The sequence below is a fragment of the Roseomonas aerilata DSM 19363 genome (assembly GCF_000711725.1).
GTDB lineage: Bacteria > Pseudomonadota > Alphaproteobacteria > Acetobacterales > Acetobacteraceae > Roseomonas > Roseomonas aerilata.
The window spans coordinates 111,211-165,556 of sequence record NZ_JONP01000008.1 but is presented as its reverse complement, the minus strand read 5'-3'; the positions used below and the strand labels follow the sequence as shown (position 1 = coordinate 165,556).

At 71.3% G+C, this 54,346-nt stretch carries 54 protein-coding genes and 1 tRNA gene (2 of these 55 running past the window's edge); 24 read left to right on the top strand and 31 right to left on the bottom strand.

Translation table 11 applies throughout. The annotated features are described in order from the left end of the window. On the bottom strand, positions 1 to 1,156 hold the 5' portion of the coding sequence (gyrB, locus tag BO39_RS11605; RefSeq protein ID WP_043833198.1) for a DNA topoisomerase (ATP-hydrolyzing) subunit B. It extends 1,301 nt beyond the left edge of the window; 1,156 of the gene's 2,457 nt are visible here — the first part of the coding sequence; it begins with the start codon at positions 1,154 to 1,156; its stop codon lies beyond the left edge, outside the window. A 149-nt stretch (positions 1,157 to 1,305) separates the two neighbouring features. After that, positions 1,306 to 2,496 (bottom strand): DNA replication/repair protein RecF, encoded by a 1,191-nt coding sequence (recF, locus tag BO39_RS11600; RefSeq protein WP_052401991.1) that lies wholly within the window; start codon positions 2,494 to 2,496, stop codon positions 1,306 to 1,308. A 288-nt stretch (positions 2,497 to 2,784) separates the two neighbouring features. Between recF and BO39_RS11595 the strand changes: the two genes are divergently transcribed. After that, positions 2,785 to 3,582 (top strand): hypothetical protein, encoded by a 798-nt coding sequence (locus BO39_RS11595; protein WP_156963653.1) that lies wholly within the window; start codon positions 2,785 to 2,787, stop codon positions 3,580 to 3,582. Between the two features lie 10 nt (positions 3,583 to 3,592). Here BO39_RS11595 and dnaN read toward each other — a convergent pair whose 3' ends face one another. The 8 genes from dnaN to BO39_RS11555 all read right to left on the bottom strand — a co-directional run bounded on the left by dnaN (position 3,593) and on the right by BO39_RS11555 (position 12,362). Next, entirely contained in the window at positions 3,593 to 4,720 is a 1,128-nt protein-coding gene (dnaN, locus tag BO39_RS11590) for a DNA polymerase III subunit beta (protein ID WP_043833421.1), read from the bottom strand. Positions 4,721 to 4,829: 109 nt separating this feature from the next. Next, positions 4,830 to 6,293, bottom strand: coding sequence for a chromosomal replication initiator protein DnaA (gene dnaA, locus BO39_RS11585; RefSeq protein WP_043833194.1), 1,464 nt, complete (start codon positions 6,291 to 6,293; stop codon positions 4,830 to 4,832). 236 nt (positions 6,294 to 6,529) lie between these two features. Continuing rightward, positions 6,530 to 6,802, bottom strand: a complete 273-nt coding sequence (gene rpsT / locus BO39_RS11580) for a 30S ribosomal protein S20 (protein ID WP_043833192.1) — start codon at positions 6,800 to 6,802, stop codon at positions 6,530 to 6,532. Between the two features lie 118 nt (positions 6,803 to 6,920). Beyond that, a complete protein-coding gene (locus BO39_RS11575; protein WP_043833190.1) occupies positions 6,921 to 7,700 on the bottom strand; it encodes an enoyl-CoA hydratase in 780 nt (259 codons plus the stop codon). 163 nt (positions 7,701 to 7,863) lie between these two features. Beyond that, the gene (locus tag BO39_RS11570) at positions 7,864 to 8,724 is read right to left on the bottom strand and encodes a DMT family transporter (RefSeq protein ID WP_043833187.1); all 861 of its coding nucleotides are present in this window, start codon (positions 8,722 to 8,724) and stop codon (positions 7,864 to 7,866) included. 79 nt (positions 8,725 to 8,803) lie between these two features. Then, on the bottom strand, positions 8,804 to 9,787 hold the full coding sequence (locus BO39_RS11565) for a Bug family tripartite tricarboxylate transporter substrate binding protein (RefSeq protein ID WP_043833185.1): 984 nt from the start codon (positions 9,785 to 9,787) through the stop codon (positions 8,804 to 8,806). A gap of 63 nt (positions 9,788 to 9,850) precedes the next feature. After that, entirely contained in the window at positions 9,851 to 10,525 is a 675-nt protein-coding gene (locus tag BO39_RS11560; protein ID WP_043833184.1) for an SIMPL domain-containing protein, read from the bottom strand. Between the two features lie 46 nt (positions 10,526 to 10,571). After that, positions 10,572 to 12,362 (bottom strand): thiamine pyrophosphate-requiring protein, encoded by a 1,791-nt coding sequence (locus tag BO39_RS11555; RefSeq protein WP_043833418.1) that lies wholly within the window; start codon positions 12,360 to 12,362, stop codon positions 10,572 to 10,574. Between the two features lie 199 nt (positions 12,363 to 12,561). Between BO39_RS11555 and BO39_RS11550 the strand changes: the two genes are divergently transcribed. The 3 genes from BO39_RS11550 to BO39_RS11540 all read left to right on the top strand — a co-directional run bounded on the left by BO39_RS11550 (position 12,562) and on the right by BO39_RS11540 (position 15,987). Then, positions 12,562 to 13,464: a DMT family transporter gene (locus tag BO39_RS11550; protein ID WP_043833183.1), complete on the top strand. Its 903-nt coding sequence runs from the start codon at positions 12,562 to 12,564 to the stop codon at positions 13,462 to 13,464. A 70-nt stretch (positions 13,465 to 13,534) separates the two neighbouring features. After that, positions 13,535 to 15,262, top strand: coding sequence for a cation:proton antiporter domain-containing protein (locus BO39_RS11545; RefSeq protein WP_052401964.1), 1,728 nt, complete (start codon positions 13,535 to 13,537; stop codon positions 15,260 to 15,262). Next, positions 15,259 to 15,987 carry an alpha/beta hydrolase gene (locus BO39_RS11540; protein ID WP_052401963.1) on the top strand — a complete coding sequence of 243 codons (729 nt, stop codon included), beginning with the start codon at positions 15,259 to 15,261 and terminating at the stop codon, positions 15,985 to 15,987. The genes BO39_RS11545 and BO39_RS11540 overlap by 4 nt, the downstream gene beginning before the upstream one ends. Before the next feature lie 19 nt (positions 15,988 to 16,006). Here BO39_RS11540 and BO39_RS11535 read toward each other — a convergent pair whose 3' ends face one another. Together BO39_RS11535 and BO39_RS11530 are read right to left on the bottom strand one after the other, a co-directional pair. Beyond that, entirely contained in the window at positions 16,007 to 17,005 is a 999-nt protein-coding gene (locus BO39_RS11535; RefSeq protein ID WP_052401962.1) for a Bug family tripartite tricarboxylate transporter substrate binding protein, read from the bottom strand. Further along, positions 17,005 to 17,976, bottom strand: coding sequence for a Bug family tripartite tricarboxylate transporter substrate binding protein (locus BO39_RS11530; protein WP_084698044.1), 972 nt, complete (start codon positions 17,974 to 17,976; stop codon positions 17,005 to 17,007). Before BO39_RS11530 ends, BO39_RS11535 begins: the two co-directional genes overlap by 1 nt. Before the next feature lie 93 nt (positions 17,977 to 18,069). Between BO39_RS11530 and BO39_RS11525 the strand changes: the two genes are divergently transcribed. Then, positions 18,070 to 19,629 carry a sulfatase-like hydrolase/transferase gene (locus BO39_RS11525; protein WP_043833178.1) on the top strand — a complete coding sequence of 520 codons (1,560 nt, stop codon included), beginning with the start codon at positions 18,070 to 18,072 and terminating at the stop codon, positions 19,627 to 19,629. 15 nt (positions 19,630 to 19,644) lie between these two features. On the opposite strand, the gene BO39_RS11520 is transcribed toward BO39_RS11525, so the two are convergent. Then, positions 19,645 to 19,905, bottom strand: coding sequence for a hypothetical protein (locus BO39_RS11520; RefSeq protein ID WP_043833176.1), 261 nt, complete (start codon positions 19,903 to 19,905; stop codon positions 19,645 to 19,647). Between the two features lie 126 nt (positions 19,906 to 20,031). Here BO39_RS11520 and moaB point away from each other — a divergent pair, with 126 nt between their 5' ends. Then, positions 20,032 to 20,571 (top strand): molybdenum cofactor biosynthesis protein B, encoded by a 540-nt coding sequence (gene moaB / locus BO39_RS11515; RefSeq protein WP_043833173.1) that lies wholly within the window; start codon positions 20,032 to 20,034, stop codon positions 20,569 to 20,571. Between the two features lie 67 nt (positions 20,572 to 20,638). Next, entirely contained in the window at positions 20,639 to 21,175 is a 537-nt protein-coding gene (locus BO39_RS11510) for a cupin domain-containing protein (protein WP_043833171.1), read from the top strand. A gap of 33 nt (positions 21,176 to 21,208) precedes the next feature. Here the strand turns inward: BO39_RS11510 and BO39_RS11505 are convergent, their stop codons facing one another. Both BO39_RS11505 and BO39_RS11500 read right to left on the bottom strand, forming a co-directional pair. Beyond that, entirely contained in the window at positions 21,209 to 22,183 is a 975-nt protein-coding gene (locus tag BO39_RS11505; RefSeq protein WP_043833168.1) for a threonine ammonia-lyase, read from the bottom strand. Further along, positions 22,180 to 23,298: an NAD(P)/FAD-dependent oxidoreductase gene (locus BO39_RS11500; RefSeq protein ID WP_043833409.1), complete on the bottom strand. Its 1,119-nt coding sequence runs from the start codon at positions 23,296 to 23,298 to the stop codon at positions 22,180 to 22,182. The genes BO39_RS11505 and BO39_RS11500 overlap by 4 nt, the downstream gene beginning before the upstream one ends. 207 nt (positions 23,299 to 23,505) lie before the next feature. Here BO39_RS11500 and BO39_RS11495 point away from each other — a divergent pair, with 207 nt between their 5' ends. Genes BO39_RS11495 through BO39_RS11480 form a run of 4 tightly spaced genes read left to right on the top strand, consistent with a single transcriptional unit; the run spans position 23,506 to position 26,904 of the window. Further along, complete coding sequence (locus BO39_RS11495) at positions 23,506 to 24,576, top strand: methionine ABC transporter ATP-binding protein (RefSeq protein WP_043833165.1); 1,071 nt, start codon at positions 23,506 to 23,508, stop codon at positions 24,574 to 24,576. Further along, entirely contained in the window at positions 24,573 to 25,238 is a 666-nt protein-coding gene (locus BO39_RS11490) for a methionine ABC transporter permease (RefSeq protein WP_043833162.1), read from the top strand. The genes BO39_RS11495 and BO39_RS11490 overlap by 4 nt, the downstream gene beginning before the upstream one ends. Positions 25,239 to 25,255: 17 nt before the next feature. Next, positions 25,256 to 26,065, top strand: a complete 810-nt coding sequence (locus BO39_RS11485) for a MetQ/NlpA family ABC transporter substrate-binding protein (RefSeq protein WP_043833160.1) — start codon at positions 25,256 to 25,258, stop codon at positions 26,063 to 26,065. A 20-nt stretch (positions 26,066 to 26,085) separates the two neighbouring features. Continuing rightward, positions 26,086 to 26,904: a MetQ/NlpA family ABC transporter substrate-binding protein gene (locus BO39_RS11480; protein WP_043833157.1), complete on the top strand. Its 819-nt coding sequence runs from the start codon at positions 26,086 to 26,088 to the stop codon at positions 26,902 to 26,904. A 60-nt stretch (positions 26,905 to 26,964) separates the two neighbouring features. On the opposite strand, the gene BO39_RS11475 is transcribed toward BO39_RS11480, so the two are convergent. Continuing rightward, entirely contained in the window at positions 26,965 to 28,419 is a 1,455-nt protein-coding gene (locus tag BO39_RS11475; RefSeq protein WP_052401960.1) for a transglycosylase SLT domain-containing protein, read from the bottom strand. A gap of 310 nt (positions 28,420 to 28,729) precedes the next feature. On the opposite strand from BO39_RS11475, the gene BO39_RS11470 reads away from it, so the two are divergent. Genes BO39_RS11470 through BO39_RS11460 form a run of 3 tightly spaced genes read left to right on the top strand, consistent with a single transcriptional unit; the run spans position 28,730 to position 30,982 of the window. Then, a complete protein-coding gene (locus BO39_RS11470; RefSeq protein WP_245615115.1) occupies positions 28,730 to 29,329 on the top strand; it encodes an outer membrane lipoprotein in 600 nt (199 codons plus the stop codon). Positions 29,330 to 29,387: 58 nt separating this feature from the next. After that, positions 29,388 to 30,233 (top strand): ABC transporter permease, encoded by an 846-nt coding sequence (locus BO39_RS11465; RefSeq protein WP_043833155.1) that lies wholly within the window; start codon positions 29,388 to 29,390, stop codon positions 30,231 to 30,233. A gap of 5 nt (positions 30,234 to 30,238) precedes the next feature. Continuing rightward, entirely contained in the window at positions 30,239 to 30,982 is a 744-nt protein-coding gene (locus BO39_RS11460) for an ABC transporter ATP-binding protein (RefSeq protein WP_043833153.1), read from the top strand. A gap of 9 nt (positions 30,983 to 30,991) precedes the next feature. On the opposite strand, the gene BO39_RS11455 is transcribed toward BO39_RS11460, so the two are convergent. After that, positions 30,992 to 31,618, bottom strand: coding sequence for an acetyltransferase (locus tag BO39_RS11455; RefSeq protein WP_211257434.1), 627 nt, complete (start codon positions 31,616 to 31,618; stop codon positions 30,992 to 30,994). 128 nt (positions 31,619 to 31,746) lie between these two features. Between BO39_RS11455 and BO39_RS11450 the strand changes: the two genes are divergently transcribed. Next, entirely contained in the window at positions 31,747 to 33,168 is a 1,422-nt protein-coding gene (locus tag BO39_RS11450; protein WP_043833150.1) for a glycosyltransferase family 4 protein, read from the top strand. Between the two features lie 58 nt (positions 33,169 to 33,226). Here BO39_RS11450 and BO39_RS11445 read toward each other — a convergent pair whose 3' ends face one another. The 4 genes from BO39_RS11445 to BO39_RS11430 form a co-directional block, all read right to left on the bottom strand. Then, positions 33,227 to 34,213, bottom strand: a complete 987-nt coding sequence (locus tag BO39_RS11445) for an NAD-dependent epimerase/dehydratase family protein (RefSeq protein WP_043833149.1) — start codon at positions 34,211 to 34,213, stop codon at positions 33,227 to 33,229. 6 nt (positions 34,214 to 34,219) lie between these two features. Continuing rightward, on the bottom strand, positions 34,220 to 35,200 hold the full coding sequence (gmd, locus tag BO39_RS11440; RefSeq protein WP_043833148.1) for a GDP-mannose 4,6-dehydratase: 981 nt from the start codon (positions 35,198 to 35,200) through the stop codon (positions 34,220 to 34,222). An 87-nt stretch (positions 35,201 to 35,287) separates the two neighbouring features. After that, positions 35,288 to 36,454, bottom strand: a complete 1,167-nt coding sequence (locus BO39_RS11435) for a glycosyltransferase (RefSeq protein ID WP_043833147.1) — start codon at positions 36,452 to 36,454, stop codon at positions 35,288 to 35,290. Continuing rightward, positions 36,451 to 37,548 carry a glycosyltransferase family 4 protein gene (locus BO39_RS11430; RefSeq protein ID WP_245615114.1) on the bottom strand — a complete coding sequence of 366 codons (1,098 nt, stop codon included), beginning with the start codon at positions 37,546 to 37,548 and terminating at the stop codon, positions 36,451 to 36,453. Before BO39_RS11430 ends, BO39_RS11435 begins: the two co-directional genes overlap by 4 nt. A gap of 104 nt (positions 37,549 to 37,652) precedes the next feature. Between BO39_RS11430 and BO39_RS11425 the strand changes: the two genes are divergently transcribed. Together BO39_RS11425 and BO39_RS11420 are read left to right on the top strand one after the other, a co-directional pair. Continuing rightward, entirely contained in the window at positions 37,653 to 39,116 is a 1,464-nt protein-coding gene (locus BO39_RS11425; protein ID WP_245615113.1) for a leucyl aminopeptidase family protein, read from the top strand. Between the two features lie 49 nt (positions 39,117 to 39,165). Then, on the top strand, positions 39,166 to 39,579 hold the full coding sequence (locus tag BO39_RS11420; RefSeq protein ID WP_043833146.1) for a MarR family transcriptional regulator: 414 nt from the start codon (positions 39,166 to 39,168) through the stop codon (positions 39,577 to 39,579). Between the two features lie 29 nt (positions 39,580 to 39,608). Here BO39_RS11420 and BO39_RS11415 read toward each other — a convergent pair whose 3' ends face one another. Genes BO39_RS11415 through BO39_RS11385 form a run of 7 tightly spaced genes read right to left on the bottom strand, consistent with a single transcriptional unit; the run spans position 39,609 to position 46,972 of the window. Beyond that, complete coding sequence (locus tag BO39_RS11415) at positions 39,609 to 40,025, bottom strand: hypothetical protein (protein ID WP_043833145.1); 417 nt, start codon at positions 40,023 to 40,025, stop codon at positions 39,609 to 39,611. Next, positions 40,022 to 41,629, bottom strand: a complete 1,608-nt coding sequence (locus BO39_RS11410) for an ABC transporter ATP-binding protein (protein WP_043833144.1) — start codon at positions 41,627 to 41,629, stop codon at positions 40,022 to 40,024. Before BO39_RS11410 ends, BO39_RS11415 begins: the two co-directional genes overlap by 4 nt. Then, entirely contained in the window at positions 41,626 to 42,663 is a 1,038-nt protein-coding gene (locus BO39_RS11405; RefSeq protein ID WP_043833143.1) for an ABC transporter permease, read from the bottom strand. Before BO39_RS11405 ends, BO39_RS11410 begins: the two co-directional genes overlap by 4 nt. After that, entirely contained in the window at positions 42,660 to 43,757 is a 1,098-nt protein-coding gene (locus tag BO39_RS11400) for a microcin C ABC transporter permease YejB (RefSeq protein WP_043833142.1), read from the bottom strand. The genes BO39_RS11405 and BO39_RS11400 overlap by 4 nt, the downstream gene beginning before the upstream one ends. A gap of 3 nt (positions 43,758 to 43,760) precedes the next feature. Then, positions 43,761 to 45,638 carry an extracellular solute-binding protein gene (locus tag BO39_RS11395; RefSeq protein WP_245615112.1) on the bottom strand — a complete coding sequence of 626 codons (1,878 nt, stop codon included), beginning with the start codon at positions 45,636 to 45,638 and terminating at the stop codon, positions 43,761 to 43,763. Between the two features lie 16 nt (positions 45,639 to 45,654). After that, positions 45,655 to 46,428: an inositol monophosphatase family protein gene (locus tag BO39_RS11390; RefSeq protein ID WP_043833138.1), complete on the bottom strand. Its 774-nt coding sequence runs from the start codon at positions 46,426 to 46,428 to the stop codon at positions 45,655 to 45,657. A 13-nt stretch (positions 46,429 to 46,441) separates the two neighbouring features. Then, on the bottom strand, positions 46,442 to 46,972 hold the full coding sequence (locus BO39_RS11385; protein ID WP_043833136.1) for a c-type cytochrome: 531 nt from the start codon (positions 46,970 to 46,972) through the stop codon (positions 46,442 to 46,444). A gap of 188 nt (positions 46,973 to 47,160) precedes the next feature. Between BO39_RS11385 and BO39_RS11380 the strand changes: the two genes are divergently transcribed. The 5 genes from BO39_RS11380 to BO39_RS32560 all read left to right on the top strand — a co-directional run bounded on the left by BO39_RS11380 (position 47,161) and on the right by BO39_RS32560 (position 51,610). Continuing rightward, complete coding sequence (locus tag BO39_RS11380; RefSeq protein WP_043833134.1) at positions 47,161 to 47,922, top strand: 3-deoxy-manno-octulosonate cytidylyltransferase; 762 nt, start codon at positions 47,161 to 47,163, stop codon at positions 47,920 to 47,922. Between the two features lie 21 nt (positions 47,923 to 47,943). Beyond that, positions 47,944 to 48,810 carry a prephenate dehydratase gene (locus BO39_RS11375; RefSeq protein ID WP_211257433.1) on the top strand — a complete coding sequence of 289 codons (867 nt, stop codon included), beginning with the start codon at positions 47,944 to 47,946 and terminating at the stop codon, positions 48,808 to 48,810. A 103-nt stretch (positions 48,811 to 48,913) separates the two neighbouring features. Further along, a complete protein-coding gene (locus BO39_RS11370) occupies positions 48,914 to 50,017 on the top strand; it encodes a TRAP transporter substrate-binding protein (RefSeq protein ID WP_156963652.1) in 1,104 nt (367 codons plus the stop codon). Positions 50,018 to 50,104: 87 nt separating this feature from the next. Beyond that, positions 50,105 to 50,911: an undecaprenyl-diphosphate phosphatase gene (locus tag BO39_RS11365; RefSeq protein WP_043833132.1), complete on the top strand. Its 807-nt coding sequence runs from the start codon at positions 50,105 to 50,107 to the stop codon at positions 50,909 to 50,911. A 114-nt stretch (positions 50,912 to 51,025) separates the two neighbouring features. Continuing rightward, positions 51,026 to 51,610, top strand: a complete 585-nt coding sequence (locus BO39_RS32560; protein WP_043833130.1) for a hypothetical protein — start codon at positions 51,026 to 51,028, stop codon at positions 51,608 to 51,610. A gap of 118 nt (positions 51,611 to 51,728) precedes the next feature. On the opposite strand, the gene BO39_RS11355 is transcribed toward BO39_RS32560, so the two are convergent. Together BO39_RS11355 and BO39_RS11350 are read right to left on the bottom strand one after the other, a co-directional pair. Continuing rightward, positions 51,729 to 52,376 carry a CoA transferase subunit B gene (locus BO39_RS11355; RefSeq protein ID WP_043833128.1) on the bottom strand — a complete coding sequence of 216 codons (648 nt, stop codon included), beginning with the start codon at positions 52,374 to 52,376 and terminating at the stop codon, positions 51,729 to 51,731. 13 nt (positions 52,377 to 52,389) lie between these two features. Next, positions 52,390 to 53,145, bottom strand: coding sequence for a CoA transferase subunit A (locus BO39_RS11350; RefSeq protein ID WP_043833125.1), 756 nt, complete (start codon positions 53,143 to 53,145; stop codon positions 52,390 to 52,392). A gap of 136 nt (positions 53,146 to 53,281) precedes the next feature. Between BO39_RS11350 and BO39_RS11345 the strand changes: the two genes are divergently transcribed. Beyond that, a tRNA-Ala gene (locus BO39_RS11345) sits at positions 53,282 to 53,357 on the top strand. A gap of 118 nt (positions 53,358 to 53,475) precedes the next feature. Then, on the top strand, positions 53,476 to 54,108 hold the full coding sequence (locus tag BO39_RS11340; protein ID WP_043833123.1) for an aspartate/glutamate racemase family protein: 633 nt from the start codon (positions 53,476 to 53,478) through the stop codon (positions 54,106 to 54,108). Between the two features lie 146 nt (positions 54,109 to 54,254). On the opposite strand, the gene eutC is transcribed toward BO39_RS11340, so the two are convergent. Next, a protein-coding gene (gene eutC / locus BO39_RS11335; RefSeq protein ID WP_043833121.1) for an ethanolamine ammonia-lyase subunit EutC crosses the window boundary here: on the bottom strand, positions 54,255 to 54,346 show its final stretch. 673 nt of this gene lie beyond the right edge of the window; 92 of the gene's 765 nt are visible here — the last part of the coding sequence; its start codon lies off the right edge, out of view; its stop codon occupies positions 54,255 to 54,257.

Below are 54,346 nucleotides of genomic sequence, written 5' to 3'. Positions count from 1 at the left end.
CCTCCTTCGGATGCGTCTCGAACCAGTGGCTCAGCGCGTCGGCCACCGCCATCTGCACCACCGGCTGCACCTCGGAGGAGACGAGCTTGTCCTTCGTCTGGGAGGAGAACTTCGGGTCCGGCACCTTCACGGAGAGGATGCAGGACAGGCCCTCGCGCATGTCCTCGCCCGAGAGTTCCACCTTCTCCTTCTTCGCCTGCTCGGCGGCGTATTTCGTCACCACGCGCGTCAGCGCCTGGCGGAAGCCCGCCTGGTGCGTGCCGCCGTCGCGCTGCGGGATGTTGTTGGTGAAGCACAGCGTCCGCTCGCGGGGCGAGCGGTTCCACCACATCGCCATCTCCACGCGGATGCCATCGGTCTCCTTGCTGGCGAAGGAGACGGGCGGCTTGAACAGCGGGTCCTCCGCCGCATCCATCCACTCCACGAAGGCGACGAGGCCACCCTCGAAGAAGAACTCCACGTCCTGGGCGGGGGTGTGCCGCTCGTCGCGCAGGTGGATGCGCAGGCCGGAGTTGAGGAAGGCAAGCTCCCGCAGGCGCTTCTCCAGGATGGCGAACTCGAACTCGGTCTTGGTGAAGGTCTCGGCGGAAGGCTTGAAGGTCACCTGCGTGCCGGTCGGGTGGTCGCTCGGCCCTACCACCTTCAGCGGCTGCACGGTCTCGCCGTACTCGAAGCGGATGAAGTGCTCCTGCCCACCACGCCAGATGCGCACCTCCATCCACTCGGACAGCGCGTTCACCACCGCGGCACCGACGCCGTGCAGGCCGCCCGAGACCTTGTAGGAGTTCTGGTTGAACTTGCCGCCGGCGTGCAGGCGCGTCAGCACCACCTCGGCGGCGGAGACGCCCTCCTCGGCATGGATGTCGGTCGGGATGCCGCGTCCGTCGTCGGTCACGGTCACGCTGCCGTCGCCGTTCAGCACGGCGTGGCAGGTGGTGGCGAAGCCGGCCTGGGCCTCGTCCACGGCATTGTCGATGATCTCGAAGGCCATGTGGTGCAGGCCGGAGCCGTCGTCGGTGTCGCCGATATACATGCCCGGGCGCTTGCGGACGGCCTCAAGCCCCCGCAGCACGGTAATGGAGGCGCTGTCATAGGCACCATCGGCGCCGGCAGCGGCGACCTCGGCCTTATGGGCGGCGCGGGTGGACTCGGTCATGCGGGCAGGGAACCTCTTGGGCCGGATCGATGGGCGAACGGCCGGGCGGAATCGTGTTTCGTGTATATAAGGATTACGCGCGCGAGAAGCCATGGCCCCGACGGGGTAACCATGTCTTTCAGCGCATAAGGCCGCGGGATGCCCTGCCTTCAGGCCGTCTCCGGCACGATCCCTTCGGCCTCGATCGAGAACCTCTCCGCCACGCCCCCCAGGGAGGCGAAGACGCCGGGTTCCGTCCCCGTCAGGAAGCTCTGCGCGGGCAGTGCCGTGAGCGCCGCGAAAAGCGCCTCCCGCCGGACGGCGTCCAGATGGGCCGCGATCTCGTCCAGCAGCAGCAGCGGCGCGAAGCCCCGGGTGGCCGCGATGAGCGCCGAATGGGCGAGGACCGTCGAGATGAGCAGCGCCTTCTGCTCCCCGGTCGAGCAGAGCTCGGCCGGCACGCCCTTGGGCAGGTGGGAGAGCCGGAGGTCGCAGCGATGCGGCCCGCCCAGCGCCATGCCGGCCGCCGCGTCACGTCCCCGCCGCGCGGCCAGCGCCGCGCGCAGCCCGTCCTCCACCTGAAGGGCGGACTGGGTCTCGAGCGCGGAAGCCGTATCGCATTCGAGGGCGCAGAGAGCCGCCGGGAAGGCGCCCGCCAGCCCCTCCGCCAGGGCCCCGTTCAGCCGGGCTACCAGGGAGCGCCGGGCGGCGGTCAGGGCCACGCCGTGGCGCGCCATGGCGTCCTCCAGCCCGTCCAGCCAGCGGGCCTCCACCCGGCCGCCGTCGCGCCCCTCGGCCAGCAGGCGGTTGCGCTGGGTCATGGCGTTCTCGTAGGCCGAGACCTCCCGCGCGTGGTTCGGGTCCAGCGCCCAGACCAAGCGGTCGAGGAAGCGGCGGCGCCCCGAGGCGGCCTCCTGGAACAGCCGGTCCATCTGCGGGGTCAGCCAGACCGCGGCCACCAGCCGTCCCAGCTCCGCCTGGGAGCGCACGGGGGCGCCGTCCAGCCGAAAGGTGCGCTTGTCGGCCGGTCCATCATGGGCGGTGCCCGTGCCGAGGTCGAACACCCCCTCCGGACCCTCGAAACGCCCCGAAACAGCCCAGGGAAGCGAGTCCTCCCCCACATGGCGCCCAAGGTCGGCGATCCTCGCCCCGCGCAGCCCCCGCCCCGGCCCGAGCAGGCTGATCGCCTCCAGCAGGTTCGTCTTGCCCGAGCCGTTCTCCCCCGCGATGACGACGATCCCGGCCGAGAACCGCAGCGCGGCCTGCGCGTGATTGCGGAAGTCCTGCAGCTGAAGGCGGGTGAGGCGAAGGGTGGGGTTCACGCGGGAAGGGATCGTCCAGGAAGGCTGCCCGGTTGCCATCATCGGGCGGAGCGCCGCGAAAAGCTGTTCCAAGCCGTCCGCAAAGGGTGGTCCCATGGCTTTCGCCGTGCCTGGCGGCATGCAAGCCCATGGGAAAGGCCGCGGCGATGGATATACCACAAACCGGCCCTGGTGGACCCCTCCGCCCGGCCCGCACCGCCGAGCCAATCCGGAGGGCCGTCTGGCGCCGCTTCGACTGCCCTCCCACATACCTGCCCGGCCAGTCCGGCCCCTTGCCCTACACACGCCGCGCGGCAATGGATCGAACCACCACCACGAGCGTTGAGCGTGATGCCTTTCAGCACGAAGGATACGGAGCTTCTCGGGCACCTGACGCGCCGGCTGGGTTCGGACCATCAGGCCGAGGCAGACACGGCCCGCGAGCGGATCAGCCAGTTGCTCGCCCGGCACGGCCTGAACTTCAACGACTACGCCGAGTGGGTGGAGGCCGGCGTCCTGGCGGACGGGCATGCCGAGCCGCAGCGCGAGAATGTTGAGCTTCGGAACGAGATCGCCCGCCTGCGCGAGGAGGCGCTGGGTCTGGAGGCCGAGCTGGTCAGCCTGCGGAGCGCGGCGCGGCTGCAGCTGGTCCCCGCCGCGGTGCCCTGGCCCGGCACAAGGACCAACCGGCCCCGCAAGCGGCACACATCCGCTCTCGTCCGCACGGCGGTCTTCAGCCTTATCGCCGCCCTGCCCCTCGGCTGGTTCCTCTCCGGCCCGCACCGCCCCTTGCCTGCACGCCCTGCCGCGAGCATCCCAGCGAGAGACATCCTCCCCGCGCCATCGGGGACCGACAGTGCAGATCGGCTGGCTTCGAACCTTCCTGTCCGCACGGGCGCGGAGATCGATCCGGCAGTGGGGAGCGCCTGGAGGCCGCCGGTCGGAAGCCGGCTTGCCTCGGTGCTGGAGGACAGCGTGATCCTGAGCACCCCCTTCCCCTCGAGGGCAACCGAGCAGCCGATTGGCCGGGGCAACCGGGTTGCCGTCCTTCGGCAGCTCGTCGCGAACGGGCGCCAGTGGGCCGAGGTCACCAGCCCAACGGTGAGCGGCTACATCCCGCTCGACCTCCTGGACTTGCAGGAGTAGCCGGCAGCCCTCACACCCGCATGGGCATGAGGACGTAGAGCGCCTCCGGCTTGGCCGCGTCCTGCACGATGGTCGGCGCCGAGCCGTCGGCGAAGCGGAACTCCACCTGCCCATCCACCTGATCCGTGATGTCCTTCAGGTAGCGGGCCTGGAATCCGATCTCGAGCGGGGCGGCGTCGTAGCTGACGGTGTCGTTGTCCAGCTCCTCCTGCGCCTGACCCTGCTCGGGGGAGGCAGCCGTGAGGAGAAGATGGTTCTTCTCCAGCGAGAGCTTTACCGGACGCGAGCGCTCGCTGCTGATCGCCGCCACCCGGTCCACCGCGGCGGCGAAGGCGGTCTTGTCCACCGAGAGCACCCGGTCGTTGCCCTTCGGGATCACCCGCTCGTAGTCGGGGAAGGTGCCGTCGATGAGCTTGCTCGTCAGCGTCACCGTGCCGAGCTTCACCTGGAGCTTCGTGTCGGAGAGCCGGAACTCGATCTCCTCCATCGTCTCGTCGGCCAGCTTGCGAAGCTCGTTGATGGTCTTGCGGGGCACGATCACGCCGGGCATGCCGGCCGCGCCCTCGGGCAGCGGCTCCTCCACGCGGGCAAGGCGGTGGCCGTCGGTCGCAACCGCCCGAAGAACCTTCGTCCCGGCCACCTCGGGCGCGTGAAGATAGATACCGTTGAGGTAGTAGCGCGTCTCCTCGGTCGAGATCGCGAACTTCGTGCGGTCCACGAGGTCGCGCAGCATGCCGGCGGTCAGGGAGAAACGGTGCGGCAGCTTGCCCTCGGTCATCGAGGGGAAGTCCTCGACCGGCAGCACCATCAGGCCGGTGTTGTAGCGGCCGGCGCGCAACGCCAGCGGCGCGTCGCCGCCGCGGTGGTCCAGCTCGACCTTGGCGCCATCGGGCAGCTTACGGACGATCTCGAGCAGGGTCGCCGCCGGGGCGGTGCAGCGGCCCTCGCGCGCCACCTCGACACCGCCGATCTCCTCGACGATGGCGATCTCCATGTCGGTCGCGGTCAGCCGCAGCCCGTCCTTGGTGGCATCCATGAGGACGTTGGCCAGGATCGGAATGGTGTTGCGACGCTCCACCACGCCCTGCACATGGGCAAGGGCCTTCAGGAGCACAGCCCGGTCCACCGTGAACTTCATCGCCGCCACCCCCCGCAACGCCATCGGGGGCGGAGAGCCCCCGAATGAGCCCTCTATCATCGTGAAAACGCGGCGTGAAGCCTAGCGCCCGAAGCGGGAGGCCCGCCCCTCAGGTCTCCAGCATGCGCCGGAGCAGCTCCACGTCCTCGGCGAAGCCGGCATCGCCCTGCATCAGCTCCGCCACGCGGGAGACGGCGTGCATGACGGTGGTGTGGTCCCGGTTACCGAAGCGCCGCCCGATCTCGGGCAGGGAGCGGGAGGTGAGCTGCTTCGAGAGATACATCGCCACCTGCCGCGGCCGCGCCACGTTCCGCGCCCGCCGGGCCGAGGACATGTCGGTCAGGCGGATGTTGTAGTGCTCGGCCACCCGCTTCTGGATCTCCTCGATCGTCACGCGGCGGTCGTGGGCGCGGAGGATGTCGTGCAGCACCTCCTGGCAGGATTCCAGCGTCACCGGCCGGCCGAAGAGGTTCGCGTGCGCGATCAGCCGGTTCAGCGCCCCCTCCAGCTCGCGCACGTTGGAGGTGATCTTGTGCGCGAGGAACTCCAGCACCCGCGCCGGCACGTCCACCTGGGCGGCGTTCGCCTTGCTCTCGAGGATGGAGATGCGCAGCTCGTAGGTCGTGGCGTGGATGTCGGCCACCATGCCGCAGCCCAGCCGCGTCCGCAGCCGGTCCTCCAACCCTGCCAGGTCCGAGGGCGGCTTGTCGGAGGAGACGACGATCTGCTTGCCCTGGTCCACCAGCGCGTTGAAGGTGTGGAAGAACTCCTCCTGCGTGTTGTCCTTGCCGATCAGGAACTGCAGGTCGTCGATCATCAGCACGTCGACGGAGCGGAGGCTTTCCTTGAACTCCATCGTGGACTGCGAGCGCAGCGCCGCAATGAAGCGGTACATGAACTTCTCGGCGCTCATATAGGCGACGGAGCGCCCCGCGATGCCCGCCTGCGGCGCCCGGATGGCCCAGGCGATCGCGTGCATCAGATGCGTCTTGCCCAGCCCCACGCCGCCGTAGAGGAACAGCGGGTTGAACCCCGGCGAGTTCGGCTTCTCCGCCACGCGGCGCGCGCAGGCATGGGCGAACTCGTTGGGCTTGCCGACGATGAAGCTGTCGAAGGTGAAGCGCGGATCGAGCGGCGCGGCCCAATCACCACGCGCATCGACCTTCTGCGACTCGGCGCGGACGGCCTCGCCCGGCGGGCGCGTCGCCGGCAGCGGCTCCGCGAGGTCCGCACCGTCCGGCACCGGCGCGGATTCACGCGCCGCCTGCGGGGCCGCAACGCGGATGTCAACGCGCCGCACGCCCACCGCCTCGGCCTGCCAGAGCGCCCTCAGCCGGTCGCCGTACTGCCCGCGCAGCCAGTCCCGCAGGAAGCGCGTGGGCACATGGACGATCGCCTCCTCGCCCTCCACGCCCGCGAGCGTCAGCTGGCGCAGCCAGGTGCGGTACTCGGCCTCGCCCACTTCCTCGCGCAAACGGCCGCGGATCCTCGCCCAGGCCGCATCCAGCCGCACGTCGTCCACGGAACCGGTAGCGGATGCGGCGGGCGAGGCATTGGCGTGCTGATCCGGCATGCGATCCACCCGAAGCCCCCCTTATTCATCCCCGCGGCAACGCGTGGACGGACCCTGCACCACGAAAGGTAACGTGCCATCCGGTCCGCCGCAAACGCCAAACACGTTCACGCCAAAGACACACAAGCAACACGCAAGAAAAAGCGCCACGGCGCGCAAGCACCGTGACGCATCTGCCTCACGACTTTACTCGGGATGACTTACGTGAGGACGCCCCGAGGGGCGCCCTTACTGGCTTACGCCGTGACGGCGATCGCCTTGATGCGCGCCGACAGACGCGACAGCTTGCGCGCCACGGTGTTGTCGTGCGTCACGCCCTTGTCGGCCGCGCGCTGCAGCTCGGGCTGCGCCAGGCGGAACGCCTCCTGGGCCTTCGCCTTGTCGCCGCCCGTGATCGCGTCCTCGACGGCGCGCAGGAAGGTGCGGACGCGCGAGCGCCGGGCGCGGTTGCGCTCGAGGCGCTTCTCGTTCTGCCGGATGCGCTTACGCGCGGAAGCGGTGTTCGCCATGGGAGCTGAGAATACCAGTCGGATTGTTCATGGGGCGCGGTCCGCCGGGGACGGCCGCAGGAAGGGGGGCGTTCTATCCACAGCCCCCCGACGAGTCAAGGAAAGAGGTCCACCCCTCTCAGGCGTTCCGGAAGGCCGGCTTCCGCTTCTCGGCGAAGGCGGCCATCCCCTCCTTCTGGTCCTCCGTCGCGAAGAGGCTGTGGAACAGTCGCCGCTCCAGCCGCACCCCTTCGCGGAGTGAGAGCTCGTGGGCGGCGTTCACCGCCTCCTTGGCCATGGCGACGGAGGGCTGGGAGAAGGCGGCGATCGACTCGCCCATCTTCACCGCCTCCTCCACGAGGCTCTCCACCGGCACCACGCGGGTGACGAGGTTGGAGCGCTCCGCCTCGGCCGCGTCCATCATCCGGCCGGTCAGGATCATGTCCATCGCCTTCGACTTGCCCACCGCGCGTGTCAGCCGCTGCGAGCCGCCGGCGCCAGGGATGATGCCGAGTCGAATCTCAGGCTGGCCGAACTTCGCGTTCTCGGCGGCGATGATGATGTCGCACATCATCGCCAGCTCGCAGCCACCGCCGAGGGCGAAGCCCGCCACCGCCGCGATCACCGGCTTCTTGATGGTGAGCACCGTCTCCCACTTGTTGCCGATGAAGTCCTCGAAGTGCACGGCCGGGTAGGTGCGGTCCTTCATCTCCTTGATGTCGGCGCCCGCCGCGAAGGCCTTCTCGCTGCCCGTGAGCACGATCGCGCCCACCGAGGCGTCGGCGTCGAAGGACTTGAGGGCCCCGCCCAGCTCCGTCATCAGCTGGTCGCAGAGGGCGTTGAGTGCGGCCGGCCGGTTGAGCGTGACCAGCCCCACCTTGCCGCGCGTCTCCACTGAGATCATCCCGTAATCGGCCATGGCGCCCCTCCTTGCTCGACGCAGGCTGTGGCGCGGCGGGGGCGCGGTCAACGGGGCGCGGGAAAGGAGCGTCGATCAGCCGCGGTGCTCGACGCGCAGCCTCAGGGGACGGGACTCGCAGCCGGGCTTAGGAGGGCCGAGGGCCGAAGCGTCTTCCGGCCGCTTACCGCCGCCGCTCCGGCCAAGCCACCACCACGCCGCCCGTCGCGATCACCGCCGCTCCCAGCAGGGTCCAGCGGTCCGGCGGATCCCCGAAGAAAAGGGCGGAGGAGAGAGTGGCCCAGATGAGCTGGGTATAGGTCATCGGCGCCAGGATGCTGGCCGGGGCACGGGAATAGGCCTGGATCAGCAGGTAGTGCCCGCCGCCCCCGAAAACGCCGGTAAGCGCCATCAGCAGCCAGCCGAAGCCGTCGGGCGCCTGCCAGACGAGGGGCTGCGCCAGCGCCGCGACCGACCCGGCGGCGAGCCCGGTATGCAGGATGATGGTGCTCGGCGAATCCACCACCGAGAGCTTGCGGGTCAGGATCTGGTAGGCCGCGAAGGCAAAGGCGGTGCCGAGCGGCAGGAACAGCGCCCAGTGCGGCGTCTCGCCGGTCAGGAAGGGCGGCCGCAGCGCGACCATGACGCCCAGCAGCCCGATCGCGATGCCCACCCAGCGCCGCCGCCCCACCGTTTCCCCCAGCACCAGGGCGGCCAGCGCAGCGGTGAAGATGGGGGAGGCGAAGGTGACCGCCGAGGCATCCGCCAGGGGGATGTGGAACAGCGCCACTACGAAGAGCCCGTTGGCCACGAGCAGGCAGAGGCTCCGCACCGCCTCCATCCCCGGGGCGCGGCTGCGCCAGGGCAGGCGGCCGGTGGCCAGGCGCAGCGCCAACCCCACCACCACCGTGTGGAAGACGAAGCGCATGAAGACGATCTGCGGGACGGGGTAGTGGGCCGTCAGCACCTTCGTCAGCGTGTCCAGCACGACAAAAAGCGCGATGGCCGCGAACTGGAAGAGCAACCCGGCGAGGATCGGTGACATCGGGCGGCATCATCGCATGCGGCGAAGGCCCCGTCCCTCCGCACCGGAGGAAAAGGTGCCCCGCCCGGGGCGGGAGGCCTCAGTCCGCCGTGACGTTCGCCGCTCGCGCCACCGGCCCCCAGACGGCGTCCTGCGCCCGGATCGTCTCCGCCAGCTCAGCCTGTGTGGAGCCGACCGGCTCCGAAGCCAGCTCTCGCAACCGTGCCGCGACGGCGGGATCGCGGGCAATCTCGATCATCACGCCTTCCAGCCGCGCCGCCAGGGCCTCCGGCAGGCCGCGCGGGCCGACCAGGGCGAGCCAGGTCTCGGCCACGAAGCCCGGCACGGACTCCGCCACCACCGGGATGTCCGGCGCGAGGGCGGAACGCGCGGGGGAGGCGATCGCGACGGCCCGTGCCCGCCCGTCCCGCGCCGGCGGCAGCCCGGTGACGACCGTGTCCGTGTAGAGGGAAATCGTCCCGGTCAGCAGGTCGGGCAGGGCCGGACCGGTGCCGCGGTAGTGCACGATGGTGCATTCCCGCCCGAGCTCGCGCATCAGCAGCGAGACCGCCAGGTGCTGCGTCGTCCCCGCCCCCGGCGTGCCGCAGGGCAGCGGCCCCTTCTCCAGCGCCGCGCGGAGGGAGGCGATGTCGGTGATCCCCGCCCGCGGTGCCGCCAGGAAGATCACGGGGATCGCGGCGAAGCGGCTGATGGGCGTGAAATCCGCCAGCGGGTCGAAGGGCATGCTGCGGTAGATGTGACGGTTGATCACCAGCGGCCCGGCGGGAACGGCGCCGAGCACGTTCCCGTCCGGCGCCGCCTTGGCCACGGCATCCGCCGCGAGGTTGCCGCCCGCCCCCGTGCGGTTCTCCACCACCACCGTGCGGCCCAACCGGGCCGACAGTCCCTCCCCCATGACACGCGTCAGCAGGTCGATCCCACCCCCAGGCGGGAAGCCGACGATGAGGCGGATCGGTGCCCCCGCTTGTCCACCACCGGCCTGTCCACCCGTCTGCGCCTGAACAGGCAGCGCTACCAGCAGCGCGAGGGCGGCGGCGCGGATCAGGGCAAGCGGACGCGGCATCGGTTTCCTCCGGTTTAGGGCCGGACGGTCCCGCCCCCTGCCCGCCGCGTCAACCCGCCCGCCTTAGCGAGGCACGAGCACCACGACGGCCTGGGCGGAGGCGGTGACGACGATATCCTCCGCCTGAGCCACAGGGACCGGGGCGCCGCGCGCCATGGCGGCCATCATCGGCCGCGGCGAGGGCGCGTCGCCGGCGTCGAGGTCGATCTCGGCAATCCGCTCCACCCGCATCCCGATCCCGGCGGCCAGCGCATCGGCCCGGCGCCGCAGGGCATCGAGCGCCATGGCGGCGGCCTCCTGCCGGGCCGTGCGCCGGGCATCCCGGGTTAGCCCGTGCTCCAGGCCGGCCAGGGCGAGCCCGCGGGACTGGAGCGTGCCCAGAAGATCGAGCAGGGCCGATTGATCCGCCGCCCGCAGGTTCAGGCTCTGGCTGGCCACCCAGCGCGGCGGATCCTCCTGCCGGTAGGTGCCGTAGGCCCCGGTGGAGGCGGTGACGCCCGGGGCGCCCCGCGCCGTCTCCAGCGCCGCGGTCATGGCGCGGTTCACCGCCGCCTGCGCGGCCGCGGGAGTAGCCTCCCTCGCCTCGTAGCGGAGGGTCGCCCTCACCTCGTCCGGCAAGCGCGTGACCTCGGCCGATTCGGAGAGGCGGAGCAGCGTGCCCGGCCCTGGGTAGACCGGCACGGTCTCGGCCGCCGCCGTGCCGGAGAGGAGCGCGAGGAGGAGCAGGATGCGTCGCATGGGGCCGAGCTTCGCAGCGCCGCATGGCGAAGATGCGGCGGCCGCCTCAGTCCTTCCGGCCCGGCAGCACCGCGCTCATCACCTGCCGCGCCGTATCGAGGATCACCTGCCCTCGCTCAGGGTCGTGCAGCAGTGCGGAGACGAGGTGGGAGGCCTGCTGCACCTGGGTATGCGGCGGCAAGGGCGCGACATTCGGGTCGGTGCGGAACTCGAGCACCACGGGCCGGTCGGAGGCCAGCGCCTGGTCCAGCGCCTCCCCGACCTTGGCGGGGTCGTCCACGAAGATGCCCCGCAGCCCCGCCAACTCGGCAAAGCGATAATAGGGGAAATCGGGCAGGCGCTGGGTGTCGAGGAACTTCGGCATTCCCTCCATTACCCGCTGCTCCCAGGTCACCTCATTCAGATCCTGGTTGTTCAGCACGATGCAGATCCAGGTGGGGTTCGACCAGGAGCGCCAGTGCTGCGCGACCGTGATCAGCTCCGCCATGTTGTTCATCTGCATGGCGCCGTCGCCGAGCATCGCGATCACCGGCCGGTCCGCATGCGCCATCTTCGCCGCGAAGGCGTAGGGCACCGCCGCCCCCATGCTGGCGAAGCTGCCCGAGAGCGAGCCCCGCATGCCCCGCCGCATCCGCAGGTTCCGCGCGTACCAGTTCACGCAGGAGCCGGAATCGCTCGTCAGGATCACCCCGTCCGGCAGGCGTGGGGAGAGCTCCTGAAAGGGCAGCTGCGGGTTGATCGGATCGGCCTCGGCCCGCGCGCGCTTCTCGAGAAGCTCTTGCCATTCCTGGTTGTCCGCCGCGATCCGCTCACGCCAGGCGCCATCTTCCTTGGCCTCCAGCAGCGGCAGCAGGGCGCGCAGCGTCTCGGCCGCATCGCCCGTGAGCGGCACCTCCATCGGGTAGCGCAGGCTGAGCATGGCCGGCTGCAGGTCGATCTGCACGCCCCTCGCCTGGCCCTCCTTCGGCAGGAACTCCGACCAGGGAAAGCTGGAGCCGACCATCAGCAGCGTGTCGCACTCCTGCATCAGGTTCCAGCTCGGCCGCGTGCCGAGCAGCCCGATGGTGCCGGTCACCCAGGGCAGGTCGTCCGGCAGCACGTCCTTGCCGAGCAGCGCCTTGGCCGCCCCGGCGCCGAGCCGGTCCGCCACCGCCTCCAGCTCCGCCACCGCCCCCAGCGCGCCGGCGCCGACGAGGATCGCGACGCGCTTGCCCTCGTTCAGCACGGCCGCCGCGCGTCGCAGGTCCTCGTCGCGCGGAATAACGCGGGGCGGCGTCCAGCCCACGCCGGAATGGATCGTGCCGTGGGCGTGCGGCGGATCCTCGTAGCTCTCCTCGGAGAGGTCGTTCGGGATGATGAGGGCCGTGACCCGCCGCTCGCCCATGGCCGTGCGCATGGCGCGGTCCACCAGGTGGCGCATCTGGGCCGGCACCGTTGCCTGCTGCACGAAGGCGCCGGCCACTTCCTTGAAGGCGGTCATCAGGTCCACCTCCTGCTGGTAGTGACCGCCGATCGCGGGGCGGACTGTGTGGCCGGCGATCGCCAGCATCGGCACGTGGTCGCCCGCCGCGTCGTACATGCCCGTGAGGAGATGCGTGGCGCCGGGCCCGCTGGTCGCGAGGCAGACCCCCACCTCGCCGGTGAACTTCGAGTGGGCGCTCGCCATGAAGGCGGCCATCTCCTCGTGGCGCACCTGCACGAAGCCGATCTTGTCGGTGCCGAAGCGCTGCAGGCCGCCGAGCAAGCCGTTCACCCCATCGCCTGGATAGCCAAAGACGCGGCGCACGCCCCAGGCGTGCAGGCGCTCCCAGAAGAAGTCGCTGACTTTTCTGGCCATGCAGTCCTCGCGATCGATCAAGCTCGGGGGCGCCCGTAAGGGGCGTCGCGTTCCGCCCATCGGCATGAAGGCTCGGGGGGAACGCCCCCCTTCTGGGCCAGTTGCGCGAATTGACGGGCCCGCGGCCGAGGACGACCCTATCCAGCTTGCGCCGCCTTGGCCGCGATAGCCCCTCCTTGCCCGGACGCGCTGACACCCCATGCCCCTCTGGCTCGCCGCCACGCTTTCCGCCGCGCTCTTCCAATGCTGGCGCACCGCCCTCCAGCAGAAACTTCGCGGCACCCTCTCCCTCAATGCCGCCGCCGCCGTGCGCTACCTCTACGGCGTGCCGCCCGGCCTCGTCCTCCTCACCGGCTGGTGGTGGATCACGGACGGCACCATTCCCCATTTCGGCCCGCGTGCCCTCCTGCTCTGCGCCGCCGGCGGCGTGCTGCAGATCTTCGGTACCGTGTTTCTCATCGCCTCCTTCGCCCCGCGCGGCTTTGCCGTCGGCACCGCCTATTCCAAGACCGAGGCCCTGCAGGGCGCGGTCTTCGCGATCGTCCTTCTCGGCGAGCACCTCTCACCCCTCAGCTGGGCCGGCATCGCCCTGGGGGTTTGTGCGGTGCTCTGGCTCTCCATGGCAGGCCAGGTCTCGAGCCTCGGTCAGGCGCTGCGGGCCACGGCCCAGCCCGCGGCCCTCTGCGGGCTCGCGGCCGGCAGCTGCTTCGGGCTGACGGGCATCACGATCCGCGCGGCCAACCAGGACCTCGCCGCGGCGGACACCGTGCTGGGCGCGCTCTGCACCGTGGTCGTCACCAATGTCATGCAGGCGTTCCTGCAGGGCGCCTGGCTGCTGGCGCGGGAACCGGGCGCGATGACCGGGGTGTTGCGCAACTGGCGCAACGCGGCTCCGGTCGGGCTGCTCTCCGCGCTCGGCTCGGCCTGTTGGTTCTCCGGCTTCGCCCTCGCCCCCGTGGCCCTGGTGCGCTCGGTCGGGCAGGTGGAGATCGTCTTCACCCTCGCCTTCGGCCGCTGGTACCTCAAGGAACCGCTGCGGGCCCGCGACGCCGTGGGCGCGCTGCTCATCGTCCTCAGCGTGGTGCTTGTCATTCTCGGCTGAGGATCTCTTGGGGACAGCGCCCTCGTTCCGCCTCTGGCCCTGACCGCCGCGGCCTGCGAGAAGGGAATGAATGGAGCACGCGCCCAATTTCCTCGCGAGCCTTGTCATCGGGCTTGCCGCCGCCTTCGCCTTCGGCCTGGCCGCGCGGGCGCTCCGCCTTCCGCCGCTCGTCGGCTACCTCGTGGCAGGTGTCGCGATCGGTCCCCATACCCCCGGCATGACCATCGACGGGGAGTTCACCCGGACCATGGCGGAGGCGGGCGTGGGCCTCCTCCTCTTCGGCGTCGGGCTGCACTTCCAGCCGCGCGACCTGCTGGCCGTCTGGCGCGTCGCCGTGCCCGGCGCCATGGCGCAGGTCGCGATCGGCACGCTGCTCGGCGCCGCGCTGGGCATGACGCTGCCTGGGCTCGGCTTCGGCCCTGCCCTCGTCTTCGGCCTCGCCCTTGCCATCGCCTCCACCGCCGTGGCCACGCGCGCCCTGGAGGAGCGCGGGCACCTCTCCGGCGAGGCCGCGCGGATCGCCCTCGGCTGGCTCGTCCTGCAAGACCTCCTGGTGGTGCTCGGCCTCGTGCTGGTGCCGGCGGCCTCCGGCGGGCAAGAAAGCGGCCTTCTGGCCGCGGTGCTGCTCGCCCTCGTGAAGCTCGCGGCCTTCGCGGGGATCATGCTGGTGGTCGGCCGGCGCGTGCTGCCCTGGGCGCTGCGCCAGGTGGCCCGCTCCGGCTCGCGGGAGCTGTTCACCCTGGCCGTGGTGGTGGTGGCGCTCGGCGTTGCCTTCGAGGCCGCCTCCCTCTTCGGCGTCTCCTTCGCGCTGGGCGCCTTCTTCGCGGGTGCGATCCTCGGCGAGAGCGACCTCGGCCACCAGGCCGCGGCCGAGACCCTGCCGCTCCAGCGGATCTTCGCCGCGATCTTCTTCGTCTCGGTCGGCATGCTGCTCGACCCTTTCCGGGTGCTGGACGCGCCCGTCACCTCGGTCCTGGCCCTCCTGGTCGTGCTGGTGGGCACCGGGGGCGCGACCTTCGCCCTGCTGGTCGCGCTGCGCGTCGCGCCCGCCACCGCCGCCGTGGTCGCGGCCGCCCTTGCGCAGGTCGGCGAGTTCTCCTTCGTGCTGATGGAGCTGGCGATCGGCCAGGGCATCCTGCCGGAAGCGCTGCGCGGCCCGATCCTGATGGGCAGCTTTGGCGCCATCCTCCTCATGCCCCTGACCTTCCGCGCCCTCACCGCGCTCGCCGCCCGCCTTCCCGGAAGGGCGCCGCCGGCGGAGGACGGCCGGTCCCGCCTGCTCGCCCAGCTGCCGCGGATGGAGGGCCACGCCATCCTCGTCGGCTACGGGCGGGTCGGCGTGCTGGTCGCCGCGGCGCTCCGCCGCCACAACCTTCCCCTCATCGTGGTGGAGGACGACCGCCACCGCTCCGAGGTACTCGGGCGGCAGGCCGTCCCGGTCCTCTGGGGCAACGCCACCCAGGCCGAGATGCTGGAGGCCGCCCATATATCCCGCGCCCGGCTGCTGATCGTGACCCTGCCGCTGGCCTGGGAGGCGCGCCGCGTGGTCGAGCTGGCCCGGGCCGCCAACCCGGGCATCGAGGTGGCCGTCCGCGCGCATCACGATTCCGAGGTTGAGTGGCTCAACGCGCAGGACTCCACCGGCCTCGCGGTAATGGGCGAGCGCGAGGTGGCACTGGGGATTGCGGACTTCGCCATGCAGCGGATGGGGGTGGCCACGAGCACCGCGCAGGCCACCGTGGACGTTCTCCGCAAGCGTCGCGTTGCGGACGCCGCTGTGGCAGGGCTGGGGGTATGACCCTGCGCTTCGACCCGCCAGCCGGCACGCCGCACCTGACGCGCCTCATTCTTCTCCACGGCGCCGCCTGCGGTCCCTGGATCTGGGCCGACGGGTTCGCCCAGCGCCTCGCCCGGGCCGGGCACCCCTGCATCGCCGTGACGCTCCACGCCGCCACCCTGTCGGAGCGTGTGGCAGCCGTGCGGGAAGCGCTTGAGGAGGGGCCGGCGGTGCTGGTCGGCCACTCGCTCGGCGCCCTCATCGCCCAGCGACTGCTGGACGACAGCCGGGTGCGCGGGGCCGCCCTCCTGGCGCCGGTGCCGCCCGAGGGCCTCTGGTGGTCCAACGCCCATCTCGCCGCCTCCGATCCGATCCTCTGGGCGGAGGTCGCGCGGCTGACCGGTTCGGGCGAGCCCTCCCCCGCCCTGGCGCGCGGCCTCTTCGGTCCGGCCATGGACCCGGCCGCCGCCATGGCCCACGCGGTGCGCCTGCGGGACGAATCCCCGGCCGCCCTCATGGAGGCGCAGATGCCCCAGCCCGTCGTGCCCGGCTGGATCCATGGGCGCCCCGTGCTCGTCCTCGGCGCGGAACACGACCGGCTGATCCCGCGGGATGCCATGGACCGCTGCGCGGGCTGGCACGGCGTGGCCGCCCGCGTCCTGCCGGGAACCGGGCACCTGCTGATGCTGGACGAGGGCTGGGAGGCCGCGGCGGACCGGGTCTCCTCCTGGGTGCCGGCGGGCTGAGGGAGCGGCCCTCCCGCGGCTAGCCCGCCTGCATGCCGGTCGCCCGGACCACCTCACCCCAGCGCGGCCGGGCCCGGGCGATCCAGGCCCCCGCCTCCGCCGGTCCGCCCGTCCGGGCCGAGAGATTCCAGTTCGCAAAGCGGGCGCGCACCGGCCCCTCCTCCAGCATCCCGATCGCCTGCGAGGCGATCCCCGCCGCAAGGCCCGGCGGCAGGCCGCGCGGCGCCATCAGCAGGTTGGCGAACTCCATCTCGAGGCCGGGAAAGCCCACCTCGCCGAGCGTCGGCACGCCCGGGAGGGTATCCAGCCGCCCGGCGCTGGAGACAGCCAGCGCGCGCACCTGTCCGCTTCGAACGAATTCGGGCGCCCCCGAGATCGCCAGGAACCCGACCGGCACGTTGCCGGCCACGAGGTCGGTCAGCGCGGGCCCGGAGCCGCGATAGGGCACGTGGACGAGCGCCGCCGCCGGCAACCCCGCGGCCAGGCGGAAGGCCTCCATCACGAGCTGCCCCGGCGTGCCCACCCCGCCCGAGGCATAGGGAAGCCCGCCCTGCCGCGCCTTCGCCAGGAACTCCGCCATGCTGGCGATGCCCGAGGAGGGATGAGCCAGGAGGACCTGGGCGAAGGTCCCGAGCACCGCCACCGGCTCCAGCGCCTCGGGGTCGTAGCCGAGGTCGGCGTAAAGGTAGGGGTTCACCGTCAGGGTGGTATCGATCGTCAGCAGCAAGGTCCGTCCATCCGGCCGCGCGCGCGCCACCTGCGCCCCCGCCAGGTTGCCGCCGGCGCCGGCGCGGTTGTCCACCAGCACGACGCCCCCGGCGCCCGGGGTCGCGCCGGGCCGCAGCATCCGCTCGGCCAGCAGCCTCGCGATGCCGTCGGAGGCGGCGCCGGGCGGGAAAGGCACGACGATCCGGTAGGGGTCCGGCGCCTGCGCCTCGACCCTGCGCGCCGTGCCGAGAAGAAGACCCGAGGCGAGGCCGAGCACCCGCCGCCGGCCAGGGTGAGGGATCCCCGCCATCAGCCGACCTTCATCCCGGTCTCCCGCGCGATCCTGCCCCATCGCTCCCCCGCAGCGGCGATCCAGGCGGCGGCCTCCTCCGGCCCGCCCGCCTCGGCATCCACCCCCCAGGCCGCCAGCCGCGCCCGCGTTCCCGGTTGGGCCATGACGACCGCGACCAGCCCGGCCCAGTCCCGCCGCAGCTCCGCCGGCAGCCCGCGCGGCGCGACCAGCACGAAGGCGAAGCGCACGTCGAAGCCCGGATGGCCCAGTTCGGCCACCGTCGGGGCCTCGGGCAGCATCTCCATCCGGTGGGTGCCCGAGACGGCCAGCCCCCGCAGCCGCCCGTCCCGCACGAAGTCGGCGCCGCCGCCCACGGCGAGGAACCCGACCGAGACCTGCCCGGCGATGAGGCTCGTCAGCGCCTCCGCATTGCCGCGGAAGGGCACGTGCTCGAAGGCGGAGGCCGGCAGGCCGAGGGCCGCCCGCAGCGCCTCCATCGCCAGGTGCCCGGGCGAGCCGCTGCCCGCCGAGGCGTAGAGAAGCGGCCGGGCCCGCGCCGCCGCCGCAAGCCCCGCGAGATCGGTGATTCCGGAGGCGGGGTTCACCAGCAGCGCCAGCGGGAAGGTGCCCGCGATGGCCACGGGCTCCAGATCCCGCGCGGGGTCGAAGCCCGGATTGGCGTAGAGATGCGGGTTGAGGCTGAGGGTGGTGTCGATCACCAGCAGCAGGGTCCGCCCGTCCGCCGGGGCGCGCGCGACCCCGGCCGCGGCGATGTTGCCGTTGGCTCCCGGCCGGTTGTCCACCACGACCGTGCCGCGCAGCCGCGCCGCCTCGCCGCGCGAGGCCCCTTCGGCCAGCAGCCGCGCCATCCCGTCGAGGGCGGCGCCCGGCGGAAAGGCGGCGACGATCCGCGTCGCCTCGCCCTGCGCCCTTGCGGGGGCCGCGGCGGCCAAGGCCAGCATTCCCGCCGCCCGCCGCGTGATCACCATTCTTGCCACGGCTTGCCCCCCGGTACCGGGCCTACCGCCGGTCCTCTCTTGCGCCTAGCCTGGGGCCGGGAAACAGCCGGAAGCAAGGGCGCGATGACCGCCAGGAACGTTCTCTTCGTGATGTCGGACCAGTTCCGTTGGGACCACATGTCCTGCGCCGGCCACCCGCACCTGCCCACGCCGAACCTCGACGCGCTCGCAGCCCGCGGGGTGCGCTTTGCCCAGGCCTATGTGCAGTCCGGCATCTGCGGGCCCTCGCGCATGTCCTACTACACCGGCCGCTATGTCTCCTCGCACGGTGCCACTCATAACCGCGTGCCGCTCTCGGTCGGCGAGGTGACGCTCGGCTGGCACCTGCGGGAGGCCGGGCGCAGCCTCGCGCTGGCCGGCAAGACGCATGTGCTGCCCGATGCCCGCGGGCAGGCGCGCCTGGAGGTGGATGGCGCGAGCGAGCTGAAGGTGCTGCTCGACGAGGGCTGGTTCACCCTCGTGGACCGCCATGACGGCCATCATGGCGAGCCCGATTCAGCCTATGCCGACTGGCTGCGCGCCAAGGGCTATGACAGCCCCGACCCTTGGACGGACTACGTCATCGCCGTCGATGGCCCGGACGGCCCGCTCTCCGGCTGGAAGATGCGCAACGCCCGCTATCCCTCCCGCGTCAGGGAGGAGCACAGCGAGACCGCCTACACCACCGACATCGGCATCCGCTTCATGGAGGAACAGGGGGACAAGCCATGGGTGCTCCACCTCTCCTACGTCAAGCCGCACTGGCCCTATATCGCGCCCGCACCCTATCACGCGATGTTCCGGCCGGAGGACTGCCTGCCCGTCGTGCGCGGCGAGGCGGAGCGCGGCCCCGGCGCGCACCCCGTCCTCCGCGAGTTCCAGAACGAGGAGGTCGCCCGGAACTTCGCCCGCGACGAGACGATCGCGACGGTACGCCCGGCCTATCAGGGCCTGATCGCCCAGCTCGACCACCATCTCGGCCGCGTCTGGGAGGCGATGGAGCGGCTCGGCCGCTGGAAGGACACGCTCGTCGTCTTCTGCGCCGACCACGGCGACTATCTCGGCGACCACTGGCTCGGCGAGAAGGAGCTGTTCCACGACCCCGTCCAGCGCGTGCCCTTCATCCTCTACGATCCCTCGGCGGAGGCGGACGCGACGCGCGGCACGGTCGAGAACCGCTTCGCCGAGGCGATCGACGTGGTGCCGACGATCCTGGACGCGCTCGGCCTCGAGCCCGCCGAGCACGTGGTGGAGGGCCGTTCCCTCCTGCCGCTCACGCGCGGACGGGAGGTGGCCTGGCGCGACGCCGCCTTCTCGGAGCTGGACTGGACCTTCCGCGGCGCCCGCCGCCGCCTCGGCCTGCCGACCGGCCATCACCACGCCTGGATGGTCCGCACCGAGCGCTGGAAATACGTCCACTGGACCGGCGGCCTGAGGCCGATGCTTTTCGACCTCGCCGCCGACCCGCAGGAACTGCACGATCTCGGCGATGACCCCGCCATGGCCGAGACCTGCCGGGAGATGCGGGAGCGGCTGCTGGCCTGGTTCCAGGGGCTGAAGCGCCGCACCACCATCACCTGGGCGGAGGCGGAGCTGCGCACCGACAGCCACAAGCGGGCCGGCGTCTTCCTGGGCGAGTGGTGAGCTCCCCGGCCGCGCTCAGTGGGCCGGGGCCCGCTTGCCCCGCCCCGCCTCGGCCCGGACCGAAACCTGGGCCAGCACGGCACCGGCAACGAGCAGGACGAGGCCCAGCGCCAGCATGACGCCCATGGTCTGGAGGCCCGCGAACATCGGCCGGGTATAGCCACCGAAGGGATTCCACCCGATCACCCCCGTGATGAGGATATAGGCGGCGAAGGCCAGGGATACCGCGCCCGCAGCGAAGGCCACGAGACCGGCGATGTTCAGGAAGCGGGGCACGCGACGTTCCTCCGGGGACCACCGGCGGGACCATCGCATGACGGGAATCGCCCGCGAAGGGGGATGGCCGCCCAGCCCGCATCCCATATCAATTGCCAAACTTCAGCCCACCCGGGAGCCTCCGCCATGCCGATCGACGAGAGCCGCACCTTCCTGCCCGTGAACATTGCGGTGCTGACCGTCAGCGACACGCGCGACCTCGCCTCCGACCGCTCCGGCGACACGCTGGCCGCCCGGATCGAGACCGCAGGCCACCGGCTGGCCGACCGCGCCATCGCGCGCGACGAGGCGGACACCATCGAGGCCCATCTCCGCCGCTGGATCGCCGACCCGCAGGTGGACTGCGTGATCACCACCGGCGGCACCGGCATCACCGGCCGCGACGTGACGCCTGAGGCCTTCGCCCGCGTGCTGGAAAAGGAGATCACGGGCTTTGGCGAGCTGTTCCGCATGCTCAGCTACGCGAAGATCGGCACCTCTACGATCCAGTCCCGCGCCATCGGCGGCGTCTCGGGCGGCACCTACCTGTTCGCCCTGCCCGGCAGCACCGGGGCAGTGAAGGATGCCTGGGACGATATCCTCGTCCACCAGCTCGACGCCCGCTTCCGCCCCTGCAACCTGGTGGAGCTCATGCCCCGCCTGCTGGAGCACCTGCGGGCGGCCTGAAGACCGGTCCTGGCAACTTCCCGCTTCCTGCCCACGTTCGGAGCCCTGAAACGAGCGGAGGCACGACATGGCAGACAGCGGCTTGCGGATGGCCCAGCCCGGCGAGGCGGTTCCCTTCGAGATCCCTGGCGCGACCGGCGAGTTCAAGATCCAGATCCTGAACGAGGACCGCTCGAAGGGCGTCGTCACCTCCATCGTCCACCTGCCGGCGGGCGGGGTGATCCCCGCGCACTACCACGACGCCGGATCCGAGATGCACTTCGTGTTGGAAGGCGACCTGATCGAGGCCGGCCAGCCGCTCGCGGTCGGCGCCTTCCTCACCCATGCCAAGGGCGTGGTGCACGGCCCGCATGAGAGCAAGGGCGGGGCGAAGGTCCTGACCGTCCAGACCTGGCAGAGCGAGGGCGGCAGCTTCGACTTCCGCCCCGCGGAAGGTGGCAGCGCCCAGCAGGGTGGCTCTCAGGGAAGCTCCGCCGGAGGCACTTCCGGCGGGTCGTCATCATCCCAGGGGCCTGGTCCCGGCGGTGCGTCCCAGCCTGCCAACGTCGATGCCGAGACCCAGGAAGAGGCGGCCCAGGATCACGTGAACAAGGGCTACTCCTGACGCTGACCGGCCGCCCCTCCGGGGCGGCCGACGTCAGGCCAGGGCGCGCGCGAAGACAGCGGGATCGACGTTCCCGCCGCTGATGACCACGCCAAGGGTCCGCCCCCTCGCCGGCACGCGCCCGGCAAGGACGGCGGCCAGCGCCACCGCGCCGCCCGGCTCCACCACCAGCTTCAGGTGGTCGAAGGCGAAGCGCATGGCGGCCAGCACCTCCTCCACCGTGACGGCCACGCCGCCCGCAAGGCGGGGACGGTTCAGCGCGAAGGTGATCTCGCCCGGCCGGATCGAGAGCAGCGCGTCGCAGAAGGTGGAGCCCTTGCCGTCCGCGGCCAGCCGCTCCCCCGCCGCGAGCGACCGTGCCGTGTCGTCCCAGCCCTCCGGCTCGGCCGCGATCACTTCCGTGCCGGGGCTCGCCCCCTCCACCGCCAGGGCGCAGCCGGCCACCAGCCCGCCGCCACCGGTGCAAACGACCATCGCATCCATCCGCAGCCCGGCCGTGGCGGCGTCCTCCACCAGTTCCAACCCGGCGGTCCCCTGACCCGCGATCACGTCCGGATGGTCGAAGGGCGGGATAAGGGCGGCGCCGCGCTCCTCGGCCAGTCGCTTCGCCAGGGCCTCTCGGTCGGTGTTCAGCCGGTCGAAGAAGGTGATCTCCGCCCCCCAGCGCCGGGTGCTCTCGACCTTGATGGCGGGGGCGTCCTGGGGCATCGCGATCAGCGCCCGCACCCCTTCCGAGGCGGCCGCGCTGGCCAGGGCCTGCCCGTGGTTGCCCGAGGAATGCGTCACCACCCCGCCCGCGCGCTGGTCCTCGGCCAGGCGCAGCACCGCGTTCGTCGCGCCCCGGAACTTGAAGGAGCCCGTGCGCTGCAGCGGCTCCGGCTTCACCAGCACCGTCCCGCCCGTCAGCGCGTCCAGCACGGGGTGTCGCAGCATCGGCGTGCGGACAACGCGCCCCGCCAGCCGGGCGGCGGCGGCGCGGACATCATCGTGGCTGGGCAGCGGGCTCATGCGAACTCCTTGGCAAAGCGGCGCGGATCGACGAGCGGCACGATGTCCCTGAGCCCCTCGGGATCCTCCTCGTTCACCAGCGCTGCAAGCAACTGGCCCGCGGCCGGAGCGGTCTGGATGCCGTATCCCCCCTGCCCGCAGTTCCAGAAAAATCCCGGCGTGCCGGAGGGGCCGATGGCCAGCCCACGGTCCGGCGTGAAGGTCCGGAGGCCCGCCCAGCGGTGCTCCACCCGGCGCACGGGGATATCGAGTGCCTGTTCGAACCGGTCCGCGGCGACGGCCACGTCCAGCTCGTCCGGCTGGGCGTCGCAGGGATCGCTGTCCGTCTCGTCGGCCGGCGAGACCATGAGCTTCGCCCGGGCTTCGGGCCGGGCGTACCAGGTATGGGCGACATCCCCGAGCAACGGCCAGGCCGAGACGTCGTGCGGCGCGGGATCGACGATCAGCGCCGTCCGTCGCTTCGGCTGCAGCCCCAGCGGCGCGACGCCCGCGATGCGCGCGACCTCGTCCCCCCAGGCCCCCGCCGCGTTCACCAGCACGGGCGCGGCGAAGACGGTGCCGTCGCCTGTCTCGGCGTGCCAGCGTCCCGCCTCCTGCCAGATGCGCCCGGCGCGCTGCCGCAGGGCGAGCACCCCGCCGGCGGCCCGCACCGTCCGCAGGAAGCCCGCGTGCAGCGCGGCCACGTCCATGTCGAAGGCATTGCGCTGGATCGCGGCGGCGGCGGCGTAGCCGGGCCGCAGGGCCGGGGCCATGGCCCGCACCGCCTCGGGCGTGATCGGCTCAATCTCCTCGCCGCCCGCCATCATCGCCTCCAGCGCCGGGACCTGCTCGGGCGGCGCCAGGTGCACGACGGGGCGCGGTGTCATCAGCGGCACGTCGGCGAAGCCCGGGGGCGGGTTGCGGAAGAAACTCCCTGAAGCCGCCGTCAGCACCTGCGCGTCCGGCGTGCCGTAGTTGAGGATCCAGATCGCAGCCGAGCGGCCGGTGGTGTGGTAGCCCGCGCTCTCCTCCGCCTCGAGGAGGGCGGTGCGGCGGGTCGTCGCCAGATGCGCCGCGGCCGTCGCGCCGCCGATGCCGGCGCCGATTACCAGCGCGTCGAAAGCTTGGATATCCATGCGCCCATCGTGCGGCGCGGCACGCATGGCGGCAACCCGGCCGCCGGCATTGACCTCGTTTCACGAACGACTTAGGTGCGATCGCGAAAACCACGCCTCAACGGGGAAAAATCCGGTCGCGAGAGCCGTTCCGCCCCGCCAGTTCCCGCCGCGGGCCGATCCGTGGCAGACCCCGCGCGCCTGACCCCTCCTTCCGGGTTTCCTCCCATGTCTGACCCCTCCCCGCCGGCCATCCTGCTCCGCGACCTCGCCCGCGAGTTCCGCGGCCGCGGCACGCCGCTCCGCGCGCTGGACGGCGTCTCGCTGGAGGTCGCGCCGGGCGAGATCTTCGGGATCGTCGGCCGCTCGGGCGCGGGGAAATCCACCCTTCTCCGCTGCGTAAACCTGCTGGAGCGGCCGGACAGCGGCACGGTCTCCGTCCTCGGCCAGGAGATGACGCGGCTGGACGACGCCGCCCTGCGCAACGCCCGCCGCGGCATCGGCATGGTCTTCCAGCACTTCAACCTGCTCTCCGCGCGGACCGTCGCGGGCAACATCGCCTTCCCGCTCGAGATCGCCGGCATCCCGCGCGCCGAGCGGGAGGCCCGCGTGGCCGAGCTGCTGCCGCTGGTTGGGCTGGAGGCGCGGCGCGATGCCTTTCCGGCCCAGCTCTCCGGCGGGCAGAAGCAGCGCGTCGGCATCGCCCGCGCCCTCGCCTCCCGCCCCCGCGTCCTTCTCTGCGACGAGGCCACCAGCGCCCTCGATCCCGAGACGACAGGGGAGATTCTCGCGCTTCTCCGCTCCATCCGGGACCGGCTGGACCTGACGGTCCTGCTGATCACGCACGAGATGGCCGTGGTGAAGGCCGTCTGCGACCGCGTGGCGGTGATGGAAGCCGGCCGCGTGATCGAGCAGGGCCGCGTCTTCGATGTCTTCACCCGGCCCCGACACCCCACCACGCGGCGCTTCGTGGCGGAGGTGATCGGCCATGTCGTGCCGCCCGGCACCCTCGCCCAGCTTCCGCCGCCGAACCCGGGGGAGGAGCGCCGGCTTCTCCAGGTGCTCTTCGCCGGCCCCTCCTCCACGCGCGCCGTGGTCAGCGAGGCCTCCCGCCGCTTCGGGCTGGACCTGAACATCGTCTCCGGCCGGATCGACGCGATCGGGGCCGAGCCCTACGGCCTCATGGCCCTTGCCGCCTACGGCCCGCCCCCCGTCGTCGCGGAGGCCACGACCTGGATGCGCGGCCTCGGCCTCGACGTTTCCGACATCGCCCCCGAGGGGCCCGAGCACGCGGCATGATCCCCTGGCTTCCCCCCGCCCTGACCGACCTCCTGATCGAGGCGACCTGGCAGACGCTGCTGATGACCTTCGGCGGTGCCGTCGTCGCCATCGTCATCGGCCTGCCGCTCGCCCTGCTGCTGCACACGACCGGGCCGGAAGGCCTCTCGCCCAATGGCTGGCTGAACCGCCCGCTCGGCCTGCTGGTGAACGCGGTGCGCTCGACACCCTTCATCATCCTGATGGTCGCGATCGTGCCCTTCACGCGCCTCGTCGCCGGCACCTCGATCGGCACCACGGCGGCCCTCGTGCCGCTCTCCCTCGCGGCCACCGCCTTCATCATCCGGCTGTTTGAGAATGCGCTGCGCGAGGTGGACCGCGGCGTGATCGAGGCCGCGCGGGCCATGGGCGCCACCCGCACCCAGATCATGGCCCGCGTGCTGGTGCCGGAAGCCCTGCCGGGCCTGATCGCCGCCATTACCGTCACCCTCGTCGGGCTTGTCGGCTACTCGGCCATGGCGGGTGCCATCGGCGGCGGGGGGCTCGGCGATCTCGGCATCCGCTTCGGCTACCAGCGCTTCATGCCCGAGGTCATGGCGACGGTGGTGGCCATCCTCATCCTCTTCGTCCAGGGGCTGCAATCCCTGGGCGACTGGCTCGTCCGGCGTTTCAGCCGGCGCTGACACACGGAAGACGAACGATGAACACCACCCGTCGCAGCCTGGGCACCCTGGCGGCGCTCGCCGCCCTCTCTCCGATCGCCGCCATGGCGCAGGATGTGGGCACGGCCCAGCGCCCGCTCCGCATCGGCGTCACCGCCGGGCCCCACGCGCAGGCCATGGAGAAGGTGCGCGAGATCGCGGCCCGTGACGGGCTGGCGATCCGCATCGTGGAGTTCACCGACTACATCCAGCCCAACGCGGCCCTCGCCGCCGGGGACCTGGACGCCAATTCCTACCAGCACCAGCCCTTCCTGGACGCCGCGGTGCGTGACCGCCGCCTGCCGCTGGTTTCCGTGGCGAAGACCATGATCTTCCCGATGGGCCTCTACTCCCGCCGCTACAAGAAGGCGGAGGAGGTGCCGAATGGTGCCCGCATCGCCGTCCCGAACGACCCGAGCAATGGCGGCCGCGCCCTGGTGCTGCTCGCCAAGGCGGGTCTCTTCACCCTCAAGGCCGGCGCCAATTCCAGCGCCACGGTGGCCGACATCACCGCCAATCCCCGCCGCATCCGCGTGGTCGAGCTGGAAGCCGCCCAGCTTCCGCGCGCGCTGGAGGAGGTGGACCTGGCGGCCATCAACACGAACTACGCCATCAATGCCGGCCTGAACCCCGTGCGCGATTCCATCGCGATCGAGGACAAGGACAGCCCCTACGCCAACGTTATCGCCGTGCAGGGGAAGGATCGGGACGCCCCCTGGGTGCGCCGCCTGCTCGCCGCCTATCGGAACGACGAGGTGAAGAAGTTCGTCGAGACGACCTTCCAGGGTTCCGTCGTCCCCGCTTTCTGATCGCAGGAGATCAAGCCGCTATGCTTCGCCGTTCCCTTCTGGTCGCCGCGCCAGGGCTCGTCCTCGCGCGGGGTGCGCTCGCCCAGGGCGCGAATTTCGGTACCGCCTCCCGTCCGCTGCGCGTCGGCGTCACCTCCGGCGTTCATGCCCAGGTGCTTGAGCGCGTGCGCGACGTCCTGGCACGCGACAACTTCGTGGTCCGAATCACCGAGTTCTCAGACTTCATTCAGCCGAATGTCGCCCTGCAGGGCGGCGAGATCGACGCCAACACCTACCAGCACCAGCCGTTCCTCGACGCCCAGAAGGCCCAGCGCGGCTACGACTTCGTGCCCGTCGGCAAGACCGTGCTGACGGCCATGGCCGTGTTCAGCCGCAAGGTGAAGGCGCTGTCCGACCTGCCGAACGGCGCCCGCGTCGCCATTCCGAATGACCCGACCAATGGTGGCCGCGCCCTCGTGCTCCTCGCCGAGGCCGGGCTGTTCAAGCTGCGCGCCGGGGCCGACTTCCGGGCGACGGTCGCCGACATCACCGAGAACCCGAAGCGCATCCGGATCGTGGAGCTGGAGGCCGCCACCATCGCCCGCGCCATCGACGACGTGGACGCGGCGGCCATCACCGGCAACTACGCGGTCCCCGCCGGGCTGATGCCGGGGCGCGACAGCCTGGTGGCCGAATCGGCCGAGGGTGCCCGGACGAATCCCTACACCTGCCTCGTCGTGGTGCGGCGCGCGGATGCCTCGGCCCCCTGGGCGACGAAGCTGGCGGCCGGCTACGCCGATCCTTCGGTCAAGGAGTTCGTGGAGCGGGAGTTCGGCGGCGCCGTCGTCTCGGGCGCCTGAAACGGAAAGGGCCGGGGAGAAATCCCCGGCCCTTCTCGAATCGCAGCGATCTCGCCCGGCTCAGGCGTCCGGTGAGATGACCATGCAGCTGCCGCGGGCGCGCAGCCGGTCGCAGGCGCTCTGCGCCGCGTCGCGCGAGAGGCCGGAGACACGGGCGCGATAGAGCGTGTTGCGGCCCTGGGCCACCGGCATGACCGTCGGGCGGCCGTTGCCGGCGCCGTTCCGCGCCTGGCCGGCGGCGTCGCGCGCGAGGTTCTCGCTGGCGAAGGCGCCGACCTGGATCGCCCAGCTGCCATTTGCGGCGGGCGCCGGCGCGGCCTGGGCCGCGGGCCCACCGGCGCGCATCACGCCCGGCGGCAGGCCTCCGCGCGCCATCGGCGGGGGCAGCGTTCCCGCATGGGCGGGGGCCACGAGGAAGCCGAAGGGCCGCGCGGCCGGGCGCTCCGGCGCCGGGTAGCTCGGCCGCGCCTCGGCCGAGGCGACGGCGTAGGAGCGCGGGGCCGGCGCGGTCTCCGGCGGGTCCGGGATCGGGTCCATCCGGGCGACCACCACCGGCGCGGGCTCGCGCGCATAGGTGGAGCCGTCGGGGATTGGGTCCATCCGCGAGACGACGACCGGCGCGGGCTCCCGCGAGTAGGTGGAGCCGTCGGGGATCGGATCCATCCGGATCACGTTCGGGCCGAGCGAGGCGAGCTGCGTCGGAGCCGGCGCCGCGGCCGGCGGCGCGCTGTAGCCATAGGTCGAGCCGTCGGGGATCGGCTCCATGCGGATGACCTGGCCGGGCGGCAGCTGGGCGAGCTGGACGCCAGGGTCCGTGTTACGCCGCTGCTCGCGCAGGGCCAGCATCGTGGCGGGATCGCCCGTGCGGCGCGGCGGCGGGTTGAGGGAGATGTCGGCCGCGGCATAGACCTCGTCCGGCGCGCGGCGGTTCGGGTGCACGCCCGCGATCCGCGGCCCGATTCGGGCCACGTAGTTCCGCGTCTCCTCCGGCATCCGCCCGCCGGCCCAGAGATAGTTCTCAAGGCGGCGGGGACCACCGTTATAGGCCGCCAGGAAGCCGGGCGAGCCGTAGAGCTGGTACATCTCGCGGATATAGGCGGTGCCGGCCATGAGGTTGGCCCAGGGGTGGTACGGGTCGTCGCCGAGGCCGTACTTGGCGTTCAGCTCGGCATAGGTGCCGGGCATGAGCTGCAGGAGGCCCATCGCGCCGACACGGGAGGTCGCGGTCAGTCGGCCACCGCTCTCCTGGCGCATGACCTCCCGGATCCAGCGCTCCGGCACGTCGAAGCGGGCAGAGGCCTCCTTGATATAGGGGCCCCAGGGGTCGGAGGCGGGACCGGGCGGGTCGTAGCTCGCCAGGCGATTCGTGGATGTGCTGCGCAGGTTGGTCGTGGGACCCGCGACATCCGGCTGGCTGCCGCAGGCGGCCAGCGCCGCCACGACGGACATCGCCGCCAGCGTCCGCGCCCCGCGCACCAGTCTGCGCGAGCGCGCAGCTCGAGCGATCAGGTTCATCCCCTCAACCCCCTGTTCCCTGCCGGCCGGCGAACCGGTCAGTGCGGAAGTCTCCGGCGGCGCGTCCCCACGCACCGCCATCGGCCCCCGTCGGCCGCGATTGATCGTCGCAAGCCAGGGCTAACGGATGCTTGCGGCGGCCGCAAGGAGACTTTGCGGCCTCCAAGCGACTGAATCGCGGTCAAAACCCTGGCAGCACGCCCGCCGCCGGTCCGCGCGACGATGCCGGGGCCTGTTGCCAAGAGGCCGCTTGGGAGCAATCTGGCAGGCGTCCCCAACCGGGAAGGCTCCGTCTTCCAAAGGATTCCCAATGGCCCCTCGTCCCTCTGACATGCCCGTTGCACGAATTTTCGGACTGCGGGCGGGCCTCGCCGCCGCGCTCCTGGCGGGCGGGCTCTCGGCCTGCGCGCCCCAGGACACGGGCGGGGTCTACAACGCGGCCGCGATCGGCCGCACCGCGATGGTCTCCTACGGCACGATCGTCGGCACCCGCCCGGTGACGGTGCGGGGCAACGGCTCCGGCATCGGCACGGCCGCGGGCGCCGTGGCGGGCGGCGTGGCCGGCTCCTTCATCGGCGGCGATCCCCGCTCGAACGTCCTCGGCGGCCTCGGCGGCGCCCTCATCGGCGGACTCGCGGGCAACGCGATCGGCAGCGGCGTCAGCACGGGCCAGGCGGTCGAGTTCACCGTGCGCGAGGACACGGGCGGCGACTTCCAGGTCGTCCAGACGAACGAGGAGGGGCTGCAGGCCGGCGACCGCGTCGTCATCTCCCGCGGGGACCGCACGCGGATCAGCCGCGCGGCCGGTGGCCCGCCTCCTGGCGCGGTCTACCAGCCCGCCCCCTACGGGCAGCCCGGCTACGGCTCCCCCGCCGGATACGCCCCGCCCTACACCGGCGGCCGGAAGTAGCGGCAACAGGGGCGCGCCGCTGGCCCATCGGGCACGGGCCGGTGTATAGGCGCGCCCCATGCTTGCAGGTCCTCTTACCCGTCCGGAAACCTTCCTCTTCGACGCGGCCTCGCCGCGCCGGGGTGAGATGGCACTCGCGGACCTGCGGGAGGGCTTCGCCTCCTGGCGCCTCGCCTGGGCGCTGGCCCGCCTCGACCTGCGGAACCGCTACCGCGGCTCCGTGATCGGGCCCTTCTGGATGACCCTCTCCACCCTGCTCATGCTGGTGGGGCTCGGGCTCCTCTATTCCCGCCTGCTCGGGCTCAGCCTCGGCGAGTACCTGCCGCACCTGACCGTCAGCCTTGTCGTCTGGAACGTCATCGCGGGCATGGTGAACGATGCCTGCACGACCATGACGACCGCGGAGGGCGTGATCCGCCAGCTTCGCGTACCCTTCACGGTGCATGCCCTGCGGAGCGTCTTCCGCAACGGGCTGACCGCGGCGCATAGCCTGCCGCTGATCCCGATCGTCTTCCTCGCCTTCGGGCACCTGCCGGGGCCGGAGGGCTTCCTGGCGCTGCCCGGCCTCCTGCTGCTGCTGGCGAATGCCTTCTTCGCCTCCATGCTGCTCGGCATGATCTGCGCGCGCTTCCGCGACATCGGGCCGATCGTCGCCAATGTCATGCAGCTCGCCTTCTTCCTCACGCCCATCCTCTGGAAGCCGGAGCTGCTGAAGGACATGGCCGTGTGGCTGCCGCTGAATCCCTTCTACGCGGTGCTGGAGACGTTGCGGGCCCCGCTGGTGGAGGGCCACGGCGGCGGGCTGGCGGTCTGGGCGGCGGCCCTTCTCTACTCCGTGGTGCTCGGGGGCCTTGCCCTCGCCTTCTTCGTCCGCTTCCGCGGCCGCTTGGCCTTCTGGGTCTGATCGCCATGGTCCGGATCGAAGCCAGCGGCCTGCGGGTCGAGTTCCCGCTCTATCACCTCGGCGCGCGCAGCCTGAAGAAGCGGCTGCTGGCGCGGGCCGCCGCCCGTGTGCGCACGGACGAATCGAACCGCGTCGTCGTCAGCGCCCTGCGCGACCTCGACTTCCAGATCGCCTCGGGGGAGCGGGTGGCGCTGATCGGCCGCAACGGGGCGGGCAAGACGACCCTCCTCCGCGCGCTCGCCGGCATCTACGAGCCCGTTGGGGGCCGCCTGGCGATCGACGGCTCAGTTGGGTCCCTGATCGACCCCGCCGCCGGCATGGACCATGACAGCACCGGCCGCGAGAACGTGCGCTTGCGCGCGCTCTACCGGAACCTCGACGCCGCGGCGCAGGCGGAACTGGAGGCGGAGGTGGCCGAGTTCGCGGGCCTCGGCGAGTTCATGGACGTGCCGATCAAGGGCTACTCGGCCGGCATGTCCATCCGGCTCGCCTTCGCCATCGCCACCGCCATGCAGCCCCAGATCCTGCTGATGGACGAGTGGTTCATGGCGGGCGATGCCGGGTTCATGGAGAAGGCCGAGGCAAGGCTCGCGAATCTTGTTTCCGGTGCGGACATCCTCGTGATCGCCACCCACGACATGAACGTCGTCCGCCGCTGGTGCACCCGCGCCATCCATCTCGATGCCGGACGCATCGTGGCGGATGGACCCGTGGAACCCGTGATCGACGCGATGCTCGCGCAGCACTGAGGGGCAGCGTCAGCCCCTCCCCGGCCCGAGCAGGACCGCCGGAACGCCGCCCACCCTGGCGCCGGGCGGCACGTCCCGCACGACGGCCGAGCCGGCGCCCACCACCGCGTCGGCGCCGATCACGATGCCGGGCCGCACCGCCGAGCCCACCCCCACCAGCGCTCTATCTCCCACCAACACGCCTCCTGCGAGCGCGCTGCCGGGCGCCGCATGCGCAGCCTGGCCGAGCCGGTTGTCGTGCTCCACGATCGCCGCGGTGTTGACGATCGCCAGGCGCCCGATCTCGGCATCGGGGCCGATGCAGGCGCGGGCCATCACCACCGTCCCTTCCGCCACCCGCGCGCTCGGCGAGAGTTGCGCGGCGGGATGGATTACCGGCGGCAGGCGGAAGCCGAGGGCGGCGAGGCGGTCGCCCATTTCCTGCCGCAGCGGGTTGCTGCCCAGCGCTACCACCGCCTCCGAAGCCCCTTGCGCCCGCAGCCGTTCCAGCAGCTCGTTGCCGCCCAGTACGGGGACGCCGAGGACGAGCGGCGCCGGCGGACGCGGATCGAGGATGCCGAGCGGCGGCGGGAAGCCCGCGGCCCGCAACGCCTCGATGACCACCTTCGCGTGGCCGCCGCCGCCGATGATCAGCAAACGCGGGAGTTCTGGCAGGGCGGCTCTCCTGGCGGGATCGCGGCCGGCGGGGCGACCCTGAGGATGGCCTCTCCTTGCCGGCCGCGCCGCACTGCCCTACCCGTGTTTCGGATGGAAGCCCCGCCGCGATGATCCTTTGGCTCGATGTGGAGGACCTCTTCCACTACGCACTCCGGAACCCGCGCCCGAGCGGCATCCAGCGGCTCTCCTTCGAGCTCTATGCGGGGCTGCGGGACCACCTCGGCGAGGGGGTGCGGTTCTGCCGGCACGACCCGGTGGGGGATGCTCTCCGGACCGTTCCCTGGGAAGTGGTAAGGCAGCTCTTCGCGGGCATGCTGGAGGCCTCGTCGGATACGGGGAGGAAGGAGCCGGCTTCGCCGCGGCCACGCGGGGCGGCGCAACCGGCGAGCTTCACGCGCCAGCTCGCCGGGCGCCTGCCACTCGCGGTGCGCGATCCGCTGATGCAGGCCGTGGCTGCCCAACGGGCTGCCCTGGCCGCGCAGAGAGCAGCGCTGCGGCACGGCGCCCGATCGCTGCGCGCGGCGCCGTCGCTCTTCAGTGGCGCCACTTCCGGCCGCGGCGAGGGCGGCGTGTCGCAGGGACAGGACATCCGCGAGATCGCCCGGCCGGGCGACGTGCTCGGCGTGCTCGGCTCCCCCTGGTTCCACAATGATTACGGCGGCTTCCTCTCCCGGACGACGGCGGGCTGCTCCATGCGCACGGCCCTGCTCGTCTACGACCTCATACCACTGCTTCGGCCGGAGTGGTGTGACGCGGGGCTGGTGCGGGTCTTCAGCCGCTGGTTCTCCGGTTTCGCTCCGAAGGTTGACCATCTCTTCGCCATTTCCGAGGCCACCGCCCGCGATGTCGAGCGATGGTCCGAGCGCGAGAGGGTGCGGCTGAACCTGCCGGTGCGCACCCTGCCCATTGGAAGCGGCTTCAGCGGCCCGCCCGTCGCTGCCGCGACCGTCCTGCCGATGGGCCTGCAACCGGGCGGCTATGCCCTGGTGGTCTCCACGATCGAGGCGCGGAAGAACCACCTCCTCGCCTTCCGCGCCTGGCGTCGCATGGTGGAGGAGATGCCGCCCGAGGCCGTGCCACAGCTCGTCTTCGCCGGGCGGATCGGCTGGCTGGTCGAGGACCTGATGCAGCAGATCGAGAATTGCGGCCATCTCGACGGCAAGATCGTCGTGGTGCCCGACCCGACGGACGCGGAGCTGGTGGCGCTCTACCAGGGCTGCCGCTTCACCCTTTTCCCCTCGCTCTACGAGGGATGGGGCCTGCCGGTCACCGAGAGCCTCTCCTTCGGGAAGCTCTGCATCGCGTCCGACCGCACCTCCCTGCCGGAGGCGGGCGGGCCCTTCTGCCTCTATGTCGATCCCGAGAACATCACCGGTGCCACGGAGACGATCCGCCGCGCCTGCACCGACGACGCGCTGATCGCGGAGCGCGAGGCCGCCATCCGCGACGACTTCCGCCCCGTTCCCTGGCGCCGCTCGGCCGAGGTGCTGGCGGGGTATCTCGGCCTGGAGCCGGAGGCGGCCCCCTGACGACTCCCCCGCCGGCAGGAGCGCCGATCGAGCTGAAGCCGCGTCGTGGGGTCGGTTTCTACTCGCCGGCCGCGACGCGGCTGCGCCAATCCGCCAGCACGGTCTCCAGGGTCTCCTCCCAGGGGATGGTGGGGGACCAGCCCAGCGTCTGGCGCGCCAGGGTGGGATCGCCCTGCACGCTCTCGACATCGGTCGGCCGGAGCCGTGCCGCATCCTGCTCCACGCTCGCCTCCACCCCGGAAAGGCGGAGCAGGGTATCCAGGATATCGCCGATCCGGCGCGGCTTGCCCGAGCAGATGTTGAGGGCGACGCCCGAGGGCAGGGATTCGATCTTCGCGAGCGCGGCCACGTAGGCGGAGCAGACGTCCCGCACATCCAGGAAGTCGCGCCAGCGGTCGAGCGCGCCGGTCCGCAGGACAGGCGGCTGCTGCCCGGCCTCGATCCGCGCGATCTGGTGGGCAAAGGCCGCCACTGCGAAACCGTCCGCCTGGCCTGCTCCCGTATGGGTGAAGGCGCGCAGGCGCACGACGCGAAGGCCCCGCAGCGCCATCTCGCCCATGGCCAGGTCCGCCGCCGCCTTGCTTGCGGCATAGGGGTTGGCCGGGGCCAGCGGCGTGTCCTCGCCGACGGGTTGGCCCGACTGGAAGGCAAGGCCATAAACCTCGCCCGAGGAGGCCATCAGGAAGGATGCGCGGGGTGCCGCCTGGAGCACCGCCTCTCCCAGTGCCACGGTGCCGAGGACGTTGGTGCGCCAGACCGCCAGCGGGTTGCGGAAGGAGGCGCCCACATCGGCATAGGCCGCGAGGTGGAGCACGGCGTCCGGCCGCACGGCCGCCACGGTGTCGGCCAGCGCCGGCGCCTCATCGACATCGAGGATGACCGTCTCGTCCGCACCCGCCGCGGGGCCCTCGCTCGCGCGGCGCCTCGCCCCAACGAGCACGGCCTCCGGGAAGGCCTGCCGCAGCGAGACGAGCAGGTGCTGGCCGACGAAGCCGCCGGCACCGGTCAGCAGGATGCGGGCGGGACGCCCCGGGCGCCCAGACATGGGCGCTCAGCGCTGCCGAGCGCGGTGACGGGCGAGGTCGGCCTCGACCATCTCCTTGATCATGTCCTCGAGGCTCGTCTCCGGCGTCCAGCCAAGCTTGGCGCGCGCCTTGGACGAATCGCCGAGCAGCACGTCCACCTCGGCGGGGCGCATGAAGGCCGGATCCACCTTCACGAAGGCTTCGTAGTCCAGGCCGACATGGGCGAAGGCGATGCGGCACATGTCGCGCACGGTGACGGTGCGGCCGGTGGCCACGACATAGTCGTCGGGCACATCCTGCTGCAGCATCAGCCACATGGCCTTCACGTAGTCCCGCGCATGCCCCCAGTCGCGCTTGGCGTCGAGGTTGCCCATGGGCAGCTCCTTCGCCAGGCCGAGCTTGATGCGGGCCGCCGCGTCCGTGACCTTGCGGGTGACGAACTCGATGCCGCGCAGCGGGCTCTCGTGGTTGAAGAGGATGCCCGAGGAGGCGTGAAGGCCGAAGCTCTCGCGGTAGTTCACGGTCATCCAGTGGCCGTAGAGCTTCGCCACGGCATAGGGCGAGCGCGGGTAGAAGGGCGTCTTCTCGCTCTGGATCGGCTCCTGGATGAGGCCGTACATCTCGGAGGAGGAGGCCTGGTAGAAGCGCGCGCCGGGAGTGGCGAGGCGAACCGCCTCCAGGATGTTGCCGGCGCCGAGGGCGGTGACCTGCCCGGTGAGCAGCGGCTGGTTCCAGGAGGTCTTCACGAAGGACTGGGCGCCGAGGTTGTACACCTCGTCCGGCTTCACCTCCTGCAGGATCCGCAGGAGGGAGGAGAGGTCGATCAGGTTGCCGTCCATCATCCGCACCTGCCCGGCAATGCCGAGCCAGCGGAGGCGCTCGTCGATCACGTCACCGGACGAGGAGCGGCGGAGCAGCCCAAAGACCTCGTAGCCCTTCTCGAGCAGGAGTTGCGACAGGTAGGCCCCGTCCTGTCCGGTCACACCGGTGATGAGCGCGCGCGGCATGTTATCCAGTTTCGCTGGTGATCAAGCCGGGTGCCTTTAGCGGCCCTGCCCCGTGCTTGCTAGACCACCCTTTCTCCAACGTTAATTTCAATAACCCGTCAGTTCCAGCGCCTGCCGGTAGTCGGGTGGGGGAAGGCGTATCGGCGGAGGGCGGCGAAGAGCCGGATCGGCCGCGATGCGGCGCAAGGCGGCGGCGGCTTCGTCGACGTCGGGTTCGGCCCAGCAGGTTTCCGGCATGTCGTAGGTTTCCTGCGGATCCCGCGCAGGGACGAGATGCCAGCCCACGGGGTGGCAGCCGGGCCCCGTCATGAAGTCAGTATTCCCGGACCATCCGGTCGCGACCACCGGGCGGCCGAGTTCCATCATCTCGGCGATCGCAAAGCCGAACCCCTCTGCGCGGTGCAGAGAGAGCAGCGTGTCACTTGTGGCCATCAATGCCCAAAGGTCGTTCCGCGATAGGGCCGCATCGATGACTCGCACATTCAGGCGCGCCGCCGCGGCCTCCGCGACCCTTGCCCAGCCGCTGCCAGCCTTGTCCGTACCATGCGTCTTTATCACCAAAACGTGATCTTGTGCGTCACCGAAGGCCCGTGCGTGGGCCTCGATCGCGCCCAGAGGGTTTTTGCGGGCGAGGGACGACGTGGCGTCGAAGACCACGAGCGTGACGAAGGCCTCTTCCGGCAGGCCGAAATCCTGTCGGCCCAGCGCGGAGGGCGCCGGCCGAGGAAGCGGATAGGGCACGACCCGGACTGGCGGGCCATGCCGGCGGCGGCAGGCTGCCGCGACGAATTCCGTGCCGACCCAGATGGCGTGGCAGGCGGCGAAACCCCGGTCCCAGTCCCGGGGGACCTGCGGCAGTTCCCAGTTCCACACACCGATGACCCGCTTCCCCGCTACCGCCCGCCGCCCGAGGGAGAGCAGCGCCCAGGGCAGCATCGGGCCGTTCACATGGACCAGCAGCGTTCCCGGCCCGGCCGGCACAACAGGCGGCGGCCCGGCCGGGCCCTGGCGCAGCGGTCCCGTCAGGTCCGCTTCCCCCACCTCGAAGCCCTGGTCGCGCAGCCCTGCCGCCAGACGGCGCGTCGCGGCGCCGAGGCCGGTCGTCGCGCCGAAATAGCCGGCGACAGTCAGCGGCAGGGAGGGGGGCGGGGCCGGGCGTGCGATCCTTGGCGCGAGGGCGGCGGTGAGGGTGAAGAGCGCCTCCCGTCGCGCCCCTCGCGGCAGGCGCGACCAAACCGATCGTAGAAGGCTCATCCGCGCATCTCCGGCAGGCGCCGCAGCCAGGCGAGCAGCGTACGGGCCTGGGCATTCCAATCGGTCAGCACTGCTCCGGCCGAGCGGGCGCCGGCGGAGAGGGCACGGCGGCGCGCGGGGTCCAGGATGGCCGACATCGTCTCGGCCAGGGCGGGGGCGGAGGCGTCGCGCGCCACGAGGCCGCTTATCCCGTGCTCAAGCTGCGCCGACAGGCCGCCCACCGGCGTCGCCACCACCGGGACACCCATCGCGAGGGCCATCGGCAGGACACCAGACTGGCTGGCCTCGCGATAGGGCAGAACGACCGCGCGCGCCGTGGCGAGGAGGGACGGCAGCTCGCTGTCCGGCACCCAGCGCGGCTCGACCGTCACACCCGGCAGGGCGGAGAGGCCGGGCGCGCAGCCCTCCACATCCCCCTCTCCGACGACCCGCAGCGTGACGCCGGGATGGCGCGCCCGGAGGGCGGCGAAGGCATCGCGGAGGAGGTCCAGCCCCTTGTAGGCGCGCACCCGGCCGAAGAAGAGAAAATCGGTCACGGGCGCCGCCGCCCCCTTGTCGCCGACGGGAAGATGAGCCCCCAGCGGCAGGCGCAGGATCGGCAGGCCGGGGCGGCGGGCCGCCACCGCCTGCGCGACGCTCTCGGAAAAGGCGACCGCCCCCGAGGCGGCGTTCAGCTCCTGGCGCAGGCGCCAGTCCCAGGCGAGGGCGGGGTCTCCGGGATGCGGCAGGGCGTCGTGCACGATACTGACGAAGGGAATGCCCGCCCGCGGCAGCGCCCCCGCGACGAGCGGCGTCCAGACATGGTTCATGGCGGAGACCACCACCTGGGCCCGCGTGGCAACGGCCTGCGCGACCAGCCGACGCCGGAGGACTGGTAGCCGCACGAGGCCGAGGGCCGCGCCTGCCGCGCCATCGAAGGTCGGCACCGCGTCCAGGGAGGCGCCGAGGGATCGCGCCTCGGGAAGCAACGCGTTGCGGTCGGCCAGCGACAGGGCGAGCTCCGTTCCCGGGGATCCCGCCAAGCCGCGCGCCAGGCAGAGGGTGAACTGGGCCCCCCCGCCGCGACGCCCCCAGTACCAGAGCAGGATCCGCATCAGGCCGGCCCTATCATCGGTCGCCGCCCGGCGAAAGCGCCCCACCGACGGCTTGGCGCGTGCCGATGATTGGTGCATAGCATATCAAGGACTTGGCCTCGGAAGTGACGAGGAAGGGTGATGATATACAATCCCAGGTTGCAGCACCTCTCGACCCTGACCTGACCTGGGCGCTTGCCCGGGAGGGCGATGTCGCGCGGCCGGTCCATGCCGTAACGCAGGATGGGCTGGCCGGGTGGTTAGCGGGGCTCGAACCGGCTGTCGCGGCCTTCCTGCGCGAGAGCGGCTTCACGGCAGAAGCGGGACGGGTGCTTCTCCTGCCGGGTGGCGCGGGCGTCTCGGCGGCGGTGCTCGGCCTCGGAAAGGGGGATGGTTCCCCCTGGCCCTACGGCGCCCTGCCCTTCGGCCTGCCGGAAGGCACCGTCTGGCGCCTCGGCGACGGCTGCGACCCGGCCGCCGCCACCCTGGGCTGGATGCTCGGCGCCTATCGCTTCGCCACGCACAAGGCTCCGGCGCGGGCGCCGGCCCGGCTGGTACCGCCCGAGGCAGAGGAGGCGCGCGTGCTGGCGGAGGCAATTCTCCGCGCGCGGCAACTCATCAACCTGCCCGCCGCCGATCTGGGCCCCGCCGAGCTGTCGGATGCGGTGCGGCGCCTGGCCGAGCGCTGCGGCGCCGAGTTCGAGGAGGTCGAGGGCGAGGCCCTCGTCAGTGGCTTCCCCGCCGTCTCCGCAGTCGGTGCCGGCAGTCATCGCGCGCCCCGCGTCGCGATCATCCGCTGGGAAGGAGCGCCGGACGCGCCGCTCGTGGCGTTGCTCGGGAAGGGCGTCTGCTTCGACACGGGCGGCCTCGACATCAAGAGCGCCGACGGCATGAAGCGCATGAAGAAGGACATGGGCGGGGCCGCCATCATGCTCGGCCTGGCCGAAGCGCTGATGCGCCTGCGCGCGCCCGTCCGCCTCCTCGTCGTGATCGGCGCAGTGGAGAACGCGGTTTCCTCCACCGCCATGCGGCCGCTCGACGTGCTGCGCACGCGGGCGGGGCTGACCGTGGAGGTGGGCAACACCGATGCCGAGGGCCGGCTGGTCCTGGCCGACCTGCTCTCCTTCGCCGCGGAGGCGCGGCCGGCGCTGATGCTGAACGCGGCCACGCTAACCGGCGCCGCGCGGGTGGCGCTCGGCCCCGACTTGCCGGCGCTGTTCACGAATAGCGAAGCAGTGGCAAGCGCTCTATCCGCGGCGGGCGAGTCATGCAACGACCGCGTCTGGCGCCTGCCTCTACACGATGGTTACGCATCCTGGCTGGAGAGTTCGGCGGCCGACCTAGCCAATGTTGGCAGCCGACCAATGGCGGGAGCGATCGTCGCGGCACTTTTTCTTCACCGCTTTGTTCCGTCGGGCATACGTTGGGCGCACCTCGACGTTTACGCCTGGAACGATTTCGCGAGGCCCGGTCGGCCAGAGGGTGGCGAGGCGACAGGGCTCCGGGCCCTGCATGCTGGCCTGATGACCCTGCTGCCCCTCCTGGCGGAGCCGGACCGGTCCCCGCAGGTAGGTGGGTTGGGCGGTTGATCTGAGACAGAGCGTTCCCGGTTGGGACGCCTTGAGAAGGAATACCCCGATGCCCGTGCAAGGCACACCGGACCAGTTCGTCGGCATTCTTCGGGACACGATCGTCGCCCTCGTCCGTCGGGATGGACCAGATCTTTCGGCGCGGCAGCTCGGCGTATTCCTCACGGTCTATCTTGGCGAGGGACCCCATACGGTCCGCGGGCTTGCCGCCTCACTCAATGTCTCGAAGCCCGCCATCACCCGCGCGCTGGACCGGCTGGGGGAACTGGACTTCGCCCGCCGCAAGACGGACCCGCAGGACCGGCGCTCGGTGCTCGTGCAGCGCACGGTGAAGGGCGCCGCGCTGCTCCGCGAGATGCGCACGATCATGGGCGAGGCCGCCGCCTCCTCCGATGAGACGAAGGAGGCGAGCGCCACGGCGCAGGCCGTCAGCAATGTCATGCCGGCCAAGCGCGCCGGCTGATGCCCGGTGGGCGAAAGCCCTCCTGCGCCTCAGAGTTCCGGCAGTTCACGGACGAAGGCGCGCCAGTCCTGCCGCTTCGCCGCCGCCAGCTCCGTTCCGTCGGGCAGCTTGGCATAGAGGCTGAGGACGCCCTTGACCCAGAGGGCGTCGAAGGCCGCCTCGCTCGACAAGGCGAAGGCGGCGCTCCGGTCGAAGACCCCGTCCCGCACCTTCGGCAGCACCTTCACGATCCACCAGGCCGAGCCGGCTGCGAGGACGGCGAAGCCCACCCATGTGTGGATGTAGAGCGTGGCCAGCAGGCTCACCACGAGCAGGATGGCGGGGATCGTGACGTTCTCCATGCTGCGATAGACGGGAGAGCCCGGCGCGTTCATCTGCCGGATGTTGATGCCCAGCTTCACCTTCTCCGCGCTCAGCAGCCCGCGCAGGCGTTCCAGTTCGCTCATGTTCCCACCCCCGGCTCGGCCCGCAGATCGAAGGCGGCCTCCATCAGGGCGCGGGTGTAGGGCGCCCGGGGCGCGGAGACCACCTGCTCGGTCTCGCCTTCCTCGACGAAGCAGCCGTCCTTCATCACGACGATCCGGTGGGCCAGCGCCCGGACCACCCGCAGGTCGTGCGAGATAAAGAGATAGGCTAGGCCGCGCCGGGCCTGCAGGTCGCGCAACAGGTCCACGACCTGCGCCTGCACGGAGACGTCGAGGGCGCTGGTCGGCTCGTCCAGCACCACCAACTCAGGCCCTAGCACGAGGGCGCGGGCGATGGCGATGCGCTGGCGCTGCCCGCCGGAGAACTCGTGCGGGTAGCGGACGGCAGTGGCGGGATCGAGCCCGACTTCCCTCAGTGCATCCGCCACGCGGGCCTCACGCTCTGCGCGCGCGAGGCCGGGCTCGTGAACCGCCAGCCCCTCCCCCACGATCTCGCCCACGCTCATCCGCGGCGAGAGGCTGCCATAGGGATCCTGAAAGACGATCCCCATCCGCCTCCGCAGCGGGCGCAGCGCGGCCCGGGAAAGGCGCTGGATGGGCGCGCCATCGAGCCGCACCTCGCCTTCCGACCTCTCGAGTTGCAGGAGGGCGAGGCCGAGCGTGGTCTTGCCGCTGCCGCTCTCCCCCACGATGCCCAGCGTCTCGCCGCGGCGGAGTGACAGGTCCACGCCGTCCACGGCCTTCACCTGGCCGACCACGCGGCGGAACAGGCCGCGGCGAATCGGGAAGTGGACGGTCACGCCCTTCGCCCGCAGGATCTCGGGGGCGTCGGCCGGCAGGGCCGGGGCACGGCCGCGCGGCTGGGTCTCAATCAGCATGCGCGTGTAGGGATGCGCCGGGTGGGCGAAGACCTCGGCGACCCCGCCCTGCTCCACGGCACGCCCGTCCTTCATCACCACGACGCGGTCGGCATGGCGGCGGACGATGGCGAGGTCGTGTGTGATCAGGAGCAGGGCCATGCCCAGTTCCCGCTTCAGCCGGGCCAGCAGTTCCAGCACCTGGGCCTGGATGGTGACGTCCAGCGCCGTGGTCGGCTCGTCAGCGATCAGCAGGCGGGGGTCGTTGGCAAGGGCGATCGCGATCATCACCCGCTGCCGCTGGCCGCCCGAGAGTTGGTGGGGATAGGCGTCCAGACGCTCCGCGGCGGCACCCAGCCCGGCGCGCTGGAGCAGCTCGATTGCCCGCGCCCGCAGCGCCGCTCCGCGGAGAGGCCGATGCAGGGTCACCGCCTCGGCCACCTGCCGCCCGACGGTGTGCAGCGGGTTGAGCGAGGTCATGGGCTCCTGGAAGACCATGCCCGCCACGCCGCCGCGTAGGCGTTGCAGCTCGGCGGCGGGGGCGTTCAGCACGTCCACCCCATCCAGCGCGATGTGCCCCGCCGGGTTCGTGCCGCCCGGGCCGAGAAGGCGCAGGCAGGAGAGGGCCGTCACGCTCTTTCCGCTGCCGCTCTCGCCGACCAGGGCGAGGGTCTCGCCGGGGTTGAGAGCGAAGGAAACGCCCTGCACGACTGTCTGGCCGCGGAAGGCGACGGAGAGGTCGCACACATCGAGCAGCGGCGCGCTCATCGGCTCCCCCCCGGCTGCTTGCGGGGATCGAAGGCGTCCCGCACGGCCTCGCCGATGAAGGCGAGCAGGGTAAGCATGCCGCCGAGCACCACGAAGGCCGTGATACCGAGCCAGGGCGCCTGGAGGTTGTTCTTCGCCTGGGAGACGAGCTCCCCTAGGGAGGGCGAGCCGGGGGGCAGGCCGAAGCCTAGGAAATCGAGGCTGGCGAGGACCGTCACGGAACCGGCGAGGATGAAGGGCAGCATGGTCAGCGTGGCCACCATGGCGTTGGGCAGGATGTGGCGGGCCATAAGCCGGGCATCCGAGACGCCGAGCGCGCGAGCGGCGCGGACGTAGTCGAGGTTGCGACCGCGCAGGAATTCCGCCCGAACCACGCCCGTTAGCGCCATCCAGGAGAAGAGGAGGAGGAAGCCGAGCAGCGAGAGGAAGCTTGGCTCGATCACGCTGGCCAGGATGATCAGGAGGAGAAGCTGGGGCAGGCCTGACCAGATCTCGATCACCCGCTGGAAGATGAGGTCCACCCAGCCGCCGTAATAGCCCTGCACCGCGCCGGCCACGACGCCGATGACGGATGAGACGATGGTGAGCGTGAAGCCGAACAGGACCGAGATGCGGAAGCCGTGGATGACGCGGGCCAGCACGTCGCGTGCCTGATCGTCCGTGCCCAGCAGGTTGCGAGCGGATGGGGGCGAGGGCGCCGGGCGGCCAAGGTCGCGCACGACGGTGCGGTGGCTGTAGCGGATCGGCGGCCAGAGGGCCCATCCGCGCTTCTCCACCTCCTCGGTCAGGGCCGGGTCGTGCCAGTCGGCGGCGGTGGGGAAGCCGTCGCTCAGCAGGTCGCTCTCGGCGTACTCGACGAGGACGGGGAAGAACCAGTGGCCCTCCACCTTCGCCACGATCGGCCGGTCGTTGGCGATCAGCTCGGCGAAGAGGGTGATGAGGAACAGCGTGCCGAAGATCCAGAGCGACCACCACCCCCGGCGGTTCGCGCGGAAGTTCGACAGGCGGCGTCGGGTGAGCGGCGAGAGGGTCAACGGCGGGCGCTGAAGTCGATCCGCGGGTCCACCAGCGTGTAGCTGATGTCGCCCACGATCTGCATGACGAGGCCGAGCAGGGTGAAGATGTAGAGGGTGGCGAACATCACGGGATAGTCGCGCCGGATGGCCGATTCGAAGCCCAGCAGGCCCAGCCCGTCGAGGCTGAAGACGATCTCCACCAGCAGCGCGCCGGTGAAGAGGATGCCGATGAAGGCGGCGGGAAAGCCCGCGATGATCAGCAGCATCGCGTTGCGGAAGATGTGCCCGTAGAGCACCCGCCCCTCCCCCGCCCCCTTGGCGCGGGCGGTCAGGACGTACTGCTTGTTAATCTCGTCGAGGAAGGCGTTCTTCGTCAGCATCGTCAGCCCGGCGAAGCCGCCCACCACCAGGGCGATGGTGGGCAGCACCATGTGCCAGGCGTAATCCGCCGCCCGCTGCCAGAAGGGCCAGGCCTCGCTGCCGCTGGTGGTCAGCCCGCGCAGCGGGAACCACTGGACGAAGGAGCCGCCGGCGAAGAGCACGACGAGCAGGATGGCGAATAGGAATCCGGGAATGGCGTAGCCGAGCAGCACCACGCCGGAGGTCCAGGCATCGAAGCGCGAGCCGTCCCGCACGGCCTTGCGGATACCGAGGGGGATGGAGACGAAGTAGATGATGAGCGTGGACCAGAGCCCGAGGGAGATCGAGACCGGCAGCCGCTCGAGGATGAGGTCCAGAACCGGCCGCCCGCGGAAGAGCGACTGGCCGAAGTCGAAGCGCAGGTAGTTGCCGATCATCTCCGCGAAGCGCTGCGGCGCCGGCTTGTCGAAGCCGAAGCTGCGCTCGATTTCCTTGACGATGGCAGGGTCCAGGCCGCGGGCGCCGCGATAGCCGGAACTGCCGGAATCCTGGTTCGAGGAGGGCGCGCGGCCCTCCACGTTGCCCTCGCCCGTCAGCCGGCCCATCGTGCCGCCGCCGCCCGAGCGCAGCTCGGCCAGCAACTGCTCCACCGGACCCCCGGGGGCAAACTGGATCACCACGAAATTGATGAGGATGATGCCGAACAGGGTTGGCACCAGCAGCGCGAGCCGCCGGAGGAGATAGGCGCCCACCGATCAGGCCGGGGAGCGCCGGGCCGAGGCGAGCGCCGCGTCACGCGCCGGGTCGATCCACCAGGCCTCGAAGCCAATGTCGTAGCGCGGGTTGCGCGTCGGCCGGCCGAAGCGGTCCCACCAAGCGATGCGGAAGACGCGGCTGTGATAGTGCGGCACGACGTACTGCCCCCAGAGCAGCACGCGGTCGAGCGCGCGGGTGCGGGCGATCAGTTCCGGCCCGTCCGGGGCCGCGACGACCAGCTCCACGAGCGCGTCCACCACCGGGTCCTTGATGCCGATGGTGTTCTGGCTGCCGGGCTGGTCGGCCTTCGCGCTGGACCAGTAGTCGCGCTGCTCGTTGCCGGGGTGCAGGCTCTGCCCGAAGCTGTCGAGCGTCATGTCGTAGTCGAAGTTCTCCACCCGCACCTGGTACTGCGCGAGGTCGATGGTGCGGACCCGCGCCTCCACGCCCAGGCGCTGGAGGGACTGGACATAGGGAAGAGCGAGCCGCTCGAAGGTGGCGTCGCTGAGCAGGATCTCGAAGGTGAGCGGCTGGCCCCCGGCGTTGACCATCCGCCGGTCGCGGATGGTCCAGCCGGCCTCGCGCAGCAGTTCCAGGGCGCGGCGGGTGTTCTCGCGGTTGTTGCCGGAGCCGTCCGTCACCGGCACCCGGAAGGGCTCGGTGAAGAGGCGCGCGGGCAGCTTGTCGCGGAAGCCTTCGAGGATCGCCAGTTCGCGCCCCTCCGGCAACCCGCGGGAGGCGAAGTCCGAATTGGCGAAGTAGGAGGTCGTGCGCGCGTAGGAGTCGTAGAACAGGTTCTTGTTCATCCACTCGAAGTCGAAGGCCAGCGCCATGGCCTCCCGCGTGCGGGCATCGGCGAAGATCGGGCGGCGCAGGTTCATGATGAAGCCCTGCATGCCCGCCGGAAGCTCGTGCTTCAGCTCGTCGCGCTTCACCTGCCCGCGCTGCACCGCCGGGAAGTCGTAGAGCGTGGCCCAGGAGCGGGCGATGTTCTCCTGGCGGAAGTCCACCCCCCCGGCCTTGAAGGCCTCGAAGGCGACGGTGGCGTCACGGAAGTACTCGTAGCGGACCACATCCACGTTGCGCGTGCCCCGCATGGTCGGCAGGTCCCGACCCCAGTAGTCGGGCACCCGACGGAAGACGACCGAGCGTCCTGCCTCGAAGCGCTCCAGCCGGTAGGCGCCGGAGCCGAGCGGGATTTCGAGGCTCGGCTGGGCGAAGTCCCGTCCCTCCCACCAGTGCTTCGGCAGGATGGGGAACTGGCCGAGGATCTGCGCGAGTTCCCGGTTGCCGTCAGTCCGGAAGCGGAAGGTGACGCGGCGCTCCCCCTCGGCTTCTGCCCCTGCCACGTCGCCGTAGTAGTTGCGGTAGCGGGGGTGGCCTTTCTCTATCAGGGTCCGGAAGGTCCAGGCGACGTCCTCGGCGGTGATCGGACGGCCGTCATGCCAGCGTGCGCCCTCCCGCAGCTCGAAGGTCACGGAGCGGTTGTCCGCCGGCAGCTCGATAGCGCCGGCAAGATGGCCATAAGCGGTGTTCGCCTCGTCGGAGGCGCCGACGAGCAGCGTGTCGTAGAGCCGGCCCAGGCCCGTGGCCGCGGTGCCCCGCAGGATGAAGGGGTGCAGGCTGTCGAAGGACCCGAGCGCGGTCTGCGCCACCTCGCCTCCCTTCGGCGCCTCGGGATTCACCCAGGGGAAATGGGTGAAATCCGCCGGCAGCGCCGGTTCCCCGAGAAGGGACAGCGCGTGGACGCGGCGCGGCCCGGCCACAGGCGGCGCCCCCTGGGCCAGGGCAGGCAGGGCGGGCAGTCCGGCGGCAAGGCCGGTGGCGAGGAGGGTACGGCGGCGCATGAGGGGGAGAGTGGGGGCTAAAGCCCGCATGCTCAACAGCCCGCCCTCAGGCGGAAAGTAACGCGACGCAGGCGGGCAGCAGGGCCGGGTCGCCCACGGCCAGCACGTCGCCTGATGAATCGAGCGTCAGCGGGCGGCCGGCATGGTCGGTCACGCGCCCTCCCGCCCCCTCCAGCACCGGGACGAGCGCCCCCCAGTCCCAAGGCTTCATCGTGTCCTCGACGACGATATCGACAAGGCCCAGGGCCATGAGGCCATAGGCGTAGCAGTCCCCGCCCCAGGTCGTGCGGCGGGCGGCGCGGCGGAGCGCCTGGAAGCCTGCGTCCTTGCCGGGCGGGAAGATGTCGGGGCTGGTGCAGGACAGCTCGGCGGCCCCGATCTCTGGACAGGGGCGGCAGCCGACCTCCCCGCCCAGCGGGCCGCGGAAGGTGGTGCGGCGCCCCTGGACCCCGATCCAGCGCTCCCCGGTTGCGGGCTGGTCGATGAGGCCGAGAACGGGCCGACCGCGGTGGAACAGGCCGACCAGCGTGCCGAAGAGCGGCCGGCCGGTGATGAAGGCGCGCGTGCCGTCGATCGGATCCAGCACCCAGACCCATTCGGCGTCCGGGCGGTCAGGGCCGTACTCCTCCCCGATCACGCCATGGTCTGGGTGGTGGTGGGAGAGGTAGTCGCGGATCGCGCGCTCGGCGGCGCGGTCCGCCTCGGTCACCGGGCTCGCGTCGCCCTTCGCCTCCACGAGGAGGGGGGAACGAAAAAGGGGGCGGATGACCGCCCCCGCCAGGTCCGCCGCGGCCTCGGCCGCGGCGACCATCCCGTCCATCAGCCCGGCGCCCTCAGGGCAGCGGAACCGGGTTCGCGGAAAGCGAGCGCAGGTAAGCGATCACGTCAGCCCGCTGCTTCGTCTGGTTCAAGCCGGCGAAGGCCATGCGGGTGCCGGGCACGGCCGCGGCGGGCTTGTTGAGGAAGGCGTTCAGCGCCTCGTAGTCCCAGGTCTTGTCGTGCAGGCCCTTCATGCCCGCGGAGTAGTTGAAGTCCTCGCGGTGCGCGTGGGGTCCGCCGACCACGCCGTAGAGGTTCGGGCCCACGGCGTTGCGGCCACCCTCGTTGAAGCTGTGGCAGGCGGCGCAGACGCGACCTGCCAAGGCGCGGCCGTCCTCGACGCTGGCGCTGGCGAGGAGAGGCGCGATCGGCTCGAGCGCGGGGGCAGCCGCCGGGGCGGCGGCCTCGACGACCTCGCCGGTGGCGATGGCAGGCTTCTCCAGCCGCTGCGGGTGCACCACGATGCCGCCGACCAGGCCGGCCACCATGAAGCTGATGCCGGCGGTGAGCACCGCCGCAAACGCCTTGTTCGTCTCGAGGCTCATACGCGCTGCCAAGTCCCGTGCTGTGCCGCATCTAACGCCTGGCCGTCCGCGCGTTTGCGCGGCCTTGCCGTCACGGCTAGAAGCCGGCGAACCATAATGTTCCCAGGTCCCCGCGACAACCCGTGGCCGTCCAGCGGGGTGTCCCGGTCGGACCGGGGAGATGGGGTCGCCGTCGCGAAGGGCCAGCCTTGAAGCCGATTATCCTGATCCCGGCCCGCATGGCCTCCACCCGCCTCCCGGGCAAGCCCATGGCCGACATCCACGGCCGCCCGATGATCGTGCACGTGCTGGAGGCGGCGCGCGCCGCCGGGATCGGGCCCGTGGCGGTCGCCTGCGACGCGCCGGAGATCGAAGCGGCCGTCCGGGCGGCCGGCGGCACCGCTGTGATGGTGGCGGAGGACCTGCCTTCGGGCACCGATCGGATCGAGCGCGCCCTGGCTCTGCTGGACCCTGGCGGCACCCATGACGTGGTGGTGAACCTCCAGGGCGACCTGCCGGCGATCCCGCCCGCCCTGCTCCAGGCGGTGCTCACCCCCCTGAAGGAGCCCGGGGTGGACATTGCCACCCTCGTCGCCCCCATCGTCAACGCGGAGGAGGCGGCGGCGCCGAGCGTGGTGAAATGCGCCTGCGCCTTCGCGGCCGGGCAGACCGTGGCGGCGGCACTCTACTTCTCCCGCGGCTGCATTCCCTCGGGGGAGGGGCCGCTCTGGCACCACATCGGCCTCTACGCCTTCCGCCGGACCGCCCTTGCTCGCTTCGTCGCCCTGCCCGCCAGCCCGCTCGAGAACCGGGAGAAGCTCGAGCAACTCCGTGCGCTGGAGGCGGGCATGCGTATCGCCGTCGCCCGCGTGGACCATGCCCCCTTCGGCGTGGACACCCCCGCTGACCTCGCCCGCGCCCGCGCCGTCCTGCATCCCGGCCTGGCAGCGCAGCGGTCCGACCAGAAATAAAAGCCAGGGAACAGCCCCCTCGTGACCCAGACCTCGGCCAAGACCATCGCCTTCCAGGGCCTGCCCGGCGCCTATTCCGACCTTGCCTGCCGGGCGGCCTATCCCGGCTGGACCACCCTTCCCTGCCCCTCCTTCGAGGCGGCGATGGCTGCGGTGCGGGAGCACCGGGCGGAACTGGCCATGCTTCCCTGCGAGAACTCCCTCGCCGGCCGGGTGCCCGATATCCACCGGCTGCTGCCGGACTCCGGCCTGCACGTCGTCGGCGAGCACTACGAGCGGGTGGAGCATTGCGTCCTCGCCCCGGCCGGCGCCACCATGGAAACCATCCGCCGGGCGCATTCCCACCCGGTCGCCCTCGGCCAGGTGCTGAACCTTCTTCGCGACAGGCGCTGGGAGGCGGTGATCGAGGCCGATACGGCCGGCGCCGCCCATCTCATTGCCGAGCGCGGCGGGGTGGAGGACGCAGCCATCGCCTCGTCGTTGGCCGGCGAGATCTACGGCCTGCAGATCCTCCGCCGGAACGTGGAGGACGAGGCGCACAACACGACCCGCTTCTACGTCATGTCGCGGGACCCTATCCTTCCGCCGGTCACGGCGCCGGACAGCGTGACCACCTTCGTCTTCCGGGTCCGCTCCGTGCCCGCGGCCCTCTACAAGGCGCTCGGGGGCTTCGCGACGAACGGCGTGAACATGACGAAGCTCGAATCCTACATGCTCGACGGTCGCTTCACCGCGGTGCAGTTCCTCTGCGACGTGGACGGCCACCCCGACCAGGCGCCGCTGCGACGGGCGCTGGAGGAGCTGCGCTTTTTCTCGCGGGAGGTGCATGTCCTCGGCTGCTACCCGGCGCATCCCTACCGGCATGAGCAGGCCGAGGCGGCCGAGTAGGCGCGCGGGGAAGCGGGCGGGGCGCCGATCCCGGCTTCCGCGCCGCCCGGCCTTGCCGTAAGCAGTCCCCAAGCAAACCGTCCTGGGAAAGGAACGTCTCCGCATGACCTCTCGCGTGAACCGCCGCGCGCTGCTGACAGCCGCCCCGGCCGCCGCCGTGCCGATCGCCCTCGCCGCCCCGGCGATCGCCCAGACCAACCCGGAGGTGCGCTGGCGCCTCACCTCCTCCTTCCCGCGCAACACCGACATCCTCTTCAGCACCGCCGAGACCGTGGGCCGGCGCGTGGGCGAGCTGACCGAGGGCAAGTTCCGCATCACCGCCTTCCCCGGCGGCGAGATCGCCCCGGCCCTTTCCGCCCTGGATGCCGTGCAGTCGGGCAGCATCGAGTGCGCTCACACCGCTTCCTACTATTACATCGGCAAGGATCCGGCCCTCGCCTTCTTCACGGCCGTGCCCTTCGGGCTGAACGCCCGCCAGAACACCGCCTGGCTCCGCTTCGGCGGCGGGCAGGAGCTGATGAACGAGATGATGCGCGAGTACAACGCGATCGCCTTCCCCTGCGGCGACACGGGCGCGCAGATGGGCGGCTGGTTCAGGCGCGAGATCCGCACCGTCGATGACGTGAAGGGCCTGAAGTTCCGCATCACCGGCCTCGCCGGCCAGGTGTTCCAGCGGATGGGCGCGACGGCCTCGGTGGTCCCGGCCTCGGACATCTACTCCTCGCTCGAGCGCGGCACGATCGACGCGGCCGAGTTCGTCGGTCCGCACGACGACGAGAAGCTCGGCTTCGCGCGCGTGGCACCGAACTACTACGCCCCGGGTTTCTGGGAGCCGGGCGCCCGGCTGCACTTCATCGCCAACCAGCGCGCCTACGACGCTCTGCCGGCCAACTACAAGGCCGCGATCGCCGTCGCCTGCGCCGAGGCGGATGCCGAGATGGTGGCCAAGTACGACGTCGCGAACCCGCTGGCTCTGCGCCGGCTGGTGGCGGGCGGCGCGCAGCTCCGCTTCTGGTCCCGCCCGATCCTCGAGGCCGCCTGGCGCGCCACCAACGAGGTGATGGACGAGCTCGCCGGCAAGAACGAGCGCTTCAAGAGGATCCTGGAAAGCCATCGCCGCTTCCGCGACGACGTCTACACCTGGCACCGGGTGAGCGAGAATTCATTCGACAACTTCGCCTTCACCGCCTCCCAGACGGTGCGCTGAGCGGTCCGAGAGGTTAAGGGGGATGGGGTGGGGCCGGGGGCTCCGCCCTTTCCTGTTTCACCCATCCCCCTGCCCTGACGGAACTTCATGGACATCGCCGGTTTCCTGTCCGCCCTGCTGATGGGCGCGGTGGAGGGGCTCACCGAGTTCCTGCCCATCTCCTCCACGGGCCATCTCATTCTTCTGCGGGAGCTGATCGGCTTCCAGGGCCCGCCCGGCAATGTCTTCGAGATCGCCATCCAGCTCGGCGCGATCCTGGCCGTGGTGGTGGTTTACTGGAACGACCTGTGGCGCATCGCCGGCGGCATGTGGCGGCCGGGGACGCTGGAGCGCTACTCCGCCACGAACATCCTCCTCGCCTTCCTGCCGGCCATGGTCATCGGGGCGCTGCTGCATGGGCCGATCAACCGGCTGCTGTTCAACCCCTGGGTGGTGGCGGTCGCCCTGGTGGTCGGCGGTGTCGCCATCATCCTGATTGAGCGGAAGCGCCACGCGCCCACGATCGCCTCCGTGCCGGAGATCGGGCCGATGGCCGCCCTGATCATCGGCTTCGGGCAGGTGCTGGCGATGATCCCGGGCACCAGCCGCTCCGGTGCCACCATCATCACGGCGCTGCTGCTGGGGGTGGAACGGCGGGCGGCGGCCGAGTTCTCCTTCCTTCTTGCCATCCCGACCATGCTGGCCGCCACGGTCTTCAGCCTGTGGAAGGCGCGGAACGACCTCGACATTTCCAGCCTTGGGCAGATCGGCGTGGGCTTCGCGGTGGCCTTCGTCGTCGCCCTCGTGGTTGTGCGGGCGGTGCTGGCTTCTATCTCCCGGATCGGCTTCACCCCTTTCGGCTGGTATCGCATCGGCCTCGGCGTCATTATTCTGGTGTGGCTCTCGCTTCGCTAAGGCTGTGTCCTGCCGGCAAGCCGCCGGCAAAACCTCGCCTGAGCGCTTGCCAGACCTTACGGGCCGGGACCGATTTGACGTATCGCCCGCCTAACGGGTCAGAGGAGAGGGGACATGTCGGAGTCGCGGGCAGGCAAGAGACTGCGCGTCACCCGCTGTGGCCTTCTCGGGACAGGGCTGCTCGGCTTGTGCTTGGTGGCAATGGGCCGCCCGGCCGGCGCGCAGAGCTGGCCCAGCGATGCCGGCCCGAGGGGCGATATGCTCGGCCTCACCCTTCGCCAGTTCGAGCGGCTGGACCCACCCCCGATCGAGGCCGTCTCCCGCGCGGAGCGGGTCGTGCCGAACCTTTCGCCGGCTGACCTGATGCCGAGCGGCTCGGTCGATGTTGGGCTTCCGGTCGTCGGCCGTCCGCTTGCGGCACCGGGGAGCGGCCGCGCGCATCGCCCCGCCCTGGCCGCGCGACGGCCCATTCTCCACCGGCAGGCTCGCGGCGGAACGCCGGCCGCGCGTCCGGTGGTTCGCGCGGCCGGCGAGCGCGAGAAGGAGCTATCCCGCGAGCTGGCCGACCGCGACCGTCAGATCCGGGAGCTGCGGCGCGAGATCGACGACGGCCGCCAGAGGGAACAGGAGCCGCGCGGCCTTGGCAGCAGCCTTTTCGGCGTCAATCCGGCCGCCGCGGCTACCGTAACGCCGCGCTGAGGCACGCGCGGCAGCCTGAATTTTCAGCAGGAGGCATTCACGGCCGAGGCGGCGGGAGCGCGGCGCGGCTGGGATTGCCCCAGTGCAGGTCGGGGCACCGGAGCGCCCCGAACGCGGGTCAGGCCGCCAGCAAGGCCACCTCGTAGTCCGCCTCGGTCTTGGCGCGCACCTCTTCCTCGGTGACGCCGGGCGCCAGCTCGATGAGGCTCATCCGCCCGGCCGCCTTGTCGATCGCCATGACGCAGAGCTCCGTCACGACCATGTCGACCACGCCCTGGCCAGTCAGCGGCAGGGTGCAGGCGCGCAGCAGCTTCGGCTTGCCGCCCGCCGTGTGCTCCATCAGCACCACCACGCGCTTCACCCCGGCCACCAGGTCCATGGCGCCGCCCATGCCCTTCACCATCTTGCCCGGGATCATCCAGTTGGCGAGGTCGCCGTTCCCGGCCACCTGCAGGGCGCCGAGGATGGACAGGTCGATATGCCCGCCGCGGATCATCGCGAAGCTGTCCGCCGAGGAGAAGAAGCTCGTGGTCGGCAGCTCGGTGACGGTCTGCTTGCCGGCGTTGATAAGGTCTGGGTCCTCCTCGCCCTCATAGGGGAAGGGGCCCATGCCGAGCATGCCATTCTCGCTCTGCAGCTGGACGGAGACGCCCTCGGGGATGTGGTTCGCGACCAGGGTCGGGATGCCGATCCCGAGGTTCACGTAGAAGCCGTCCTCCAGCTCGCGCGCGGCGCGGGCGGCCATCTCGTCGCGGGTCCAGGCCATGGCCGGATTCCTCTCAGCGGGTCGGAAGGGGGTCGGTGCCGGCGGCGGCCGGCGTGGCGGGCGCGGTGCGCTTGCGGGTCGTGCGCTGCTCGATCCACTTCTCCGTGCCGCTGGGCACGACGATCATGCGCTTCACGTAGATGCCGGGGGTGTGGATGTGGTCCGGGTCCAGCTCGCCCTGCCCGACCATCTCTTCCACCTCCACAACCGTCACCCGGGCGGCGGTCGCCATCATCGGGTTGAAGTTCCGTGCCGTCTTGCGGAACACGAGGTTGCCCTCCGGGTCGGCCTTCCAGGCATGGATGATGGCGAGGTCCGCCATGATCCCGCGCTCCATGACGTAGGTGACGCCGTCGAACTCCTGGGTGGGCTTGCCCTCGGCGACCGCGGTGCCGACGCCGGTGCGGGTGAAGAAGGCGGGAATGCCGGCGCCGCCCGCGCGGATGCGCTCGGCCAGGGTGCCCTGCGGGTTGAACTCGATCTCCAGCTCCCCGGCCAAGTACTGCCGGGCGAACTCGGCGTTCTCGCCGACATAGGAGGCGATCATCTTCCGGATCTGCCGCGTCTTGAGCAACAGGCCAAGCCCGGCATCGTCCACGCCCGCGTTGTTCGAGACGAAGGTGAGGTTCTTCACGCCGCTGTCGCGGATCGCCTCGATCAGCAGGCCCGGGATGCCGCAGAGGCCGAAGCCGCCCGAATGGATGAGCATCCCGTCCCGCAGCACGCCGGCGAGCGCCGCCTTCGCATCGGGATAGAGTTTCCTGCTCATCGGGTGGCTTCCTCCAGGGATCATCGCGAGGGGAAACTATCCGCCCCGGCGGCGACGAGAAAGGGGGCCAGAAAGAACGCGGGAGGGGATTGCCTGCCCGGAGCGAGGCGGCTATATCGCGGCACCCCAAGGGTGGGGGGCCATAGCTCAGTTGGGAGAGCGCTTGAATGGCATTCAAGAGGTCGTCGGTTCGATTCCGATTGGCTCCACCAATCAAGCCGCCGGTTTCCGAGTAGTCGGGAACCGGCGGTTCCTTTTTGGGGGCAAAGCGGACGGGTGTTCGCCGGACGCCGTGTCGCCGGTGTGGGGATCGGGTAAAGGCTCACCCTCATGCGCATCGCCCTGATCCACGCCCTGCGTCATTCCCCGCCCCCGGTGGAGCGCGCCTTTGCGCGGCTCTGGCCCGAGGCGCGGCTGATGAACCTGCTCGACGACAGCCTGTCGGCCGACCTCGCGCGCGACGGTTCGATCACCGCCACCATGACGCAGCGTTTCCTGGACTTGTCGCACTATGCCGTCCGCACCGGCGCCGACGCGATCCTCTTCACCTGCTCCGCCTTCGGCCCCTGTATTGAGGCTGTGGCAACGGAGCTGCCCGCCATTCCCGTCCTCAAGCCCAACGAGGCGATGATCGAGGAAGCGGTGGCCGTCGGTCCGCGAATCGGCCTCCTCGCCAGCTTCGCGCCCACCCTGGCCTCGATGCCCCGCGAGTTTCCGGCCGGCGTCGCGCTCGAGCCCAGGCTGGCCGAGGGGGCGCTCGACGCGCTGAACCGCGGCGACGTGGCGGAGCACGACCGCCTCGTGGCGGAGGCCGCCGCATCCTTGCCCCCCTGCGACGTCATCGCCCTGGCGCAGTTCTCCCTCTCCAGCGCGCAAAGGCTCGTGGCGGAGCGGACCGGCCGCCCGGTGCTGACGACGCCGGAGAGCGCCGTTCGCAAGCTTCGGCGGCACCTCCAAGGATAGGGAACAACGGGGCGCGCCGCTTCGCGGCAGCCTGACGCAGGCCCGCGCATGGTCCGGCCGCGCGAACAGAAAGGCCGACCCATGCGGAGGTCGTCCTGTAGTTCAGACAGGGCGATAGCGCACGGGCAAGGCGCGGGACCGGATGATCAGGGTTCCAGCACCTTCGGCGTTGGGACGGTGAGCCCCGCCGCCTCGACGTCGTCCTTCAGCCCCGTGCCGGTAAGCTTGCGCGCCAGTG

What these genes read in the sequence shown, in the direction of transcription:
- recF (WP_052401991.1), bottom strand. Translation starts at nt 2,496, where the DNA reads ATGGCAACCGGGCAGCCTTCCTGGACGATCCCTTCCCGCGTGAACCCC.
- dnaN (WP_043833421.1), bottom strand. Translation starts at nt 4,720, where the DNA reads ATGAAGTTCACGGTGGACCGGGCTGTGCTCCTGAAGGCCCTTGCCCAT.
- dnaA (WP_043833194.1), bottom strand. Translation starts at nt 6,293, where the DNA reads ATGCCGGATCAGCACGCCAATGCCTCGCCCGCCGCATCCGCTACCGGT.
- rpsT (WP_043833192.1), bottom strand. Translation starts at nt 6,802, where the DNA reads ATGGCGAACACCGCTTCCGCGCGTAAGCGCATCCGGCAGAACGAGAAG.
- BO39_RS11575 (WP_043833190.1), bottom strand. Translation starts at nt 7,700, where the DNA reads ATGGCCGATTACGGGATGATCTCAGTGGAGACGCGCGGCAAGGTGGGG.
- BO39_RS11570 (WP_043833187.1), bottom strand. Translation starts at nt 8,724, where the DNA reads ATGTCACCGATCCTCGCCGGGTTGCTCTTCCAGTTCGCGGCCATCGCG.
- BO39_RS11565 (WP_043833185.1), bottom strand. Translation starts at nt 9,787, where the DNA reads ATGCCGCGTCCGCTTGCCCTGATCCGCGCCGCCGCCCTCGCGCTGCTG.
- BO39_RS11560 (WP_043833184.1), bottom strand. Translation starts at nt 10,525, where the DNA reads ATGCGACGCATCCTGCTCCTCCTCGCGCTCCTCTCCGGCACGGCGGCG.
- BO39_RS11555 (WP_043833418.1), bottom strand. Translation starts at nt 12,362, where the DNA reads ATGGCCAGAAAAGTCAGCGACTTCTTCTGGGAGCGCCTGCACGCCTGG.
- BO39_RS11550 (WP_043833183.1), top strand. Translation starts at nt 12,562, where the DNA reads ATGCCCCTCTGGCTCGCCGCCACGCTTTCCGCCGCGCTCTTCCAATGC.
- BO39_RS11545 (WP_052401964.1), top strand. Translation starts at nt 13,535, where the DNA reads ATGGAGCACGCGCCCAATTTCCTCGCGAGCCTTGTCATCGGGCTTGCC.
- BO39_RS11540 (WP_052401963.1), top strand. Translation starts at nt 15,259, where the DNA reads ATGACCCTGCGCTTCGACCCGCCAGCCGGCACGCCGCACCTGACGCGC.
- BO39_RS11535 (WP_052401962.1), bottom strand. Translation starts at nt 17,005, where the DNA reads ATGGCGGGGATCCCTCACCCTGGCCGGCGGCGGGTGCTCGGCCTCGCC.
- BO39_RS11530 (WP_084698044.1), bottom strand. Translation starts at nt 17,976, where the DNA reads ATGGTGATCACGCGGCGGGCGGCGGGAATGCTGGCCTTGGCCGCCGCG.
- BO39_RS11525 (WP_043833178.1), top strand. Translation starts at nt 18,070, where the DNA reads ATGACCGCCAGGAACGTTCTCTTCGTGATGTCGGACCAGTTCCGTTGG.
- moaB (WP_043833173.1), top strand. Translation starts at nt 20,032, where the DNA reads ATGCCGATCGACGAGAGCCGCACCTTCCTGCCCGTGAACATTGCGGTG.
- BO39_RS11510 (WP_043833171.1), top strand. Translation starts at nt 20,639, where the DNA reads ATGGCAGACAGCGGCTTGCGGATGGCCCAGCCCGGCGAGGCGGTTCCC.
- BO39_RS11505 (WP_043833168.1), bottom strand. Translation starts at nt 22,183, where the DNA reads ATGAGCCCGCTGCCCAGCCACGATGATGTCCGCGCCGCCGCCGCCCGG.
- BO39_RS11500 (WP_043833409.1), bottom strand. Translation starts at nt 23,298, where the DNA reads ATGGATATCCAAGCTTTCGACGCGCTGGTAATCGGCGCCGGCATCGGC.
- BO39_RS11495 (WP_043833165.1), top strand. Translation starts at nt 23,506, where the DNA reads ATGTCTGACCCCTCCCCGCCGGCCATCCTGCTCCGCGACCTCGCCCGC.
- BO39_RS11490 (WP_043833162.1), top strand. Translation starts at nt 24,573, where the DNA reads ATGATCCCCTGGCTTCCCCCCGCCCTGACCGACCTCCTGATCGAGGCG.
- BO39_RS11485 (WP_043833160.1), top strand. Translation starts at nt 25,256, where the DNA reads ATGAACACCACCCGTCGCAGCCTGGGCACCCTGGCGGCGCTCGCCGCC.
- BO39_RS11480 (WP_043833157.1), top strand. Translation starts at nt 26,086, where the DNA reads ATGCTTCGCCGTTCCCTTCTGGTCGCCGCGCCAGGGCTCGTCCTCGCG.
- BO39_RS11475 (WP_052401960.1), bottom strand. Translation starts at nt 28,419, where the DNA reads ATGAACCTGATCGCTCGAGCTGCGCGCTCGCGCAGACTGGTGCGCGGG.
- BO39_RS11470 (WP_245615115.1), top strand. Translation starts at nt 28,730, where the DNA reads ATGGCCCCTCGTCCCTCTGACATGCCCGTTGCACGAATTTTCGGACTG.
- BO39_RS11465 (WP_043833155.1), top strand. Translation starts at nt 29,388, where the DNA reads ATGCTTGCAGGTCCTCTTACCCGTCCGGAAACCTTCCTCTTCGACGCG.
- BO39_RS11460 (WP_043833153.1), top strand. Translation starts at nt 30,239, where the DNA reads ATGGTCCGGATCGAAGCCAGCGGCCTGCGGGTCGAGTTCCCGCTCTAT.
- BO39_RS11450 (WP_043833150.1), top strand. Translation starts at nt 31,747, where the DNA reads ATGATCCTTTGGCTCGATGTGGAGGACCTCTTCCACTACGCACTCCGG.
- BO39_RS11445 (WP_043833149.1), bottom strand. Translation starts at nt 34,213, where the DNA reads ATGTCTGGGCGCCCGGGGCGTCCCGCCCGCATCCTGCTGACCGGTGCC.
- gmd (WP_043833148.1), bottom strand. Translation starts at nt 35,200, where the DNA reads ATGCCGCGCGCGCTCATCACCGGTGTGACCGGACAGGACGGGGCCTAC.
- BO39_RS11435 (WP_043833147.1), bottom strand. Translation starts at nt 36,454, where the DNA reads ATGAGCCTTCTACGATCGGTTTGGTCGCGCCTGCCGCGAGGGGCGCGA.
- BO39_RS11430 (WP_245615114.1), bottom strand. Translation starts at nt 37,548, where the DNA reads ATGCGGATCCTGCTCTGGTACTGGGGGCGTCGCGGCGGGGGGGCCCAG.
- BO39_RS11420 (WP_043833146.1), top strand. Translation starts at nt 39,166, where the DNA reads ATGCCCGTGCAAGGCACACCGGACCAGTTCGTCGGCATTCTTCGGGAC.
- BO39_RS11415 (WP_043833145.1), bottom strand. Translation starts at nt 40,025, where the DNA reads ATGAGCGAACTGGAACGCCTGCGCGGGCTGCTGAGCGCGGAGAAGGTG.
- BO39_RS11410 (WP_043833144.1), bottom strand. Translation starts at nt 41,629, where the DNA reads ATGAGCGCGCCGCTGCTCGATGTGTGCGACCTCTCCGTCGCCTTCCGC.
- BO39_RS11395 (WP_245615112.1), bottom strand. Translation starts at nt 45,638, where the DNA reads ATGCGGGCTTTAGCCCCCACTCTCCCCCTCATGCGCCGCCGTACCCTC.
- BO39_RS11390 (WP_043833138.1), bottom strand. Translation starts at nt 46,428, where the DNA reads ATGGACGGGATGGTCGCCGCGGCCGAGGCCGCGGCGGACCTGGCGGGG.
- BO39_RS11385 (WP_043833136.1), bottom strand. Translation starts at nt 46,972, where the DNA reads ATGAGCCTCGAGACGAACAAGGCGTTTGCGGCGGTGCTCACCGCCGGC.
- BO39_RS11370 (WP_156963652.1), top strand. Translation starts at nt 48,914, where the DNA reads ATGACCTCTCGCGTGAACCGCCGCGCGCTGCTGACAGCCGCCCCGGCC.
- BO39_RS11365 (WP_043833132.1), top strand. Translation starts at nt 50,105, where the DNA reads ATGGACATCGCCGGTTTCCTGTCCGCCCTGCTGATGGGCGCGGTGGAG.
- BO39_RS32560 (WP_043833130.1), top strand. Translation starts at nt 51,026, where the DNA reads ATGTCGGAGTCGCGGGCAGGCAAGAGACTGCGCGTCACCCGCTGTGGC.
- BO39_RS11355 (WP_043833128.1), bottom strand. Translation starts at nt 52,376, where the DNA reads ATGGCCTGGACCCGCGACGAGATGGCCGCCCGCGCCGCGCGCGAGCTG.
- BO39_RS11350 (WP_043833125.1), bottom strand. Translation starts at nt 53,145, where the DNA reads ATGAGCAGGAAACTCTATCCCGATGCGAAGGCGGCGCTCGCCGGCGTG.
- BO39_RS11340 (WP_043833123.1), top strand. Translation starts at nt 53,476, where the DNA reads ATGCGCATCGCCCTGATCCACGCCCTGCGTCATTCCCCGCCCCCGGTG.